Here is a 57015-nt window from a genome sequence, read left to right on the forward strand (position 1 = left end):
TAGGCGCCCCAGGGGAAGGCCGCGATGGCGACTTCAACCTTGGCGGCCTTGCCGGGCATGACCCCGATCCCGCCATAGCCGAAGAAGGCGACCGGGCGCAGATAGGCATCGCTGAGCCGGTTCGAGCGAACGACATGGCGACACGCCTCTTCCAGCTCCTCCTGGGTGTGGGGCAGGGGCATGCGATAGACCTTGGCGGAATCGAACAGGCGCCGGACATGGTCCTGCAGCCGGAAGATCTGCGGGCCCTGCGGCGTCTTGTAGGCGCGGATGCCTTCAAAGACCGAGGTGCCATAGTGCAGGGCGTGGCTCAGGATATGGGTTTGCGCATCGTGCCAGTCGATCAACTCGCCATTGCGCCAGATGAAGTCAGTTTCCTGGATAGACATGATAAATCCTTACATGACAGCGGTTTGCGCTGCTTGGTGTTGGGTTTGCGGCGCCGGCTGGCGCTCGAAGGCAAAGAGCAGGGAGTCGATGGCGGCAGTGACCACATCGGGACCCCGTGCCCGGCCACGCACACGCTGGCCTTCCAGATCGACTTCAATCTCGGCGACAAATTCGCGTCCCGTCCGGGAGCGCAGCATCTTGGTTTCCAGCGCGACGACGTCGGCCGTGCGTCCGGTAATGCGCTGGACAGCCGCGAACGCCGCAGCGACCGGACCTTCACCGGACGCGATATCGGAGACCCGCCCGCGATCCGGGTGGGCCAGCTCGACACGCGCAAACTGTTTGGGGCGAGGACCTGCTGTAGTGCGCAGCTCGGTCCGCATGACCTGCCAGGCCGATCCGCTTTCGCCATGGCCTTCCATCAGGCTGACCAGATCGGCATCGGTCACCTCGCCATGGTCATCGGCTAGGCGTTTGAATTCGCGGAAGACCACGTTCAGGTGTTCCGGATCCGGCTGATAACCGAGCTGGGCGAGGCGCTGGTTGAGCGCGTGTTTGCCCGAATGCTTGCCCAGCACCAGTTCCGAGCCCGGTGCGCCGACACTTTCCGGGGTCATGATTTCATAGGTGCGGCGATCCGCGATCATGCCGTGCTGGTGGATGCCGGCCTCGTGGGCAAAGGCATTCTTGCCGACAATCGCCTTGTTCGGTGCGACCGGGGTGCCGGTCAGGCGCATCAGTTTCTGACTGGCCGGCCAGAGCTGGGTGGTGTCGATGCGGGTCGCTGCGGGGAAGATGTCCGGGCGCACATTCAGGGCCATGACCAGTTCTTCCAGCGAGCAGTTCCCTGCGCGTTCTCCGATGCCGTTGATGGCGCATTCGACCTGGCGCGCACCAGCTTGAACTGCGGCCAGACTGTTGGAGACAGCCAGGCCCAGATCATTGTGACAATGGGCAGAGAAAATGACGTGTTCCGGCCGTTCGACCTCGCGCATCAGGCGTTCGAACACGCGGCGGATTTCGCCCGGTTCGCTGACGCCGACCGTGTCCGGCACATTCAGCACATCGGCGCCATGGGCGGCGGCGCATGCCATGGCTTCGGTCAGGAAGTCGTCCTCGGTACGCAGTGCGTCCTCGGCGGAAAACTCCACCTCGTCGAAACATTCAGCGGCATGGCTCAGCGCGGTTTCGATCGCCTTGAGCACTTCCAGTCGCGACATGCGTAGCTTGGCCTCTCGGTGGATCGGACTGGTGGCCAGGAAAATGTGGATACGCTTGCGGCGTGCCGGGGCGAGGGCCTCGGCGGCGGCATCAATGTCCCCGATGGAGGCCCGGGACAGCGAGCACAGAGTTGGCCCCTCGATCTCGCGGGCGATATCCTTGACGGCTGCCGCATCGCCGGGAGAGGCGGCGGCAAAACCGGCCTCGATCACATCAACGCGCATGGCCGCGAGCAAATGCGCCAGTTCAACTTTCTGCGCCGGTGTCATGGAGAAGCCTGGCGCCTGTTCTCCATCGCGCAACGTGGTGTCGAAGATCCGGACGTGATCCCCGGCAGCCGGGTGGTTTACTGGGATTGTCGACATGATCGCTCTCCTGGAGGCATGGCGTGGCTGGCCATGTGGGCCGGCATCGGGGTGTAGACGTCCATGACGTCGAACAGGCGGGAAAGCTGGCGCGTGAGAACGTCCAGCGAGCGCTCGCCGCGTGGCGTGATACGGGCAGCGATATCGGTCACCCCGTCCTGTGCGGCGGTCTTGTCCAGGCTCTCGATAATGAAACCGCGGCGCTCGATATTGCTGAGCAGGCGCACAAGGGCACCCTCACGCTCGGCGAGTTGAATTCGAATATTGTGCATGGATCAGTCCTCCATCATTTCTGCATTGGATTTGCCTGGCGGAACGAGCGGCCAGACGTTTTCGCGCGGATCGATCAGGCAGTGCGCCAGGATCGGTCCGGTGGCGTTGAGCAGTCGCTCGATGGCGCCGGGCACCTCGTCGCGACTGTGAATGGTGAAAGCTTCGACGCCGAAGGACCGGGCAACCTCGGCAAAGTCCGGATTGTCGTAGAGATCGATCTCGGAAAAATTCTGGTCGAAGAAGTATTCCTGCCACTGCCGGACCAATCCCAGCGAGGCATTGTCCAGGAGCAGGATGCGCACCGGCACGCCATAACGCCGCGCGGTCGCCAGCTCCTGGATATTCATCATGATCGACCCATCGCCGGTAACCGTGACGACCTTGGCGTCAGGACATTGCATCGCCGCACCGATACCGGCGGGCAGGCCATAGCCCATCGCACCCAACCCGGCGCTGGTCAGATGCGCTTCCGGGCGGGCAAAACGGCAATGCTGGGCCACCCACATCTGGTGCTGGCCGACATCGCAGGCAGCGATGAAATCATCGCCGGCCGCCTCGGAGAGCTGTTTCAACAAGGCTGGCGCGTAAACGCCATTACCCGGCGCGTCATAGTCGAAGGCATGCTCGGCGGCCCAGCCGCGGCAGGTCCCGCGCCAGTCATCGATCTCGAGATAGCCCGGTTCGATGCGTTGCAGGGCGTCGCTGATATCTCCGGCTATAGCCGCATCGACATGGCGCAGCTTGCCAATCTCGGCCGGGTCGCCATCAATGTGGATGATGCGGGCATCGGGAGCGAAACTGTCTGGACGGCCGGTGGCCCGGTCATCGAAACGGGCGCCGACACACATCAGCAGATCGCTGCCCTGCACCGCCATATTGGCGGCGCGCGTGCCGTGCATGCCCAGCATGCCGAGATAGTTTTCCGCATCGGGATGGGCACAGCCAATCCCTTTCAGCGTTGCCACCGCGACAATGCCGGTCCGGTCCATAAAGTCGCGCAGAGCATCGACCGCTCCGCCCAGGGCGACGCCGCCGCCGATATAGAGGACCGGCCGTTTCGCCTGGGCCAGCAAGGCCGCCGCTGCATCTACCGGGGGATGAGATGCAGACGGCGGCCCGGCCTCCTGCCGAGGCCCTGAGAGAGGGAGGGATGTAGCCTCGGCCTGTAAGACGTCTTTGGGCAGATCCACCAGAACCGGCCCGGGACGGCCGCTTTCGGCGATATGGAAGGCTTCGCGCAGCAGCTCGGGAATACGCGCGGGATCGCGGATGATGATGGAGTGTTTGACGACCGGCATGGACATGCCGAAGACATCGACCTCCTGGAAGGCGTCTGTGCCCATCAGTCCGGACGGAACCTGGCCGGTCAGCACCACCATCGGGACTGAGTCCAAAAAAGCGTTGGCGATACCGGTCAGGAGGTTGGTCGCACCCGGCCCGGAGGTCGCCAAGCAGACGCCGGCCTTGCCGGTCAGGCGAGCCTGGGCATCGGCGGCAAAGCTCGCCGCCTGCTCATGGCGCACCAGGATGTGTTCCAGCTTGGAACCGGTCAGGGCGTCATACACCGGCATGATCGCCCCGCCGGGATAACCATAGATGCGGTGGACGCCGATCTCCTCGAGCGTCCGTACGACCCAGCGCGCCCCGGTCATGGGGGGACAGGTTTCCGCGGCGGGCTGGGTCGCAGGCAGGGCGTTCATCTTACTCGTCCTTCTCGCGCTCAGGCATTGGCGCCCGGCTGCAGCCAGGGCATGTCGGCGCGCAGGGCGGCGCCGGTTTTCTCGATCGGGTGGTCCAGGTCCTTGCGCAGCAGGGCCGTGTATTGCGGCTTGCCGGCCTGGTTCTCGGTGATCCAGTCGCGGGCGAAGGTGCCGTCCTGGATATCCTTCAACACCTCGCGCATGCGCGCCCGGGTCTCGTCATTGATGACACGCGGACCGGAACGCAGATCGCCGTAGATGGCGGTCTCGGAGATGAATTCATGCATCTTCTCCAGCCCGCCCTCATACAGGAGGTCCACAATCAGCTTGAGTTCGTGCAGGCATTCGAAATAGGCGACCTCAGGCTGATACCCGGCCTCGGTCAGGGTCTCGTAACCGGCCAGGACGAGCTCGGTCGCGCCACCGCACAACACCGCCTGCTCACCGAACAGGTCGGTCTCGGTCTCCTCGGCGAAACTGGTCTCGATGACCCCGGCCGATGCACCACCGATACAGGCGGTGTAGGCCAGCGCCCGCTGACGCGCTTCGCCGGTGGCATCCTGGTGCACGGCAAACAGGCAGGGCACACCGCGGCCGCGCTCATATTCCCGCCGCACGAGATCGCCCGGCCCCTTCGGCGCGACGAGGACGATATCGACATTGTCCGGGGCGTTGACCCGGCCGAAATGGACCGAGAAGCCATGCGCGAAGAGGACGGCATCGCCAGCGCTCAGATTGGGCGCAACATCTTCGCGGAAGACCGCTTCATGGCTCATATCCGGCGTCAGGATGGCGATCAGCGACGCGGTCCGGCTGGCTTCGGCCGGCGAAGCCGTCTTCAGGCCATCCGCCTGGGCCCGGGCCTCGCCCTTGCCGCCGGGACGCACGCCGACGATGACATCGCAGCCGCTCTCCTTGAGGTTCATGGCGTGGGCACGGCCCTGGCTGCCATAGCCGATCACGGCAACCGGTCTGGCTTTGAACGGGGCCGTATCGACCTCGAAGGCGCTGCGGCGCGGGGCCGGCGTGGGCGCGGTTTCTGCGGTCATGCGTAAATCTCCTGGGAATTGGTATCCGGCTCGGATGCGTCCGGGTGTGGTGTGGATTGAGTTGGTGGCTGGCAGGTCACCGCGCCTTGGGCAGCGGAGGCGACCAGGCGGGCATATTTGGCGAACACGCCGCCCATCGGATTGGGCGCTGGCGGGGTCCATCCGGCGCGGCGTTCGGCCAGGTCAGCCTCGGTATCGATGCGGCGTGCGGCGACATCGATCATGATGCGGTCACCGTCGCGGATCAGGCCGATCGGCCCGCCGGCCGTCGCTTCGGGGCTGACATGGCCGATGACAAAGCCGGTCGATGCGCCGGAGAAGCGGCCATCGGTGATCAGGGCGACATCCTCGCCCAGCCCCTGACCGACCAGCGCCGCAGTGACGCCGAGCATTTCGCGCATGCCGGGACCACCCTGCGGCCCCTCATTGCGGATGATGACAACATCACCGGCCTTGATCTGATTGGTTTCAACAGCCGCGAAGGCGTCCTCCTCGCGCTCAAAGACACGGGCCGTCCCGTCGAACCGCGTGCGCGAATGCCCGGACAGTTTCAGCACCGCCCCGTCAGGTGCCAGATCGCCATTCAGCACCCGGAAACCACCATCGGGTTTCACCGGGTCAGCGACCGTTTTGATGACGCGCTGACCGCGGGATTCCTCTGCTGCGGCGCATTCCTCGAACAGGCTGTGCCCGGTGACGGTCGGGGTATCTTCGATCCGACCGGCCTGCATCAGCCGCTGGCCAAACAGCCGCGTGCCGCCGGCCAGGAACATGTGGTGCGCCAGGAAACGCCCGCCCGGCTTCAGGTCGGTGATCACCGGGGTCTCGCAGGCGACCTCGTCGAACGTGCTGATCGAGAAGGGAATGCCCGCTTCCGCGGCAATGGCGGCGACATGCAGGACCGCATTGGTCGAGCCGCCGCTGGCGGAGGCGGCGATGGCGGCATTGCGCAACGATGCCGGCGTGATGAACTGACGCGGCGAAGTCTTGTTCCGGGCCAGCTCGACAGCGAGATAACCGCAACGCGCAGCGGCCGCCGGTTTTTCCGGATGCGGCGCCGGGATGTCATTCACCCCCATCGGCGACAGCCCCAGAAACGACAGGATCATGGCCATGGTATTGGCGGTAAACTGCCCCCCGCAGGCGCCGGCACCGGGACAGGCCGCCTTTTCCACTTCTGCCAGCTCGGCATCGCTCATCTCGCCGCAGGCATGTGCGCCAACCGCCTCGAACACATCCTGGATCGACAATTCCTTGTCACCCTTGCGTCCCGGCATGATCGTGCCGCCGTACAGAATGCATCCGGGCACATCCATGCGCGCCAGGGCCATGGCGGCAGCCGGGATGGTCTTGTCGCAACCGACCAGGATCATCACCCCGTCGAGGCTGTGACCGCGGACCGCGAGCTCGATGGAATCGGCGATCACCTCACGCGAGATCAATGAGGCGCGCATGCCTTCCGTGCCCATGGAAATGCCGTCCGAGACGACAACCGTATTGAAATCGACCGGCACACCGCCGGCCTCGCGGATCGCCTCGCGCGCCGGATCGGCCAGGGCCTGCAGGTGCATGTTGCAGGGCGTGACCGTGGTCCAAGTGTTGATCAGCCCGATCATGGGCTTGTCGAAATCCTCGTCGGCCATGCCGGTGGCGCGCAACATGGCGCGCGCCGGCGCACGGGCGGCGCCGCGGGTTATCGTGTCAGAGGATTTTGCGTTCGGCTTGGGCATCGGTTTTCCGTCGGCAAAACGAAAAACCCCGCTCCTTTTCGGGAGCGGGGTTTTCTCGGTCTGCCTGAGTAAGTGTGTCTACAAGGCAGGCGCGGTCACCGCTCCCGGTATGGAGGCGATAATAAGTACAAGTACGAGAAGAGTGAGGCCGAGCGCGCGCACGTCGACACCCGTCCGGGTGACGGCCAGAGCAACTGGCTTTTTACGCGTGTGGATCGACATGACTTGCCGGGGCCTCTTCAATGTTGCGGCGCAGCGTGAAACCTGCGCACGCGAAATGCAAGAATATTTTTTCGTGGATCGCATTTCGGCGCAACAAAGCTAACCCTGAGCAGAACTAAGACCATGAATGCGCAAGAATTTACCCCTAGGGAAAATATCAAAGAGGCCCGGCTTTCACGGCTCTGGGATTCACCTGACGCGCTAGGCAGGCCGGACACCCGCTCGCTCGCCAGGCGAGTTTGCCGATTCGGCGCGACTGATTGTCAGCCAGCATACCGGCCGCTAGCGTGATCCATCATAGGGAAAAAGGGGCAGGCTGATGATTGGCAAGATGACACTGGGACGGCGGCAATTTCTTTCCGGAGCGGCGATCAGCCTGGGCTCGATAGCCACCGCCGCCTGCTCGCAAGCGCCCGCCCCAGCGGCTCCGGGACCTGCACCAGCGCCAAATACGGGCCGCACCCTGTCGCCGGCGGACCTTGAAGACTCGCTGACCGGCTGCAGCTATCTCGGTTGTGGCGGTGGTGGCTCTCTTGCCGAAGCCCGCGAGCTGATCCGGGCCGATCTGGCGGCCGGACATGATTTCAGCCTGCTTGACGTAGAGGCGCTGGACGATGACGACCGGGTAGCCTGCCCTTACGCGCTGGCCAGTCTGGCCCCACTCAGCGCCGAGTTCGAACAGCGCCTGGCGGCTCTGGACGGGCGCATCGAGATGCCGGTTCTCAATGCTTTCTCACTGCTTGAACGCCATCTGGAGACCCGGTTTTCCGGTGTGATCCTGGGTGAAATGGGCCCGCTCAGCATGGCTGAAGGCCTCTCCATCGCAGCACGCCTTGGCGTCCCTGCGCTCGATGCCGATACGGTTGGCCGCGCCACGCCGGAGATCAACCAACATTCCGTCCGGGTTGCCGGGCATTCGCTCATTCCCGCCGCTGCCGTCACACCCTTTGGCGATGAAATCGTCCTCACAGGACTGCTCGACACATCCCGGCAGGAAGACGTATTCCGCGCCCTGACTGTGGTCAGCGGCCTGGTCGGCGTTGCCGATGCGCCGATCACCGGAGCCGTGGCCAAGTCCGACGGCGTCCTGATCAAGAACAGTTTCAGCCTGGCCATGCGAATTGGCGCCGCCGTGCGCGAAGCCAAATCAGCAGGAACAGACCCGATTGAAGCGGCCCGGCTGGCCGGCGACGGATACCGCCTCTTCACCGGTCGCGTTGGCCCGTTCGACTGGGCTGACCGCGACGGTTTCCTGGCCGGCCATGTCGACATCGAGGGCGATGGAGCTTTCACAGGCCAAACCATGCGGCTGGACTATAAGAACGAGCACCTGGTCGCCCGTATCGGCAATGACACCGTCGCCACCTGCCCTGACCTGATCACTTTGGTGGACCGGGCCAGCGCGGAAGGGGTCAACAATCCCGACTTCGTCGCCGGACAGGCCGTCGAAGTGCTCGGCTTCAAGTGTGACCCGGTCTGGCGCAGCGAGGCAGGCCTGGCCGTCTTTTCGCCGCGCTATTTCGGCTATGACGTGGACTACATTCCGATCGAAAGCCGGATGGCCCGGCGCCGGTAAGCCGGGTCAGCGTGAGAACGGCCAGCACGGAATTCCCGCACCGGGCGCATGACCACCACAACACAATGCTTGAATGCACATCCTGAAGGCGTATAGTTGCCCACACATCTACTTGGGTTGCGCGCCAACCTGTCCATTTTGCAGAACTGGCGCGCGTGCAACCAAGAGGGCATGCGCATGACTGAGCCGAAGCGCCGCGAACTGAGCATCATCCTTCCCCGCTACCAGGAGGATTATGCTGTAATTGAGCGCTCCCTGCGCCGGATCGAGGCCTTGTTCAATCGGGAAACCTGCGAAGTTCTGGTCGTCAATGATGGCGGATCAGCCGGAGATATCGCGCGCGCACGACAAGTCTTTCCCGACGTCACCTTTCTCGAGAACGGGCGCAATTTCGGCAAGGGCAAGAGCATTGCCAATGGCGTCGACCGGGCCAGTGGGGATTTTGTTTTCTACTCCGATATAGATCTTCCAGCCGATCTCGATGGCCTACCCCAGCTGATCCAGCAAATGAAACGGGACCGCCACGAAATGGCGATTGGTACGCGACGCAAGCGTGGCACGCTCAAGTCGAACCCCTACCGGGCGGCAACGAGCAAGGCCTTCCTGTTTCTCTTCAACACCCTGATCGCGAGCGATGTGAAGGACAGCCAATGCCCGTTCAAACTGATGGAACGGGGCTATGCGAAATTCCTGTTCCAGCGCATGTCTTCAACCCGCTATGCCTTTGACGCCGAACTGATCCACATGGCCAAGCTGCAGGGCCAATCCATCCTGCAGGTCGATATACCCTGGTCCGACACACGGGCCCCCTGGGGACTTGCAAAAACGTCAGCCGTGTTCGGCGAAATGCTAGCCGACCTTGTACGTATCCGGCTCTACTGGCTGAGCCGGCGCGGATTGCTGCAGCGCCGCACGCAGACGTCCGGCCAATTGCCGAGCCTGGCCCAGCGCAGCCCCGGCTAGGGCATACCGACAAGGCGCCGGCCCAGCTCTGTCAGGTGACAGTTGAACGTGATCTCGCGCGCATCGGGCGGTAATTGCGTCCCGCCCGGCGCAACCGGTGCTACGCCCCGCAAAATAGCCTCGAGTTGCTGGGCCTGAACAGCCGCCGGAATTTGGTTGGCCGGCTTCATGGTGATGTATTGCGCCAGACGTGGCCGGTCCGATCGATTGGGCGTATTGCCGTGCGGCAAGGCTGAATGCCAGATCAGGAAATCACCGGCTTTCAAAGGTACAAACTCGATTTCCATACCGCTGACATCGGGAAAACGCGTGGCATATCCCTCCGGCTGCGTATCAAGCCAGGCCTCGATCCGGCGATGGAACCCGGGGACACACTGGAAGCCGCCTTCCCCCGGCCCGCTATCGCTGAGAGCCAGAAGCCCCTGCAGGACAAAGGGTACAGGCCGCCGGGCCACATCGATGTCCCAATGAATGAACCCATCATAGGGCCAGTCCGCACGCACCGGCGGGTTCATATTGACCCGGTCGATACTCACACGCAGATCCTCGTCGCCGTATAGATCGCGAAAGGCAGCATAAAGCAGGGGCAATTGCCGGCAGCGCCAGAGCGGGGCGTCATGATAGATCGGGATCATGCCGCGTTGGTCAATCCCGGTCAGCGCCCGCAAACTCTCGTCATACCAGTCAGACGGATGGTCCGGGCGCATCCCCAGCGCCTGCCAGATCGTATCGCGGACCTCGGAGATGAGCCCCGGATCCGCTGCGCCTTCAAGAACGAGATAACCCTTCTCATCCCAGCTGCGCGCCTGTTTCGCATCAAAGCCCCGCAAGGTCCTCCACCTCCCGCTCTCCGGTTACGCACCAAGCTGACAACCAAAGATCGCATCTTGCGACCTGTATAACAAGGGCTGGCAATTCACCGCGCGGCGGCGGAACTAGACGTGGCCGCTGACCGGGCGCGCGCGATAGGGCTGCTCCAGCGCATCGAACACAGACTGCCCAGGCTTGATTGCCAGCGCTGCGGCGGCTGCCGTTAGATGTCCCGGTCTCGAGGCACCGGCAAGGACGGCACTAATGGCCGGACGGTGCAGGGCCCAGGACAGAGCCAGTTGCGCCGGCGGAACGCCCAACTGGCCCGCGAGCCGGTGCAGCCCTGCGGATATGTCCGCATCCGCCGGAGCGTCAAAGAGCTGGGCGGTCAACGGATCGCTGCGCGACCGCTCAGATGGCGCTTGTAAACCCGCCAGCAGCTTTCCCCGGGCCAGGGCCGAATAGGCGATCACGCCGAGACCATGGTCACGGCAAGCCGGGATCATCTCGGCCTCGTCTTCGCGATAGAGAAGATTGTATTGCACCTGCATGGAGATGAAGCGGGCAAGCGCATTGTCTTGCTGCAGTTTCAGGGCCCGCAGCAATTGCTCTGTCCAGATCGAACACGCCCCCAGATAGCGGACCTTGCCCGCCTTCACCGCCCGGTCGAGCGCCTCAAGCGTCTCCTCCACCGGAGTCACAGGGTCCCAGCGATGGATTTGCAGAAGATCAATATAATCGCTCTGCAGCCGGCTCAGGGCCAGGTCGATATCCTCTGCGATACGTGCGGCACCAAGCAGACCTCCGCGCGGCGCCATGGACCGCGTATCGCCACCGACCTTGCTGGCGATGACCATATCCTTGCGGCGCGGACGCAGGAACTGGCCTATCAAGCGCTCGCTACTGCCCCCGGCATAGACGCCGGCGGTGTCGAAAAACGTGATCCCGCAATCGATCGCCTCACCGAGCAGGACTTCGGCCTCGCGCCCATCACGGATCCAGCTGTGACGGCCCTGGCTGGGATCGCCAATACTCATGCCGCCAAAGCCAATGCGCGACACGGTCAGATCGCTGCTCCCAAGACGCTGATATTGCATCAGGAGCGTCCGCCACCTGACCGGCGCAGCAAAGCCAGTCCATGCTTCAGCCGTGCCCGCCAGGTCGCCAGGAACTCGTTCAGGGAAGAGCGTGACCCGGTGTCCGCGGCGGCGAAATGATCAGCCAGCGCATCGACCACAATTACGCCGGTCGGGCAAGCCGGCTCGCAGGCCCGGCAGCGCAGGCAGCTATCAAGTGCGGGTGCCGCAGCCGCTGCAGATACCGCACCGGTCTTGACCGCCTGCATGAGCTGGATGCGGCCGCGCGGGCTTTCCATTTCTGACCCGCTGAGCTTGAAGGTCGGGCAGGTGGGAAGACACAGCCCGCAACGGCTGCAGCGCGCGAGATTGTCGGACAGCAGCGTTTCGGGCTGCAGCTCAAAGGGCATGAAACGCCTCCGCCAAACGGTTGTCGCGGGTCGAGACAAGCGGCCGGTCGGCGCGCGCCCGGCCGAGATCGACGGCACGCAGATGCCGCGGGGGCGCGAACAGGGTCAGTTCCAAACCATCGCCCGTCCGGTCCGGCGGGGCTGACGCCTCCGCTTCGCACGGCTGCAGGTAGATCCCCGCATCTATCCCCAGCGCGCTGTTGGCCCTGCCGTCCCAGGGTAGGAATTCCAGCCCGGCCCGGCTGGATACCCCCTGCGCCTTGAGCCAGCCGGATCGATCATCGGCATTGGCTTCGATCAGCGCCCCAACCTCGATCCTGGAATCCGTCCGTTTGAGCCAGATCGAGCTGGTCAGCGCGTCCGGCTGCATCAGCGTGGCGATCAGAGCTTCCACGTCGCAGTCCGGATGCGGGCGAAGGCGGACGACATGACGGAAGCGCGGCCGCGGCTCGAGTTTGACGGCCAGGCGGTCAAGTTCGCCTAGCCGGGTCTGTGAGCCGAAAACGAGTTTGCGCAGATCGAAACCCGACACGTCCTTGGCGAACACGGAACCGAATTCGATTGCGCGCCCGGATCGCGCCGTCAGCACACCGCCAAGCAACAGATCGCGCGCCGGTCCAAAACGCATTTCGCGCAGATTTGGCGCCCCCGCCATGACGGTTTCACCCAGAGAGAACGCCTCGAAACACCCGATCGGATCATAGGGCAGCTCATAACCCGTCTCCGACAGGGCCTCCCGCACATCGTTCCAGGATGTCTCGGCCGGGAAGACGGCATATCCATCGGCCGGACAAATATCCAAAGCATCAAATACGCCGCGCGGCGGCGCGGCCTGCGTGCTGGTACGCGGCGGCAGAAGCTTGCGATCGGGACCAGCTCCTGCTGGCTGAAACAGGTCCTGCACAGCATGCATGGTCTCCAGCGCCGCCGCCCCGAAGAACTCCCCCATCAGATGGGTCTTTTCCAGTCCGATCCCATGTTCCCCGGTAAGGGCTCCACCCAGATCGCGTACATGCCGCAAGATCCGGTCGCGGAAAATTTCCAACCGGTCCTGTATGCCCGGCTCCCGTGGATCATAGAATGGCGTTGGATGGATATTGCCGTCGCCGGCGTGAAACGTGTTGGCGACAATGAAATCGGCCGCCTTCGCCTCGTCCTCGATGCGCTCCATCATAAGGGCGAGGTCGCTGCGCTTCACCACGGCATCAAAGAGGAAGTAATTGGGCAAATTGAAGCTGCTGGCGACGCCACGCCAGCGTTCCCGCGTCACCTCATAGCGCCGCTTCATCAGATCCGACTTGCTATGAATTTCCGCGCGCCCGCCAAGACCTTCGACAACCGCTTTTATCGCCTGGCTTTGGTGCTCGACCTCACCGCCTGCCCCATGGACTTCAATGTAAAGCACACACGGATTGGCAAAGGGCAGCGGTGCGCCGCGCGGATGATAGACGCCCGCTGTCATATCCAGCGCGATCGGCTTCAAGCCCTTGGAGAACATGTCCATGATCGCGGCGGCACCAGCCGCATTGTCATCGAACTCGGCATAGAGCGTCTTGATCTCGCCCGGTTGGGGGATCAGGCGCAAGCGCGCACCGGTGATCAGTCCGAGTGCACTTTCCGCGCCGACCATCAGCCCGCGAATGTCCAGCCGGTCGGCACGAGATGAGCCCACCCATTCCAGCTCCCCCTGCGGCGTTACATACTCAATCTCGGTGACGTAATTGCTGGTCACGCCATAGCCCAGGCAGTGCGGACCGCCCGCATTGGTCGCCAGATTGCCGCCAATGGTGCACACCGCGTAGCTGGACGGGTCCGGCGGATAATACAAACCCTGCCGTGCCACGGCAGCCTGCAGATCAGCGGTAACCACCCCGGCATCAACCTCAACCGTCCGGGCCAGGGTGTCAATGGCGCGAATGGTCTTGAGCCGGGTCGTGACAATCAGCACCTCACCACGCACGGCCACACATCCACCCGCATAGCCCGTGCCACTGCCGCGGGCGAGAAAGGGCTGGCCGGCGGCACGCAACGCCCTAACGACCTCCACCGCCTCGCCCGGCGTCGCGGGCAGGACGACCGCTCTCGGCACACCATGCACGCCGTAGGCATCATAAGAATAGCTGTAGCACTCAGCCTCACCCGTCAGCACAAAACCTGTGCCGACAATCGCTTCCAGCTGGGCCTGCAGCGACGTCTCGATCATGCCCATTGCCGCGCCAGCGCCCGGGGCAGTCGGGAGAGGAAGCGCTCACATTGCAGCACCTCGTCCACAGGAACGAATTCGTCCGGCGCATGGGCGTGCGCCAGGCTGCCTGCGCCGAAAACGATCGCCGGCGTGCCGACCCGGGCAAAATATCGGGCGTCTGAACCGCCATAGAAAAAGCTGGGCTCGAGCGCCTGTCCGAACTCATCAAGCCAGGCCGATTCAATTGTTCGCCGCAGGCTGGCGTCCTTGAGACCATGCGGCTCACAACCGCCGCCAGCGGCTTCACCAATGCCGATCCGGACATTGTGGCGGTCGCAAATCTGCGCCGCGGCTTGCTGCCACAAGGCGCGATAGTCTTCACGGTCCTCGTCCGGTCGCACGCGGATATCGCTCACGATACGGAGATGGCCCGCCACGGTGCCAGCATGACCGCCGCCCTCGAGGATGCGGATACCGACATCAGGATGGAAACGCACCGCCGGGTGCCGCTCGCGCTGGGCCACGGCTGCCTTCATGACCTCAATCAGCTCCAACCCGGCGGTCATTGCGTCTGCGCCGAGCCAGGGCATGCCGCCATGGCATTGCTCGCCCTCAACGGTGATATCGACCCAGATACTGCCCATTTGTTCGAATGAAACCCGGCCATCCGTCGGCTCGGCAATGACGGCGAAATCCGCCTCGAGGGCGCCGCTCTCGCACAAATGCTCAGCGCCGTAGAGACTACCATTTTCCTCATCCGCCACGCCCTGCCACTCCAAGGTCGGCATGTCGCGCGACCAGGTCTGGGCCAGCCGGATCATGGCGACCAGCTGAGCTGCGGCGCCGCCTTTTGTGTCGCACGCTCCAAGGCCATAGAGCCGGTCGCCTTCGCGGGTCGGATGAAAGGGCGGGCGGGTCCAGGCATCCGCATCCGCTCCGGCATGAAAAGCCGGCTTGGTATCAAGATGGGCCTGGTAAATGATTTTGCGATCATTTCGCCCCTCAAGCCGGGCGATCAGATTGGGCCGTCCCGGCTGCACTTCGACGATTTCGCTGCTGATACCGTGGCGTTGCAACAGCGCCGCGCAGAAACCGACGATCTCCGCCTCCGACCCGCCCGGATTCTCGCTGTTGATGGCAATCAGATCAGCGAGCAGAGGCAGGGTGTCCGGCAATGTGGCTGTATCCAGCATGGAGCCCTCCGCAAAACACTCCCCGGCATTATGCAGCACCAACCCACGCCCGCAACCCGAAGGGGATTTTCAGTCCTCACAAAACCTAAGCGTTGGCCGATCCAGCGCCGTCTGTCTGGTTGACGGCGTTGCTGGTTCTGACTACTAGGATTGGCGAAATCCGGTATCGGGGCACCCGGTTTCAGCCCTGTCGCGACGGCCCCGGATTGCAACCGCCCATCCGCTCTTACCTCCCAGATCAGACCCTTATTTCATGCTAGACCAGAAATTCATTTGCGCGAATGTCGACCTCGTCAAAGAGGCGGCCCGGAACAAAGGTGTCGATGTCGACATCGACCGTATCGTCGAGCTCGACGGCATGGTTCGCAGCTTGGTCACGGCGACCGAGGGACTGCGCCATGAAAAGAAGTCCATGGCGAAACAGTTTTCCTCCGCCAGCGAGGATGAGCGCAAGGAATTGCAGAGCCGCTCAAAGAGCCTGTCGACAGATATTTCGGAGAATGAAGCCCAATTGCGCACCTGGCAGGGCGAGCTGCGTGAACTGCTTCTGATCACGCCGAACATTCCTTCCGAGGAAGCCCCTATCGGCCCGGATGCCGACGCCAATGAAGTCGTCAAAACGGTTGGCGAGAAGACGCAGTTCGATTTCGATCCACTCGATCATGTTGATCTGCTGGAAAAGAATGACTGGGTCGACTTCAAGGGTGCCGCAGCCACGGCCGGCAGCCGCACCTATTGCCTGAAGGGCGACCTGGTGATGCTGGAAATGGCCCTGATGCGCTTCGCGCTCGACCGCCTCATCAAGGAAGGCTTCAAGCCGATCACTGTACCGCCCTATGCGCGCGAGCACGCTTTTGTCGGCACAGGTCATTTCCCGCTTCATACTGAAGAGGCGTTCAAGCTTGTCGACGACGACTTCTACATGATCGGGACGTCCGAGGTGGTGCTGAACAATCTGCACGCAGGGGACATCCTCAAAGACAGCGATCTGCCGATCCTCTATGCCGGTTATTCAAATTGCTATCGCCGCGAGGCCGGCAGCGGCGGACGCGATGTGCGCGGACTGCTCCGCGTACACCACTTCCAGAAGGTCGAGCAGTATGTGATCTGCCGTAATGATCCGGAAGAATCGCGCAAATGGCACGACACCCTGCTGGGGATTTCGGAATCCCTGCTGAGCGCGCTGGAACTGCCCTATCAGATTGTTGCCTGTTCGACCGGCGATATGGGTCTTGGCAAGATCCGCATGCATGATGTGGAAACCTGGGTGCCCTCGCTCGACACCTATCGCGAGACCCATAGCTGCTCGACACTGCATGACTGGCAGTCGCGTCGCACCAATACGCGCTATCGCGACGGCGATAAGAAGATCAATTTCGTGCACACGCTGAACAACACGGCGATCGCCACGCCGCGGGTTTTTGCACCGCTGCTGGAAATCCATCAGCGCAAGGATGGCCGCTTCAACGTGCCCAAGGCCTTGCGCCCTTATCTCGGCGACCGCGACATTCTCTAGCACGGCCCGCCCGCCGGAAAGGCGTCACACCGGATGGCCAGAACGCAGACAGACCCGGTACGGATCGGCCTGGTAGGACTGGGCTGGTTCGGGCGTCTGCACCGTCAGGTCTGGGACAGCTGCCCCGGCGCAGAGGTGGTGGCGATCTGTGATGTCGACGCGGCAGCGGCCCGCGGCGAGGGCGAAAGCGCGCAGGATGCGTTTCATACGACCGCCGGCACCGGCGGCGCCGCCAGATCCGTTCAGGACATCCCGGCCTTCAGCGATATCACGCAAATGCTGCAGGCCTGCGAGATCGACCTGGTCGATATCGCCACGCCCGAAGCCCTTCACGCCGGTCATGCTCAGACCGCGCTGACCGCCGGCAAACCCGTGATCATCGAAAAACCCTTCACGACCAGTGGCGCCGATGCCCGCGAGTTGGCCCGCATGGCGCAAGCTGCCGACCTCCCGGTTTGCGTCGGAAATATCCTGCGCTTTGACCCGCGCTACATGCATGTGATGGCGCAGTTCAAGGCACTCGGACAAAAGCCGCAACACCTGTCCCTCCAGCGCCATTTCCAGCGCAGCGCCCTGGCCGTATACGGTCGTGTTGATCCGTTCTACGGCGCCTGTATCCACGATATTGACTTGGCGATCTGGAGTCAGGGAGCCCGCCCTACCCGCGCCCTCGGCCATATCTCGCGCCATCAGCAGAGCGGTGAAGTGATCGCGGCGACGGGCATGCTGGAATGGGCGAGTGGCCATACCGCTGTGATTCAAAACGCCTGGATCATGCCCGCGGCAACGCCGGCCGGCTTTGCCTTCGAGAGCACATTCCTGGCGCGGGACCAGGCGCTCACGGTGCGCAGCCAGCCTGTGGTCGAACAAATAGGTGCCGCAAGGTCCGACTGGCCGGAATTCTTCTTCTGGCCGGAGATCGGTGGCGACATTGATGGCGCGCTGCGGCGTGAGCTAACTCATTATCTCGACTGCGCCCGCGACCGGAAACCAAGTGATCGCCTCCCCCTGGATGAGGCCGTCTGGGGCATTGAAACCGCCGACGCGCTCGTGCGCTCGGCCATGACGGGCCATTGGCAGGACGTCGGCGTTTAGAGCTTCCAGGTTCCGCCGGTCGACAGGGTCTCAAGGGGTTGCGCCCGCACCTCGAGCGGCAGATCCGGCAGTCGGTCCAGAATACGATCGACGATGGACTGCATGCGCGCGCTGTCGCTATTGGCGCCAAATGTCGGTGCAATGTCGAGATAAGCCTTATCGCCCACCTCATTGGAACTCAGCTTCATCCAGGGAAACTCGCCGCACGTCCGGTCACCATCGATCTCGATATTGTTCTCCGGCCGGTGTAATTCCGCCTCGTCGAACAGGGCCGAGGCTACCGGGATCGACCCCACCCAGCCCCCATCTGCCAGGCGAACGGCATTGCGCTTGCGGCCAAGCAGGCGGATCGCTTGCCCTCCACGCTTGCAGATGGATTTGAAGCGGACGGCGAGATCACCGGTGCGATAGCGCAGCAGGACAAATCGCTGGGCGAAGGGAAACAGCGGTGTGATCGTCAGTTCACCAACTTCACCGTCAGCCACCGGCCGGTCTTCGTCGGTATCAAGTACCTCATCCCAGATGAAAGGCGCCATGTGATAGCCATCGCATTCATCGCAATAAGCGGCTGAGCCGAAGGCCTCGGTCATGGAGTAGTTGTCGTGCAGACGGGTGCCAAAACGGCCTTGAAGATAATCACGAGCCGCCGGAGGGATCGGCGAAGCAAACGCCACAGCGGACAGTAATTGTCCGTCCTCCAGCTCATAACCGTGATGATCCATATAGCGCGCCAATCGGTAGAGGCATGAGAAGGACCCGTTCAGCGACCCGATACGGCGCTCCCAGCCGGGCCAGGTGAAATCCTGGGTCAACAGATTGGCCGCAGTCGCATAGCCGGTGGCGACATACAAATTGACCGGAAAACTATAGCCGCTGCTGCCCCCGGCCGAGAGCAGGTCCCCATGATTGATATTGACGGCTTGCAGCCCCAACCCTTTCAACGCCGGCTGTGGCCGCCGCGCCTGCATGACAGCGAAGAAATTGCGGATGTAGAGCGCTTCTTCGCGTCCTCTCTCGATCAGCAGCGAGCGGCCCGTCGAGGTGCTTGAGGTAAAAGAGCAAAAGGCGAAGGTAGAGCGGGGCGACAAGAAATCCTGTCGCTGCCGGTCGAGATCGTCGCGCCGCACGGACGGTATCTTGGCCAACCAGTCGAGTGGCGCCAGATCGCCCTCATCAGGCATGCGCTCGGACCAGTAGGGTACGTCTTGGGCGTGATGCAGGGTGGCCCACACCAACGGCGCCAGAGCGTGCGGCCGCAGTTCTCCGACACCATTGGGCGCATACAGCAGGGGCCCGAGGGTCTTGGCCAGCTCGCCCGAAGCAAACGGGGCGAGCTCCGCTTCACTCAGCATGCAAACTTCTCACGCTTTTCAGCCCCGCCTAGTCCTTGAGACCGGCAAGCATTTCCTTGGCCTGCGCCGGACGTTCCAGCTGCAGCGCCGGGCCACCGACCAGCTCGCGAACTTCCTCGACCGCCCCGGCCAGCGAATTGAAGCGCTGCACCATTTTCGACAGCGCATGCCCGATCATGCTGGGCTCGGCCATCATCATATGTTCCAGCGCCTTGCCGTTTTTGGTCAAAGCCTGACCGAGAGCGGCGGCCTCCATGACGACGATATGGTCCATGGCAGCGGATTCATTCGCCAGCGCGCGCCCGACGGCAGCCGCTTCCATCACCACAACATCGTCCATGGCCGCGCCTTCCATGGCCAGAGCCTGGCCAACCGCTGCAGACTCCATCACCACGATTTCATTGAGGGCGGAGGCTTCGTTGGCGAGGGCCCGGCCGACGGCAGCGGCTTCCATCACCACTAGGTCATCCATGGCCGCGCCTTCCATGGCCAAGGCCTGGCCAATGGCCGCGGACTCCATGGTCACAATCTTGTTCAGGGCAGAGGCTTCATTGGCGAGAGCCCGGCCGACAGCAGCGGACTCCATCACCACGAGATCATCCATGGCCGCACCTTCCATGGCCATGGCCTGTCCGACGGCGGCGGATTCCATCGTGACGATCTTATTCAAGGCAGAGGCCTCGTTCGCCAAAGCGCGGCCCACGGCGGCAGATTCCATGGTCACGACATGATCCATCGCTGCCGACTCCATCGCCAGAGCCTGCCCGACAGCGGCCGCCTCCATTGTCACCACCTCATTCATGGCGGCATTTTCAGTGGCCAGCACACGCCCCACTGCAGCAGCCTCGGTCGTAACGACATGCTGCAGAACGGTCTCATCCGAGGCGATAGCCTGGGCAACATAAGTAGGTTCAGCGGCGAATAATCGCCCGAGGATGTCCGGATCCGACGCCAGCAGTTTGTTGAAGTCAGCCGCCTCGGCCACGACCCATTTTTCAAGCAGGCTAGAGTCTTCCTTGAGTGCCTTCGCGAAATCCTTGCTGTCCATCTTGACCTCCCGGGACAATATTCTTAACGCTGAACCACCATAGATAGTGTGTCAATCACTATCACGCCTAAGCGGGTAACATTCTTATGAGCGGGAGGGCTTCATGGATAACCCTGAAGTTGCAACTCGGCCGGACCTGGCCTGGACAGAAATCATCGATGACATCCTTCTGGCTTCGATCGTTGAAACCTGCGAACGCAATCCCGACCTGGCTGAGCTCGCCTTTCTCACCGGCAGTTATACCCGCGGTCTGCACAATCCCGACCGTCCCAACGTCAACGCTTATTTGATCGCCAAGCCTGGCCGCGCTGCCGATCTGCGCCTCGCCGCTGCGCGCAACTGGGCACGGATACGCGAGCGATTGTCCGCCTTGGGCATCGCCTTTCGTGTTGACTGCCACCCCTACACAGTAGCCTGGCGCCCGGAAGCCGACCGCGGCAAACCGGTCCTGGAACTGACCACCAAAGTGCTCGACGGCGGCCAAGCCGACAGCCGTTTCTCGCTACCGCCCTCGATTGGGATCGGTTGGCTTGGCGGGTATAAGGTGCTTTGGGGTGAAGCGGCCCTGCTCGACAAGCTGCACCTGCCGGATCCACTGCCCTCACGCACTGAATGGATTGCTTCGATCCACGAGGCATTGAGCCATTATCGCAATGTGCTCGACCACCTCCCCAATGCCGTGCCGGTGTCGCAACGGCCGGAAGTTTTCGCGGAAGAGGCCTGTTTTTACGCTCTGGAGGCGATCAAGGATTGCATCAGCCTGTCCTTCGGCTGGGATGATCTCTTTGCCGGCAATCACCTCCAGGTCCTGCTTCAGAAGCGAGAAAAAGAGCATCTCCAGGCCGCCGGATGGTCGGACATGATTGAGCACAAGGCCGCGCTCAAGGCAGCCGAGCTGCGGGTCTTCCGCGGTGAAGTCACGAGCGAAGCGGAAGCGGTGCAGATCTGGCGCCTGGCGCTTCGGGTCTGGGACGCGGCCTGGGCCCGTTATCGCGATTGGGCCGCGGAAGAGCTGGACGGGGCCTGCCCCTGGCTCCTCCGGGTCAATGCTTTCGTCTAGGCCGGTGCGTTCTATGAGTGTTGACGACACCGACGTCGAGACCCGGATCGCCGATGCCTGGGACCGGATTTCATCGGCCTACCAGGACCGCTATGAAATCAGCCCGGAGCATTTCCACTACGGCCCGATGTGCCCGGACGAAAGTGAGCTCGGCCTGATCGGCGATGTCACTGGGCTACGTGTCCTCGACCTCGGCTGCGGCGGCGGGCAGAACACGATCTGGTTGGCAGAACGCGGAGCGGAACAGGCTCTGGGCCTTGACCCCTCCGCCTCCCAGATCGGGTTTGCCCGCAAACTCGCCGAGAGCCGCAAAGCCAGGGCCCAGTTCGCGATTGGCGACAGCCGGGCCTGCCGCGACATGCCGGGTCAATTCGATCTCGCGGTATCGATCTATGCCCTGATGTATGCCGCAGACCTGCGCGCAGCGCTGACGGATATTCACCTCGCACTGGCACAAGGCGGACGCCTGGTGCTGGCCCTCGACCATCCCTGGCGGATCGCCGGCGCATGGAAGGGAGGGCAACTGATTGTCGGTGACTATTTTGCCGAGGGTTGGGACAGCTGGGATTACGATTTCCCGGAGCAGGAGGTCAGCTGCCGGCTACACCGGGTCAAGCGCCCGCTCGATGCGATCCTTACCGACTTTCTCGCTGCGGGCTTTCGCCTTGACGGCATGCTGGAGCCGCGACCGCCGGCCCGTGACGACATGTTCGCCCGCCGTTCAAAACACGGGGAGAATTCCCCGCTCAACGTCTACAGCCGGGACAAGCTGGAACGAGTTCCCAGCACCTTGATCCTGTGGGGAAGCAAGGCATGACCGAACACCTCTTGGGCATTCACTGTTCCTATCTGGACGGCCAGTTTCTCGCCGACGGAAATTGCGCCCTGGCGAGCGATGGAGAGCTGGTATTCGCGATCGCGGAAGAGCGCGTCAGCCGGATCAAGTATGATGGCCGCTTCCAGGCCGGGCTCGCCTATCTATTGCGGCGCAAGGGTTTGCAGGCCAGCGATATCGCCGCCATTGCCGTGTCGACATTCGGATTGGAAAATCCACCCACAGCATCGGAAACGGATGCGGTCGAGCGTGTCATTCGCGATGCCTTGCCGGGCTTTCGCGGCGAAATCCGCTTGATGGGCTCGCACCATGAGGCACACGCCTATAGCGCACTGGCGCTGGCCGGGGTGACGGATGCGCTGGTCGCTGTGATCGACAATGAGGACAGCCTGCTTGCCCCGCGCACCTCCAAGGTGGTCGGCTTCAACGCAGTCGAGCGGACGAGCTACTTCCTGTGGCGCGGTAATACCCTTGAATTGGTCGCCCGCGATCACGCCGGGCCGGGCCATGTCGGCTATGGCAAGGCTTATTCCAAACTCACCCGCTATCTCGGTTTCGGCAATTATCACGCCTCGGGGAAAACCATGGGCCTGGCTGCTTTCGGCGATCCGGCACGGTTTGGCGAGCTGACCCTGTTTGAGCGTTGCGAAAACCCGGAAACGCGCATGCGCAATAGCGCCGACGGCGTTCAGGATGTGATCGACTGGTTTACCCAGCAGGAATGCCCGCTCCCCGAACCACGCGGCGACAAGCCGCTCCGACGGATTGACGCCGATATCGCCGCCTGGATTCAGACCGAACTGGAGCAATCCGTCGAACACCGCATGCAGGGCCTGTGCGCCCAGCACAAACCGGTCACTGCCGCACTGGCCGGCGGGGTTGCCCTCAATTCGGTGATGAACGCCGCCCTGCGCCGGAACTTGCCAGTAAGCGATGTGTTCGTCCCGCCATCTCCGGGAGATGCCGGCCTGTCGATAGGCGCGCTGGCCTGGCTGATCCACCAGCGCCACGGCTCCTTGCCAGACTGGACACCGCAAATCGCCCTGGGCGGCCACTACAGCAATGAAGAGATATCCGACGTGCTGCAGGCACATAACGGCATCCGCTGGGAGGCATGCGATGACCCGGCGGCCAGCGCCGCGGAGGCGATCGCAGCAGGCGCCATCATCGGTTGGCATCAGGGCGCCAGCGAATTCGGACCTCGCTCGCTGGGTCAAAGGTCCATTCTCGCCAATCCCGGATCGCCATGGGGTCATGTCACCCTAAATGGCGCCGTCAAACACCGCGAATGGTTCAGACCCTTTGCACCGGCGGTGACGCATGAGGCCATCTCGACCTATTTCGACGACCCGCGCGGCTCGCCCTTCATGATGCAGACCTCCGGCGTAACACGAGCCGGCAGAACCCGCATCCCGGCCGCTACCCACGTCGATGACAGTGCGCGGCTGCAAAGCGTCAGCGCACAGGCCTCGCCTGACTTTCACCGCCTCCTGACCCATCTGGGCGAAGCGACGGGAACACCGGTCTCTCTCAATACGAGCTTTAACGATAATGGCGAACCGATCGTCGAAACACCGGCGGATTCCCTGGCCAGTTTTCTGCGCATGGACTGGATCGACACGCTCTTTGTCGGCAATTGGCGCGTCCGGCGAAGCTGACGACTGACGGATCAACGCCGTTTGAAGTCAGGTTGGCGCTTTTGCAGGAAGGCGGCGATGCCCTCGCCGAAGTCCTCGGATGTGGCGGTCAACAGGAATTCATCGACCTCGTTCGGGTTGCGCGGGGTCTGACAGGCCTGCACCGCCCGCTTGGTCAAGCCGACGGGAAGCGGCGGCAAACGCTGCAGCCGGGCGGCCCAGCCCAGCGCTGTGGAGTGTGCTGCCCCCTGCTCAACGCACGCATTGATCACGCCCCATTGCAACAGTGTCTGCGCGTCTACCGCGTCGCCGAACATCACCCACTCCTTGGCCAGGGCGGGCCCGATATGGTCGACCAGCCGGGGAATCGTGTCCCAGCTCAACGTGATGCCCAGAGGAACCTCCGGAAAGCGCATCATGGCGCCGGATCCGAGAATGCGGAAATCACAGGCCAGCGCCAGCGCCGCACCCGCGCCGATACAGGGACCTTCAACCGCGACGATCGTGACGGCGGACAAAGCTTCCCAGGCAGCACACATCTCCCCGCCGGCGCGGGCGATCCGGCGCAATTCCGCCTGATCTGGCGCTTCATCGCCGCGCTGCTGGAATACGCCCGCCGCAGAGAGGTCAGCACCGGCGGAAAAAAACTTCTCGGCGCCGCATAGCACGATTGCATGCCAATCAGTTTGGTCGCGGTATTGGCGCGCCAGCGCTGTCAGCTCGGCAATCATCGTCAGATCAAAACTGTTGCGCGCCGTCTCTCGATTAAGCTGAACGGTGAGCACGCCATCGGTCTCGCTGGTGTGCAGAGTTTGATAATCGGTCATGCTGGAGCCTTTTTCACACATTCAAAATGCGAAATGCGCCTCTTCGAGCGCCATTATGCTGGCGCCACCATTACCTATCGCAGCCGCATGAGCCCGCGAGCGCGGCAGGAGGTGGTTGAAATAGAAATCCGCCGATTTCAGCTTGGCCTGGTAGAAGCTGGCCCCATCCCCGCCCGCCCGGGCCTTTGACAGCGCCGCGCCGGCCGAACGGGCCCAGAAATAGGCGAGGCAGACATAGCCGGAATACATCAGGAAATCGACCGAAGCCGCACCCATTTCGTTGGCGTCGGTCGCGGCCCGTTGACTGATTTGCCTCGCAAGCGCCTGCCATTCAGTGGTCAGCTCTGAGAGCGCACGACAGTGTTCAACCAATGCGGAGCGCACTTGCGATGTCTCTCGGAAGGCGTCGATCTCATCGCAAAACTCGCGCAGCGCTGCCCCCTGGTTGGCCAGCACCTTGCGGCCGATCAGATCGAGGCCCTGAATACCGGTGGTGCCCTCATAGAGCGTGGCGATGCGGGCATCGCGGACATTCTGCTCCACACCCCATTCGCGGATGTATCCATGCCCGCCAAAACACTGCAAAGCGAGATTGGCCGCCTCAAAACCGGTTTCGGTGGCAAAGCCCTTGGCGATCGGGGTCAGAAGGTCGAGACGGCGCTCGGCACAGCGGCGCTGGGCATCATCAACTCCGTGCTCAACCACATCCAATTGCTGCGCCAGATAGTGCAGCATAACCCGGTTGCCCTCCGCAAAAACTTTCTGGGTCAGAAGCATTCGCCTGACATCGGGATGGACGATGATCGGGTCGGCCGGACCCTCGGGGTTTGTGGGCCCGGATAGCGACCGCATCTGCATCCGGTCTCGGGCATAGGACAGGGACTTCTGGAAGCCGAGCTCTGCGTGGGAGACGCCTTGAAACGCCGCCCGGACCCGCGATGCGTTGATAAACCGCAACATGGCGGACAGACCGCGATTGGGCTCACCGAGCATATAACCACGGGCCCGATCGAAGTGCATGACACAGGTCGCGCTGCCCTTGATGCCCATCTTGTGCTCGATCGAGCCGCAAGAAACGCCATTGGGTTCCAGCGCTTCACCTACCGGCAGCAACTTTGGCACGATGAAGAGGGAAATCCCCTTATTGCCCTCGGGCGCATAGGGTAGACGAGCCAACACCAGGTGGATGATATTCTCGGCCAGGTCATGCTCACCGCCGGTGATGAAAATCTTGGTCCCGCTGATTACAAACTGGCCATCGTCGGCCGGCTCGGCGCGTGTCTTCAACAGCCCCAGGTCGCTACCACAATGCGGTTCGGTCAGGCACATGGTGGCATTCCAGCGCCCTTCAATGAGGGGCGGTTCGTACACCGCGCGTTGCTCTTCCGTGCCGAAAACCGCGAGCGTCTCAATGGCGCCGGCCAGCCCTCCGGTATAGAGCGTGAAAGCGATATTGGCGGAGCCTGACATCTCACCCAGGATCAGGGCCAGGGATCTCAGCAAGCCTTGGCCTCCATGGACCGGGTCACAAGCCAGCCCCGGCCATCCGGCTGCAACAAACTGGTCATAGGCGGCTTTGAAGCCAGGCGGTGTATGCACCTGCCCTCCCTCCCAGCGACAACCCTCCTCGTCTCCAGTGCGATAGAGAGGAGCAAGGACGTTTTCGCAAAAGCGGGCGTATTCACCCGTGATCGCTTCGACCAGGTCCGGGCTTGCATGGTCGGCGCCAAACAGCCGCTCATAATGCGCCTGATAATCGCAGACTTCACTCATCGCAAAGGCGATATCTCGCAGCGGCGCCTTGTAATTGGTCATCATTTCCGGTCCGTCTGACGCTCCAATTCCCGGAGCAGGCCGGAGCCTATTCACTTATTTGTTTGCGTCAAGCAAATAGCATTCGCTTGCCTGGAAGGGGCGTGCTAGAGATCTTCCCGGGCGCACTTCTTTGGAGTGGAGACGGCGGCAATGGCAATACAAGCAGGCGGTGACGCCGGGGCGGATAAGGGTCGCCAGTCGGGACGGAGATCCCAGCAGGAACGCACCGAAACATCCGATCAACGCATGCTCGATGCGGCTCGCGACATGATCCTGGCGGTCGGCACCCAGCGCACGACGCTGAAGGAAGTCGGCGAGCGCGCCGGATATAGTCGCGGGCTAGCCAATGCGCGTTTCGGTTCCAAGGACCAGTTATTCCTGCGATTGGCCGACCGGGCCCGGCAATACTGGATCACCGCACTGGAAGACTCCCAAGGCAGCACCAACGGTCTTGCCGCACTGATCTCAAGGCTCGATGCGATTGTGGGCTTTGCCGAGGCCCAACCAGCGGAAGCCCGGGTCATGTATACGCTTTGGTTTGAGAGTGTCGGGACACCGTCTCCGATCAATGCCAGCCTGGCACGCTTCCACGAACAGGCGCGTGCCGACATCGCCGACCTGGCACGGGCTGCCGGTCTCGCCAGGTCAGAAGACGAAGCCGGGCGCTTTGCCACCCGTTTCATCGGCACGGTGTTCGGGCTCTGCTATCAGTGGCTGGTCAATGAAGAAGCGGTCGACATCGCCAGCCACATGGATGACCTGAAGCGGGACTTGCTGGACCGGGCCGGCCGGTCCTAGACCAGCGAAGCCATATCGATGACAAAGCGATACTTCACATCGCTTTTCAGCATCCGCTCATAGGCGGTGTTGATATCGGACATGGCGATGATCTCGATATCCGAGGCGATGCCGTGCTCGGCACAAAAGTCGAGCATTTCCTGGGTCTCCGCGATCCCGCCAATCAGTGAACCCGCCAGCGAGCGGCGCTTCATGATCAGCGGCCCCATACCCGGAGAGGGGTGCGGCTCGTCCGGCAAACCGACCATGACCATCGTCCCGTCCAGCTTGAGGGCGTTGAGATAGGGGTCGAGCTTGTGCGGCGCGGCAACCGTGTTGAGGATCAGATCGAACTGACCGCGCACAGCCTTCATCTGATCGCGATCCTTGGAAATGACCACATGGCTGGCACCAAGGCGGCGCGCATCGTCGGCTTTGCCCGGCGAGGTGGTGAACAGCGTCACTTCAGCGCCCATGGCCGCCGCTATTTTCACACCCATATGGCCGAGGCCGCCGAGACCGACAATGCCGACCTTCTGACCCGGGCCCACCTTCCAGTGGCGAAGCGGGGAGTAGGTCGTGATACCGGCACACAGGAGCGGCGCTGCTGCCGCGGGATCCATCCCCTCCGGGATGCGCAGCACAAATTCCTCACGCACCACGATATGGCGGGAATAGCCGCCATAGGTCACCGAACCATCTGGCAGCACCTTGTCATAGGTGCCGGTCATGCCCTTTTCGCAATACTGTTCGAAGCCACCCTGGCAAGGCGAGCAGGACTGGCAGCTATCGACCATGCAGCCGACGCCAACCCGGTCCCCCGGCTTGAATCCCTTTACTTCGGATCCGACAGCGCTGACGCGTCCGATGATCTCGTGTCCGGGAACAATGGGATAGGTCGTGCCGCCCCAATCATTGCGCGCCGCATGCAGGTCGGAATGGCAGACCCCGCAATACTCGATATCGATGGCGATATCATTGGCTCGCGGGTCTCGGCGGTCGATGGCGATCGGCGCCAGCGCGCTGGTTTCCGACTGGGCTGCGTAGGCGCTGACATTCGGCATGATGATTTCCCCGGCTAAGTGTTTGACACTTATCTAGCGCAGCCGGGCGGCACAGCAAAATCGCGGCTCAGCCGGCCTGGGTGACCTTGACCCAATCGATCTGGATGGCAACGCCCTCGCGCTGGATCAACTCGGCCGCTGCCGCCGGCAATCCATAACCCGGCTTGTCGATCGCATTGGTCTTGCGCGGATACTCACCGCCGAGGGCGAGGTTGAGGATCATGTGTTTCGGCGTGTCGAATTTCCAGTCGCCGTAAACCCCGACCATTTCCCGTGTCACCCGGTAGATGACCCGGTCATCAATGGTGAAGATGATCTTCTCCTCATCCCACTCCACGGCATAGACATGCCAGTCGGTCGCATCGGTTTCAGGCGGGAAGAAATACTTGTTCACCAGGGGCGTATCGCCGGAATATCCGGGCCCGTGCACGGCGACGCCTGTCCAGTCCTTCTCGCCGACATATTCGAGAATATCGATCTCGCCGGTATCCGGCCATTCGCCATTCCCCAGCAGCCAGAAGGCCGGCCAGACCCCTTCAAGCGCCGGCATGCGGACACGGGCCGCCGCCCGGCCATGGGTGAAATCGAACTTGTCGCGCGTATCAATCCGGCCGGACACGAAATCGGTCAGCCGTCCGCTCGGTGTTTTGAAGCCGGGCTGATAGACCGTGCGCAATTCCAGCACGCCACCGCTCGCCCCGTCGACACTGCCGGCCGGCAAAAGGCGGATCGTCTCGGCGCTGTCGACATAGGCCTGGACCTCATTATTCACCCAGAAGGCGGGGCCTTCGACATTCCACTTGCTGCGATCAAGCGTCGCCGCATTGAATTCGTCCAGAAAGACAACCTTGTCATACAAGGCCGAAGCGGCAGGGTCTGAGTGGGACATGGCGGTCATGGCAGAGGCTCCGTCACAGCTGACCGGGCCGGCCGGGATCAATCTCGCGGCGCCCGTTAGCAATGCCGGGAAACTAGTTCGCCAGCCCCCTCGATGGCAAGGCCCCAGTGATGCCGCATGCGCGTTGGCAGGGCACTGGCGGCCCGCTGGCGGGGCTGTGGCGCAGGGCTGGCGTGGCCTCTCACCGGGGATTTTGGTGTTTTGCGATCAATCCCGATACAAGACCGACACGGAGATAATAATGGCCTTCAAGGCAGACGCAGAGAAGATCAAACGCTGGCGCGAAGAACGCCATTGGTCGCAGGAACACCTGGCTGATCTGGCCGGTATCGGCCTGCGCACCGTGCAGCGAATCGAGAATGGCGAACCGGCCTCACGCGAAACCCTGATGGCGTTGGCGGCGGCCTATAATGTCGACACCATGGCGTTATGCATCGATCCGGATGCGGAAGCGGCGCAGATCATCCAGGCGAAGAACACCAAGGTCCGCGCGGCCCTGCGCCTGAGCTTCTGGATTCACCTGGCCAGCTTCCTGCTCGGAGCCCTCGTCTTCGCCGGGATCAGCGTCGGCGTGGGCGGATTTGTGATGTTCTGGCCGCTGGCCTGGTGGACGATGGGTCTGGCCGCTCACGGCGTTACCGTCATCATCGTCTACCTGGTGACCCGCTTTAACGAACAATAGCTTCATCGCCATGACGTGCCTCGGCAATCAGGGCCAGAGCCCGATCCAGCGCGGCATCAGCATCGGCGGGGACATCCGGGGTGATCGGCTGGCCCTCGATGCGGCCGGTATGGCGCGAATAATAATCGGCAATCGGCAGGAAGAGCAGCATGCCGCCGGGCAGGTCGAAGGGCTGCTGGGACAGCATTTCACCTGCCGTCGCTTCCCCGACCACCTCGACCCGCCCCGCTGACTGCAGCGCTTCGACTGCCATTTCGGCGGCACTGGCGGTCTGGCCGCTGGTCAGCACATAGACCGGTCCGCCAAACACCGCCTCGCCCGGCTGGAACCGCACCCGGATCACAGCGCGCTCGACGATATCGGCCCAGAAAGCCCGCACCGACCAGCCGGACCAGGGCTCCAGCTCCGCCAACTCGGTCGCGCCGGGAAGCTGCGCATTATGATCCGTCCAGCGGCGCGATATAAAGAAGCCAGCATCGAGCGGCTCATCGATCAGCCCCGACACGATCGGACGCATGGCAAAGGCGCCCCCCTCATTTTGCCGCAGATCGATGATCACCGCCTCCGCATCCTGTGCAGCGATGTCCCGGAAAGCGGTCTCGATAGCCGCGATCGTGTCCTGCCCCATCATGGTGTGAACGCTGAGAATGGCGGTCCGCCCGTTCCAGGACAGATCGGTGGCTTCGGCGCCGGCGTTCATGCTGTCAAAATAGGCGCTCATCGACGCTGCATCGGCGTCACTCGCGGTCAGATTGACGTGCGAGAACGGCCCATCCGCCCAGATGGCGCGGAATCCATCGAGAAAAGCCTCACGCGAGGATGCCGTCTCTCCCAGCTCGCGCAGGGCGGTCATAGTCCGGCGATATCCCTCGCCCTCCAGCTCCTCAGCATTGAAATGATGCTCTTGGATCAGCGCTTCGATCTCTTCCACCACAGGCCGGAAATCGGATTGCGCCGATTGCGCGCTAGCGGCGGCAATCATGGCCCCCAGCCCCACCGCGGCGAGCGCGGCCTTTACGGCCGGCACCAGCATCCCAACAAGTCTTTTGAGCGGCATGATCATCTCCTTCTTCGGTGTGTCGCTCGGCATCTGCCTTGCGGTCATCCCTAGAGACGCTGGGCCGGGTGTTTCGACCTGAATCGCGATTTAGAACTTTTTATCGGTCTGATTTTTCAGCCGCATCGGACAGCGCGGCCTTGCGGTAGGCGAGCGGTGTCGCGCCGGTTTCCTGTTTGAAGGAACGGTTGAAATTGGACTTGGTATTGAAGCCCGAGGCCAGCATGACATCGAGGACGGTCTGATCGGCCTGCTCCGGATCGCCGAGCATCTTGCAGGCATGCTTGACGCGCAGGCTGTTGACGTAATCCGAAAAATTCCGCCCCCGGCCGGCATTGATCGCCTGCGAGACGGTGACCGGATTGACCAGGAGCTGGCGCCCGAGGCTTTTCACGGTCAGTCCCGGCCGCAAATAGGCCGCGCTGACCTCCATATGGGCATCGATCTTCTCCATCAGCTCCGCCAGGTCAGCATGGTCCGCCCGCGCCGGCGGCTGGGCGATGTCGCGGTCCTCCTGTCCGACGCCCTCGAACAATTCCGGATATTGCATCCCATGAAAGATCAGCAGGCTGACCATGGCCAAAAGGCCGGCAAACAGGACGAGCTCGACCGCGCGGCTTGCCTCGGCATACCCCATCGCACCCAGGGCCACGCTGACGACATTCAAGGTCAGCAACCCGAATTGCACCGCGACGAGGCGCGACAGCCAATTCAGCTCGACCGGCTCGAAGTCCGCCCGGGTTTGCGCGAGGATGTAATGAAACCGGCTCAGCCGACGCCAGGTCAAAACCGCGTAGACCCCCAGGCTGATCAAGATACCCGCCGCGAGGAGGAAAATGCTGATCGAGGTCGCCAGGGCGATCAGCGTCGCCAGTCCGGCCGGGACGGCATGCCAGAGCGACCCGATGGATATTGCGACCTGTTTTTCCGCCAGGCAGCGCCCATAAAGCCAGATCAGGGGCCCGTAGGCGTATCCCATACCGACCGCGACTGCGTTGAGCAGTCCCAGATTCACCAAGGGCCCGAGCAGGTTGATCGCCATATGGCCGGCCAGCACCAGCACCAACCCGGCCAGAAACCGGTTGGGCAGCTGAGCCAGCCGCCCGTTCAAACTCAAGAACAGAATGAACAGGGCCGACTGGATAATGATGAAGTATTGGATCGACTGGATAAGCCCGTCCACCATTCGCCTGCCCGCCTCCGTTTGACCCCGATGCAGCCTGCCGAGTTATCTAGCCGATCAGACCGCCCGGCACCACTTGCGCCGCATGCCCAAGCTCTACGCGCATCGCGTCAATCTGCGCTCTGGAAGGACATGGCCGGATGGCTCTACTGTGTTAGCGAACCTCCCTATTCTCCGTTCCCGGAGAGCTCGCCGGACAAAGGCCCGTCATGGACTTCCAGTGGATCGCAATCGCCCTCGGCGACGTTGTTTGGATCTTCATTGCCTTTGTGCTCGGCCTGCTCGCCCGCTTCGCCGGCCTGCCGCCCCTGGTCGGGTTCCTGGCCACAGGCTTCCTGCTTAACGCCTATGGCATCGCCAGCGGCGAGATGCTGGAGAAACTCTCTGATCTGGGGATCACGCTTCTTCTCTTCACCGTCGGGCTGAAACTCAATCTGCGCACGCTGGCTCGTCCGCAGGTTTGGGCCGTGACCAGCCTGCACACCTCGGTCATCGTCGTGGCATTCGGCTTCGCCATTTATGGGCTCGCCTTGGCCGGAGTCCCCTTCCTGTCCGATCTCGATCTGCCGCGCGCCCTCCTGATCGCCTTCGCACTGAGCTTTTCCAGTACTGTCTTCGTCGTCAAAGCGCTGGAAGAACGCGGTGAGATGACATCGATGCACGGCCGCATCGCTATCGGCATTCTGGTCATGCAGGATATCGCGGCCGTTGTCTTCCTTGCGGTCTCCACCGGCGCCCTCCCGTCAGTCTGGGCCGTTTTCATCGTCCTGCTGATCCCGCTGCGCCCGCTCCTGCACCGGCTGCTCGAACGTGTCGGCCATGGCGAACTGCTCGTACTCTACGGCTTCCTACTGGCGATGGGCGGAGCGGAATTATTCGAACTGGTAGAGATGAAGGGCGATCTGGGCGCGCTGGTGCTGGGTCTGCTGATGGCCAACCATCCCAAGGCGGACGAGCTGGCCAAGACCATGCTCAGTTTCAAGGACCTGTTCCTCTTGGGCTTCTTCCTGTCGATCGGCCTCGCCGGTCAGCCCACCCTGGAAACGCTGGCCATCGGCGCCCTACTTGCGCCCGCAGTCCTGCTCAAATCCGCGCTGTTCTTCTATCTCCTGACCCGCTTCAAGCTGCGCGCCCGCACCGGACTGCTCGCCTCTCTCAATCTCAACACATACAGCGAATTCGGTCTTATCGTTGCGGCCATCGGCGTCGCCAATGGCTGGATCGACAATCAGTGGCTGATTGTCATAGCCATCGCCTCAGCGCTGTCCTTCGCCATGGCCGCAGCCCTGAACACGTTTGCGCACCGGCTCTACACCCGCCACCGCGATCTCTGGAAGCGACTGCAGCGCGAAGACCTGATCACGGACGACCAGTCACTGGACACAAGGGGCGCCACGATTGCGATCATCGGCATGGGCGGCGTGGGCACGGGCGCGTTCGACAAGATGCGCGAGATCCATGGCGATGTTGTTATCGGCATCGATATCGACCCGATTACCGCCGGCAATCAGTGTGAGATCGGCCGCAATGTGCTGCATGGCGACCCCAGCGATGCGGATTTCTGGGACCGCATCCAGGCGGCGCACAAACTCGATCTGGTGCTGCTGGCTCTGCCCAAGGTGACCACCAATCTTGCCGTCGTGCGCCAGCTGAAAATGGCCGCTTTCAGTGGTGAGATCGCGGCTATAGCCAAATTCCCCGACGAGGTCGCAGCGCTGGAAGACGCGGGCGCCGCAACCGTATTCAATATCTACACCGAAGCAGGAGCTGGATTTGCCGGGCATGTGATGGCTCAAAAAGGCAAGCAACCCTCCTCCTGACACCCCACGCCGGTTTCAAAAAACTCCTGAATTCAGAGAATTACACCTATTGCGAGCGCACCCGATGCGTTACTCGCATCATGCGTTTTTTTCTACCTATTCGCGATCTACATCTGGGAGCGGGCAGCCCGAGCGCATCACTCTCAGCGAAAAATTTTCAGAAACCCCTAAGATTTCGAGTGCTTGCACCGATTCGAAATGTCTTGAAGTTTTGAAATGAATACCCGCAACATACTGCTTTTGCAGTATTTAAAATGAACCACGACGACCGTCGACATCTTGTCCCGGACAAATTTCCACAATCGGATTCTGTTTTCTTGACCGTGTCAGCCCGTATTCGCTGGACTTAGCCTTAAAGTTGTGAGCTGATTGGCGCGCCTTAAATACCGTTTAACGCAACCAAATTGAGGGGGAACGCCATGTTACCAACGCTGAAACGCGCGATTGGTGGCCTTGCCATACTGCTATCAACAACCGTCGCCGCTACCACGCCAACCCAGGCTGACAGTAATCCGTATCTCGGCGACGTCATGCCGGTCGGGTTCGGGTTTTGCCCGCGTGGCTGGGCCCCAGCGGAAGGCCAGCTACTGTCGATCGCACAGTATGATGCGCTCTTCTCACTGCTGGGTACGACCTATGGCGGCGATGGACGCTCGAGTTTTGCCCTGCCGGACCTGCGCAGCCGGGTTGTCGTCGGCGACGGACGCGCGCCGGGACTTCGCAATTGGGGCTGGGGTGCCCGATTTGGCACCGAAACCGTAACGCTGATCTCCAACAACCTGCCATCACACAGTCACTCGGTGAATTTGACCCCGGCTACGACCAATCTGTCCAACTCCCCGGTCAATGCCATGATCTATGAGCGCAATGCGGGCGCTATCGACGGCTTCACCGATCAGCCCAATAACCTGGTGGCTATGCGTGCCGGGTCGATCAGCAATACCGGCGGCGGTCAGTATCTCGACATCCGACAGCCGACGCTGGCCATTCACTGGTGCATTGCGCTCCAGGGCATCTATCCCTCGCGCAACTGATCAGCTCGGAAACCGGAGATAAAGTTATGAAACTCAAATCTGCACTTCTCGCGGCCGCGCTGATGGGCGCCGGCCTGGCCACAGCTCCGAGCGCATCGGCCCAGGAACCCTTCGTCGGTGAACTGCGCCTGTTCGGGAATAATTTCTGCCCGCGTAGTTGGGCCATGGCTCAGGGCCAGCTGCTGCCCATTGCTCAGAACACGGCCTTGTTCTCCTTGCTGGGAACCACCTATGGCGGCGATGGCCGCACCACTTTCGCCCTGCCGAATTTCGAAGGGCGCACACCCGTCGGCGTTGGCCGGGGCCCAGGCCTCAGCAATTACGTCTGGGGCGAACGTTCAGGTGCCGACATGCGTGTTCTAAGCAGCACGCAAATGCCGAGCCACAGCCACACGATGCGGGCATCGAACAACGTTATCGACACGCATGATGGTGCGGGTGACCTGTTCGGCGATTTCGGCGGCTTCCTGGCCTATGGCAGTAACACGAATGGCGGGCAGATGAATAATGCCACGATCGCCAATACGGGTGGCGGCCAGTCCTTCTCGGTGCAGCAGCCGCAAATCGTCATGAACTGGTGCATCGCACTCGCTGGCGTCTATCCGTCGCGCAACTAACCGCCACTTGTTTCGACCCAGATTGGGAGATTTTTTTCATGCTTAAAGCATTAACGAGACTTTCAGTGGCCGCAGGCGCTGCCGCTACCCTCGCCGGAGCTGCACAGGCCGCTCCGGGTACGTTCCTCGGCGACATTCAGCTTGAGGGCTTCAACTTCTGTCCGCGCGGCACGCTCGAAGCTGCCGGCCAGCTTTTGCCGATCAACCAGAACCAGGCCTTGTTCTCGCTCTACGGGACCACCTATGGGGGCGATGGACGCACGACCTTTGCCTTGCCGGATCTGCGCGGCAGGGTCGCTGTGGGCTACGGTGCAGGACCGCGGCTGGGAACGCGCACGGGCGAAGAAACCCGCACGCTGACCGTCGCCAACATGCCGGCACATAATCACCGGGTAAATACGGGCACCAGCGGCGTTGTGACCAATCCGACCAATGCTTCAATCACCGAATTGCCCGTGGGCGTGGATGTTTTCAGCGTCCCGGCCAACCCGACCGGCAGCACCATGAACAGCGCGATGATCGCCAATACGGGGGGCGGCCAAGCCTTCGATATCATCATGCCGACGCTGGCGATGAAATGGTGTGTCACCACACAGGGCACATTCCCGCCGCGCAACTAGCGCCGGGGACCATTGCCTTATGCACAAGAGCAGCTGCCGTCCCCAGTGACGGCAGCTGTTTCTTTTGACAGGAACTTAACTTGCGCCTGAACCCGCTACGATACTAGCTTTCGCAACAGGCCGTGGCGCGTTGGGGGAAGGCGTGCCCGCCCGGGGAATAAAATGAGCAGTTTCATACGGCACCTTGTGGACACCGCACCGCAATCCCGGCTGGGGCAGAGCGGGGCGGCGGCCATTTCCTTCGCGGGCCGCGGCGGCGTAGTTGCGACGCAGCACACGCTGGACGACCTGCTGCAGCGTTCGGCCGGCATAGCGTCGTCCATTGTCAGCGAGATCAAAGCCGATCGCGTTGCCCTGGCCTTTCCGACAGGTATCGATTTTGTCTCGACCTTCCTGGCCTGCCTGATGGCCGGCAAGCTGGCCGTGCCGATCCCGACACCTCGGCACGGGCCGCAGAGCCAGCGCATAGCAACAATCCTGGCCAATGCGCAGACAGAAGACGTGATCTGCCAGAGCGCTGACCTGGCCGTCTTTGCGGATATGGTCAGCGCTGGCGGTGCGGGCGCCATGCGCAGCTGGGCCGTCGAGGACCTGAGCCGTTCCGGCCAGGCGACTGACATCGAGGCTCTGCCGGGCTTTGACCGCCCGGCCTCTGACCTGGTTTTCCTGCAATATACCTCCGGCTCGACACAGGACCCGACCGGGGTGGGCATCAGCAATGGCAATGCGCTGGACAATGCAGCCAAGGCGAAGCGGGCCTATCTCATGGGCTCCGAGCAGTTCGTGAACTGGATGCCGCATTTCCACGATATGGGCCTGGTAGGCGGCATACTGATACCGCTGGCCCTGGGCATGCCGAGCGTACAGATGGCGCCCTTCAGCTTTCTGCAAAGACCGGTCGACCTGCTCAAGCTGATCGCATCCCTGCCGGAAGTGGTCTGCGGCGGCCCTGCCTTCTCCCTCAACATCCTGATGGACCGGGTGCCGCGCGATGTCGCCGATGAACTCGACCTGTCGAGCTGGCGCCGCCTGTTTTGCGGCGGCGAGCCCATTCCCGCCGGCCTGTTCGATCGTTTCCGCGCCCATTTCCGCAACGCCGGCTTCCGCCCCGAAGCGCTCTACGCCACCTATGGCATGGCAGAGACCACGCTCTATGCCGCAGGCGGCTACGTTCCGGAACCGCTCAGCGCTGGCGCGGAATTATTCGAAGCGTGCAGCCTCTCGCTCGAGGATCAGAGCCATCTGTGTATCGTCGATCCGGACAGCGGCGAAAGCGTCGCACAAGGCGATACCGGTGAGATCTGGATGACCGGCGCCTCGATCGGCCAGGTCTTCAAGGCGGGCGAGGCGGCAGGCACGACGGGACAGGGCGAGCTCAATGGCCGCCGCTATCATCGTACCGGCGATCTCGGGAAAATCATCGGCGACCGTCTCTATGTCACCGGCCGGATCAAGGATGTTCTGATCATCAACGGCCAGAACATCATGGCCAGCGAAGTCGAGTGGGCCGCGGCGGAGTTGTCGGATGCGCTCAACCCGCTCGCCGCGGCGGCCTACCAGATGGATGACGATCAGTCCTGCTATCTCGAGATCGAGCTCAGGGGCAAAGCCGAGGCCGGCGCCGATCACAGCGCCCTTACAACGCGCATGCATGCCCGGCTGGCCAGCCAGTTCGGTATCGATTTCAAGCAAATCTGCATCCGCAAACGCGGTAGCCTGCCCCGCACGTCCAGCGGCAAGATCCAGCGCTCGCGGGTCAAACAGGATCGCGGCGCTCCCCGCCTCGAAAGCGCCCATGACTAAGCATGTCGATGTGCGCGACCCGGAGAACATCCGGCCCGCGCTGATGAGCCAGAGCCTCAGCGTCAACCGGATCGGCGATCTCTATAACGGCCTCGACCGGCAGTTCGGCGTGCCTCTCGACGCGTTTCACGACTATGTCGCGCACTCGATCTTCTTTTCCGAAGGCGAGACACACAAGACGCTGAAACGCGCCGCTTCCATGGCCAGCCGGACCAGCCTGCTCAATACCCGGGTCGACTACCGCGCCATCGCCGGCAGCATCGCCGCCAGCCTGCCCACCGGTTCGCCCGTCAACCTCGCCGAGGCCTACAGCGCCGCCTTCGTCAATCGCGTCGTCGTCGAGGCCTATGGCCTTAACCCTCAGGCACTCGATGACTACGACCGCTGGCGCAATAATCTGGAATATCTGCTCTCGGAACTCCCGCCCTGGCGCCAGGTCAAACAGTTCAACACCTCCGCCGCCGAGCTGCATGCCTCGCTGGAAGACTGGTTTTCCCGCGAACAGGGCCGCCATCTGCGCGCATCCAGCCTGGCCGAGGCCTGTGAAGGACTGAGCTTGAGCGAGACCGCTTATGTGGGCGCGGCCCTCCTGCTCGGCGGTATCGCCACCAGCTACACGCTGAGCAATGCGCTCCATCTGGTTCTGTCCGATGCCGGGCGATTTGCCGACTGGAAGGCGGCGTTCGCAGAGGATGCAGCCCTTGCGGCACGGAAAATGGTCGGCGTCTGCTCCGCTGTCGCCTCGGTCACCCGGCTCTGCGTGGACGAGGTGGAGATCGGCACTCACCGTTTTGATCGGGGCGACAGGGTTCGCATCCACCTGACGCCTGAGATCACACCGGCAGCGGCTTGTCCGCACGCCGCGAAGGCCAGCCATGTCGGCTTCGGCATAGGTCGACATAAATGCGTCGGGGAAATGCTCGCTTACGAGATCATCGCGGCTGGCTTGCCGGTTTTCTTCGAGCAATTCACTCACTGCGAGTTAGACGCGGAGGCGGTCGTTCGCGACCAATCCCACCCGCTCGCCCGGCTCAAAACCCTGCCGGTCGTTCTGGGCCGGGCGGACGACTGACCCGGTATCACAGGCATCAAAGACATCAACACACCCAGGGGGACGTAGAGAATGGGCTTGGACGAGGTAAAGGCGCAGATCGAAAAGACGCTGGCGCAAAACACCAATATTGCAGCGGACGCCATCCGCTACGATGAGGCCATGGAGGACATCGGAATACGCTCGGCCGATGCCGTCTATATGTGCGGTGTTCTGGAAGAAACCTTCGAGATCGAGATTGATCCGTCGATGATTTTTGAGTTGGACACGCTGGGCGATTTTGCCAACGAGATCATCAAGCTAATCGGTCAAAAATAATGAAATGGTATGTCGGCCTGTCCAATACCGGCCATGACCCGGCACTGGCGATCATTGATCCGGACGGCCGGGTAGCCTTTGCCGAGGCAACGGAGCGCTTCGTCCAGGTCAAACGGGCCTGGGGCATTTTGCCGGACCTGGCCGCGCATCTCGAGCACGCCATAGCGCATGTGGATTTCGATCCGGCGCGCGACCAGATCGAAGTCTGCACCAGCTGGTCGACGACCCATAAACGGCCCAAGGACGAGCTCACCAATCCGTTGATGGCGCGTCATATGCTGGACAGCCTGTATGATTATCAGGGCTGCCAGTTCAACAATATCGGCGCGTCCTTCCGCCTGCTCGAGCTGACCGACCAGCCGATCGAGGTGCGGCGCTTTGAACACCATGCCTGCCACGCCGCCACCGGAGTTTACTTCTCCTCTGCCGAGGACGCGGTCTGCCTCGTTATCGATGGCGAGGGCGAGACCGGCGCCATCTCGGAATATGCTGTTTCCGGCCGCCGCCTGAAACGCAGATGGCGGGCCTGGAATGCCGGCGCCAGCCTGGGTCTCTATTATGGCTGGCTGACGCTGCGCTGCGGTTTCGATGGCATCAAGGGCGAGGAATGGAAAGTGATGGGCCTGGCCGCTTTTGGCGAGGTTCGTGACGATCTCGTCGCTGAGCTGAGCCGCGTTCTGGCCTTCGAGAACCATCGGCCGGTCAACCGCGATGATGAGGAAATCAGCGCGATACTGAGCGAGGTCGAGACCCGCATCGCCCATGCCACGCGGACACCGCAGGAACCGATCATGCAGGCCGCTGACCTCGCCGCATCGGGACAATATGTCTACGGCCGATTTGCCGACAATCTGATCGCCGGCTGCATGAAGCACGAGCCGTCCAGCCTTATCCTGACAGGCGGATGCGCGCTGAACTCCTCCTATAATGGCACGGTGATGCAACGCTTCGGGCTCGACCAGGTCGATATCCCGCCCTGCCCAGCTGATGACGGCAATGCGATCGGCGCTGCCCTGCTCGCCTGGTGCGAGGACCAGGACGCGCCGATCGCCCGCTCCGACCGCTCGCCTTATCTCGGCTCATCCCCGAACCCGGCCAAGATCGCCGCCTGCATCGAGGCGTCCGCCCCCCATTTCAAAGTCAGCGAAGCGGGAGAGAATTCTGCCAATCTGGTTGCCCGCAAACTCGCCGAGGGCCAGATCATCGGCGTGATGCGGGGCCGCGCCGAATTCGGCCCGCGCGCCCTGGGCAATCGCTCCATCCTGGCGGATCCGCGCCCGGCCGGCATGAAAGACAAGATCAACCGTCTCGTGAAAGGGCGCGAGGCCTACAGGCCTTTCGCCCCGGTGATCCCGGAAGACCGCCTCGCAGACTGGTTCGAAACCCCTCAGCCAACCCCCTATATGTCGAAAACCCTGCGCTGGCGGCCGGACAAGCTGACGCAAATCCCCGCCGTAGCACATGCCGACGACACCGGCCGGGCGCAATCGGTCACACCGGAGCTCTATCCCTGGCTGCATGATGTTCTGGTGGCCTTCGAGGCGGAAACGGGCGTCCCGATCATCCTCAATACGAGCCTGAATATTATGGGAAAACCGATCGTCCACTCGGTCGAGGACACGGTTGCCATGCTGATGACGACAGGGCTCGATGCGATCCTGCTTGGCGACACGCTGATCGAGAAAGCCTCACGATAGCCGAGGGACCACCATATCCACGCCCCGCTGGCGGGCCGCGGCGATATTGACCGGCCCGGCCCCTTCCAGCACCGGATAGAGGGTCAAATTCCAGATTCCCGGATCCGGCGCCTGCAGGTTCAGGAGGATGGACGTTTCGTAGAGGCGTCCGGACACATCAATCAGCTCGTTTCGGGCGTCCAGACGCTCAAGACAGTGCCAGAAGGCGTACAATTTCAGGCCTTGCGGCGTCGTCCGTCCGGTATGCTGACGCGACGACAGGCGCACCGATACGAAGATTGAGCCGGCGATCGGCTGCGACATCACATGGCCAGACAGTTCGGCGACAATATCTGACGGGTCGGGGCTGGCAGCCGGGTCCATTTTGTCGGCAATGTGCTCGGATATGATTTCAGCGAGCGCCCCAATCGTATCCGGTTCAAAATACCGGCCATGTTCGCCGGGCAAGGCACGGGCCTCAACCGACCGGAATATCGAGCCCCACGTATTCAGAAGCGCATCATCACTCAGACAGGGATTGAATTTGGCGCTCTGCTCACCATAGACCATGACCTGATCGCCGGCGAAGGGCTGCAGCGTCATGCTTTCCATGTGGAAGGCCCCGAGAACCGGGATACCGTCTACGGCGAAACACTCCTTCAGTCGTGCTGCCGTATTGGCGCCCTGGCAATTGCCGCCGATAAAGAAACGGGCATCGGGAAAGTGCTCGCGGATCCGCTCGTAATAGATGTCAGCTATCTTGAAATCGAGGCGGGTTGACCGGTAGCCGCCACGGGCCACCATATGCCCCGACCGCAAGCCGATCAGTGGCTGCTCCGACCCCAAGGCCGCGGCCAGGCGCTCAAATTCATGGCTGGCGTTGAAACACCAGATCAAGGGCCGGCGCGTACCGGCTTCATTGGCGATATGGATCAATCCATCATCGTCAACGGCGCGGCCACTCCAATCCTGCTTGAAGTTTCTGATCACGGCCAAAGCCTTCTTCAAGGCCTTGGGTTCCAATACGGTCCGAGATTGCAACATAACTAGATCGTACTGAGCGCCGTCCCCTTGGCTTTTGTCACGACACGGCCCAGCCTACTGAAGCGGGCACCGGAATTGGCCACACGTAAGCGGTGAAACTGGCGTGTTTATAGCCCTATGGCAATCGCAAACTGGCAGGGCTGACGCAAGAAGAAACGATGACTGGCCTCAGCCCAGCAAGAGTTCCGCCAGAACCCGTTTATGGTGCGCTTCATCGCCGGTTTGCGCGCCGTGCCATATGGCGCGCCGCCGATGCAGCTGGGCGTCGCAGTCATAGGTAAAGCCAAACCCGCCATGGAACTGGATCGAGCGATCACCGGCCTGGCTATAAGCCTCCAGCGCCGCAACCTTGGCCATGCGCGTGGCGACTTCGCCTTCGCCCTGACGGTCGAAACAGTGCGCCGCGCTATATACGTGTGACCGGGCCTGCTCATACAAAACATAGGCATCGACCATGGGGTGTTTGAGCGCCTGGTAGGCCCCGATGGGTTTGCCGAACTGGGTCCGGGTGCGCAGGTAATCCAGCGTGTAATCGATCAGGGACAGATTGGCGCCGGCCATATCTGCTGCGGCCAGGAGATTACCGCTCAGCTGGATGTGCGCCAGGGTCGCTGCCGCACTTGCATCCGGCATTAAACGGTCGGCCGGCAGCTCGATCCCGTCCAGCGTCAGTTCGAAGCTCCGGCGGGTTTCATCGACAATGGTCTCGCGCCGCAGCGCCCCATCGGGAATATCCCCGGCTTCCAGCAGGACCAGAGCCGGACCGCCCTCATGCGTCACTGACACAATAATCAAGGCGGCCTCTCCGGCATCCGCGACAAGACGCTTGCGCCCTGAAAGCGCAATCGCGTCACCGGCCGGCGCGGCCGTGGACACCGGCGCGCTGATATCCCAGTCGCTCTCGGCTTCGAGCAGGGCCAGCGTCGCCGCCTCACCGGCGGCCAGGCGCGGCAACCGGGCTTGTTTTTGCGCCTCACTACCACCACTCAGCAAGGCCTGGGCCGCCAAGGTTGTTGAGACGAAAGGCGTATTGAGCAGATAACGCCCCATGGCCTCGGCCACCGGCACCACCTCAGCCAAGCTCAGACCGACACCCCCGTAATTTTCCGGAATGGCAATACCGAGCCAGCCCATCTCGCCGATCTCTTTCCAGATATCCGGATCGTAGCCGCGCTCATCGGTCAAAAGCGCACGCACCTTGTCGATCGGCGACCGGTCGCGGCAGAAATTCATCGCCACATCGAGGAGATCACCCTGTTCCTCGGAGAAGCCGAGTTCACCAAGCTTGTCCATGATCAACCCCTATCCCTTCGGCAGGCCGAGCGCGTGCTCGGCGATAATATTGCGCTGGATTTGCGACGTGCCCCCACCGATCGTGGCGGAGAAGGCGTTGAGATAGGCACGCATCCACAAACCATCGTCGACCGCATTGGGATCGCCGACATAATAACCGCCATCCACCCCGGTTAGCGAAACTGCGAACTCGTTGATGCGCCGGGCAAATTCCGTCGTCATCAGCTTCGAGGCCAAGGGGATGCCAAAGGGTTTGTCCTGATTGAGCGGCGGCACGGCCAGGCGCTGACGGCACAGCGCGTTGGATTGGATTTCAATGATGAAATCGACCAGCTTGTCCTTGAGCACCGGATCATCGATGGCCGGTTTGCCGCCGCGTTTGACCCGGCGAGCCAGGTCGACGACGTCAAAGGCGTTCTGTTCGGTGATGATATAGCCCCCGGCCTGGCCACCACGCACGCCGCGCTCGTATTCGAGCAATTGCATGGCAAAGGTCCAGCCTTGGCCTTCCTGGCCCATCAAACCGTCCGCCGGAATGCGCGCTTCATCGAAAAAGGTCTGGGTGAACCCGTACTCGCCAGTGAGCTTTCGGATCGGCGTCGTCTCCACGCCCGGCACCCGCATCGGCGCCAGGAAGAAGCTCAGCCCGTCATATTTGCGCGGCGCATCCGGGTCTGTCCGGGCCAGAAGGATCATGTATTTGGCGTAATTGCCCTGGGTCGTCCAAATCTTCGACCCGGTGACAACATACTCATCGCCATCACGCACGGCGCGGGTCTGGGCATTGCCTAGATCGGACCCGTTTTCGGGCTCCGAGAAGCCTTGGCACCAGATATCTTCGGCCGAGAGAATGCCCTTGAGGTATTTCGACTTTTGCTCCTCGGTACCGATGTCCAGCAGCATCGGTCCGGTCCAGTTGAGACCGATCGCATTGAGCATGATCGGTGCATCATGCTTGCGCATGGCCGCGGTGGCCGCACGCTGGAACGCCTCGTCGAGACCGCCACCGCCATAGGCCTTGGGCCAGGCCGCTCCGAGATATCCGGCCTCCCAGACCTTGTTCTGCCAGTCGCGCAGAAACTCGAATTGCTGGTCTGTACCGACTTCCATGAAGGTGAGCGGCAGGCGGAAGCCCGGGTCCTTGACGGTATTCTCCGCGAACCAGGCCTCGGCCCCGGCGGCGAATTCTGCCAATTCCTTTTGATCAACGGCGCTCATCGCCCTCTCCTCTTAATGCTGGCTGGTCCGGGTGAAGCGCTCACCCGGCTTGGGCGGCGTCGCTGGTGGTCCGGCAAAACACTGCGCCTTGGACATCCAGTCGGTGGCGATCTCGCCGCTCACGTTCAGCCCTGTATCTTTGACATTGCGGGTCTGGGTGACGACTTGGCAGAAGTCTTCGGCCAGACCTTCGATCAGCCCGCTTTCGCCCGCCTCGCCATGGGTCCAGACCGCGCCGGACGGAGCGGTGAGCACGAGTTGCGGCATCGGACCGGGCGGTTCAGCGCCATGCGCCATATAGGTCCAGCGATAGGTATTGACCCCCAGCACGACGATACCGCGGATACGGTCGGCATTGGCCCGCACCACACCGAGCTCGTCGTATACCTCCTGGCCGTGGGCCCAGGTCTCCATCAGTCGCGCCGTGATGGACGAGCGCGCACTCATGCTCGGCCCGACCCATTTCAAACGCTGTTTCGGATCTGCCCCGGCAAAGGCATCGGCAAGGCTTTCCGCGCCCGCGATCCAGGCGGCCAGCAGCCCGGCCCCGCTCAACCCGTCCAGGAGCTCCGCTTCAAAAACTCGCAGCTTGCCTTCCAGCTCGATCAGGCTGGCGAATTGGCGCTCGATCTCTGCCTCATCGCTAAGCTGCAGAGCCGCCATCTTGTTCCAGACATGCAGGTGCTGGAGCACGTCATTGATACTCCAGCCCTTGAATTGGGTCGGCGCAGTGAATCGCTCCGGGTCAATCGGCTCCAGCAGGGCATGCAGAGCGCGGGACTCGGCGCGGAAATCATCAGCTTCCTGCATCATCAGCCTCCGTATCAATGGTCAGGATCAAATCCCCGGCCGCGAGCTGAGCGCCCTCCTGCGCCGCGACCGTCTTGACCACACCGGCGACCTCGGCGGTCAGCTGGTGCTGCATCTTCATGGCTTCCAGAACCGCCAGGGTGTCGCCGGGTTTGACCAGGTCCCCGGGCTTGGCCGACAGCGCGATCAACACCCCATGCATGGCCGCCACCAGATCGCCGCTTCCAGCCTCGGCTGACCCGCTCTCCAGCAGGGCGGCGCGGTTTTCGAAAGCAAATGCCCGGGCCCCGGCCTGCAGAAAGACCCGGCCCGGTCCATCGGGCCGCCAGACCACAAGGCGCGGCGTGTCGTCGACACTGAGACGGACCTCCCCGGGCGCGCCATCCCGCAGAACGACCCGGTGATCACTATCCGGCCCACGAACCTCGTAGACACCGTCGCCGTGCGGAACGACCTGCAGGGTTCCGGCGCCGAAATCGGCGATCGAGGGCCGCGGCAGCGAGCTCGACCAGTCGAGCAGCTCATCGGGAATGTCGAGGGACGCAGAGCGCGCCTGATCACGCCCCGATACGCGCAGCAAGACCGCCGCAATCGCACTGTCCGCCGACGATGGCAGCACCGTATCAACACCGGTTTCGGACCAGTTTTCCGCAATAAAGGCCGTCGTGGCCGCGCCCTCGGCAAAGTCAGATCGGGTAATGGCATCGGCGAGAAAGGCCTGGTTGGTCGGGACACCGAACAGGGTGGTACGCTCAATCGCCCCGGCCAGACGCCGCAAGGCAATCTCCCGGGTTTCACCCCAGGCCAGGATTTTCGCCACCATGGCATCGAAATAGGGCGAAACCTCTCCGCCCGTTGCGATCCCGTCATCACAGCGCACCCCCTCGCCGGCGGGCGCTTGCCAGTAAGCGATGGGACCGGTTGCGGGCTGGAAATCCTGTGCCGGATCCTCGGCATAGAGGCGGGCCTCGATGGCATGTCCCTGCAGCGCCACATCCTCCTGGGCGAGCCCCAGCGGCGCGCCTTCAGCGACGCGTAATTGCAACGCCACCAGGTCGAGCCCCGTCACCATTTCGGTGACCGGATGCTCAACCTGCAAACGGGTATTCATTTCAAGGAAATAGAAGTTCTGCTCGGCATCGAGCAGGAATTCCACCGTACCGGCGCCGAGATAATCGACCGCCTGCGCCGCCTGGATCGCCGCTGCTCCCATGGCCGCCCGCAGCTCCGGCGTCATCACCGGGCACGGCGCCTCCTCGAAGACTTTCTGGTGCCGGCGCTGAACCGAGCAATCGCGCTCGCCGAGATGGATGGTGTGACCCTGAGCGTCGGCGAACACCTGGATCTCGACATGGCGTGGCCGCTCGACCAGCTTTTCCAGGATCAACTCTCCGGACCCAAAGGCGTTTTCAGCCTCCGACCGGGCCAGGGCCAGGGCCGGGGCCAGATCGGTGTCACGGTCGACCCGGCGCATCCCCCGCCCGCCACCGCCGGCGGCGGCCTTGACCATGACGGGAAATCCGATCGCCTTGGCCGCCTGGCTGAAACGCGCCGGGTCCTGGTCCTCGCCCTCATAACCGGGAATGCACGGCACACCGGCCTCGATCATCGCCCGCTTGGCCCGGGCCTTGTCGCCCATGACTTCAATGGCGTGGGCCGATGGACCGATGAAAACCAGCCCGGCGGCGGCGACAGCCTGGGCAAAGGCCGCATTCTCCGACAGGAAGCCATAGCCCGGATGAATGGCATCGGCGCCCGACCGCTTCGCGGCCGCCAGGACCGCCTCGGCATTGAGATAGCTTTCCCCGACAGGGGCCGGCCCGATACGCACCGCGGTGTCTGCGAAAGCGACATGGGGCGCCTTGGCGTCGGCGTCGGAATAGACCGCTACCACCTGCATCCCCAATTGCCGCGCGGTCCGCATGATGCGCAGGGCGATTTCACCGCGATTGGCGACAAGCAGGGTCTGGATATTGGCCATGCTCAGCCCTCCTCAGCCCAGCGCGGCTTGCGCTTTTCAAGGAAGGAGGCAATGCCTTCGCGGCCTTCCTCGCCGAGCAGACGACCGGCGAAATTGCGCGCCGCAGCCTCGATCTGAGCCTCGCGGTCAAGCGTTGGAAGGTCGAGGATGAGACGCTTGATATCCGCCACCGCGCCCGGCGCACATTTGAGCACCTGACGGCGGATACCTGTTTCAATGTCGTCAAGCGCCTCGACGCCCTCAGCGACGAAGTCGGCGAGGCCGAGCGCTTCGGCACCGGAGCCGTCAAAACGGGCCGCGGTCAGCATCAGGCGCCGCCCCGTCGAATAGCCCAGCTTGCGCACGACAAAGGGCGCGATCTGCGCCGGAGTGAGCCCGATAGCGGTCTCGGTGAACGCGAAACGCGCACCGGATTCGACCAGAACCACGTCCGCACAACAGGCCAAACCCAGCCCGCCGGCCATCGCAGCCCCCTCGATCGAGGCGATCACGACCTGGGGCATGGTATCGACAAGGTCGAAAATCTCGGCGCCGGACTTCGACAGCGCAACCACGCCCTCCACCGGATCGTCGCTGGCCCCCGATTGGTGCCCGGACTGGAAAGCCTTGAGATCACCGCCAGCGCAAAAAACGCCACCGCGGCCGCGCAAGGTTATCCCGCGAACTGACCGGTCATCACGGACATCCTGGAGCACAGCTCGCAACTCCGCCGTCAGCTCTGCGCTGAGCGCATTACGGCTGTCGGGCTGGTTGAACCAGATAGTCAGCCAGCCCTTGTCGAAGTCCAGTTCCAGCGCCTGGGTCGGCGGAAAATCTCGCATCCTATCCCCCTACATCCGAGCAATGCCGAAGCTGTTCGGCCGCACCGATCGGTGACGAGCCTCCCAGACTGTCGCCAGCAGGAAACCGAGTGCCTTGCGAGTGTCACGCGGGTCGATCATGCCGTCATCGGTCTCATGGCCGGAGGTGTAGAACGCGCCGGACTGGCCATCGAACATCTCCTTGATGAAGGCTTCCTGCTGCGCCAATTGCTCGCGATCCGGTTCCACACCGGCGGCTTTCGCAGCGCCTTCGGCAACGATCGACATCACGGTTGCGGCCTGTGCCCCACCCATCACGCCGGTCGCTGCATTGGGCCAGGAATAAACGAAATCAGGACCGAAGCCCTGGCCGCACATGCCGTAATTGCCGGCACCAAAGCTTGCACCGATCATGAAGGTCAGGCGCGGCACCTCGATATTGGTCACGGCCTGGATCATCTTCGATCCATGCTTGATCATCCCGGCCTGCTCATACTCGGTGCCGACCATGTATCCGGTGGTGTTCTGCAGGAAGACGACCGGGGTGTCGGCCTGATCCATCAACTGCATGAATTGCGCAGCCTTGGTCGCCCCGTCCGGGTCGATCGGCCCGTTATTGCCGATCAGGCCGCAGCGATAGCCCATGACGCTGGCCTGCATGCAGACCGTGGATACGCCATAGCGGGGTTTGAAATCGGAAAAGTCCGAGCCGTCGACAACCCGCGCCACCACCTCGCGAACATCATAAGGGATACGATAATCGACCGGGACAATGCCGGCGATCTCGTCCGGGTCATACAGCGGTGGATCGAAGTCGCGCTGCTCGGGCCGGGGGCAGCGGCTATTCCAGCGCAGGCGCTCCACCACCTCGCGGGCCATCAGCACCGCTTCGCCATCATTCTCGGCGAGATATTCCACCAGGCCGGATGTTTCAGCATGCATGTCCGCACCGCCCAACTCGGCCTCGGTCGCGATTTCCCCGGTGGCTGCCTTGAGCAGAGGCGGTCCGGCGAGGAAGGCCTTGCCGTTTTCTTTGACGGCGATGACGTAATCGCTCATCCCGGGCATATAGGCGCCGCCCGCGGTTGAAGACCCGTGCAAAATGGTGATGACGGGAATGCCCGCCTTGGACAGTTTTGCCTGACCGGCGAACAGGCCGCCACCGCGGACAAACCCCTCGACCGTGTAATTGATCAGATCGCCGCCGGCGCTTTCGACCAGATGCACGAAGGGCAGTTTCTGCTCCAGCGCAATCTGCTCGGCGCGCATGATCTTCCAACCGGTCCCGCCCATGATGGCACCGCCCTTAATGCCGCTATCATCGACCAGGATCATGCAACGCACACCGCGGATAAAACCGATCCCGGCAATCATGGTGGAGCCGGGAATGGAGCGCTCTTCGGGCTGTTTGTCGGCCAGATATCCGGTGAGGTTGCCCAGCGACATCCAGGGCATACCCGGATCGAGCAGGCGCGCGAGGCGTTCACGCGGGGTCAGCTGGCCGCGAGCCTCGAAGCGCGGCTTGCGCTTTTCCGATATCGCCCCGGCCCGGCTGTTGAGCTCGTCCAGCTTGGCGATCAGGCCAAGCATGTCGGCCCGGTTCTTCTTGAAACTCTCCGAGCTGGTGGAGATGCGGGATTTGAAGACACTCATAAATAGGCCTCCGCCAGATCCGCCGGAAGCGCGACGGGGATTTGCAGCAGGATCTGGCCATAGGCCTTGCCCTGGGGATCATTACGCAGGCTGGCGACACCGCCGCCGCCGAGCACGTCGTGAAGCAACACATTCATGGCACCGGTCCCGGGCATGAAATAGCGATCCACACCGCCCTCGAGATAATGTCCGAAGCGCGCCCGCAAGGTCTGATCGTCGAGCGCCGCCCAGATCCAGGGTGCCAGCGCCGGGTCGCGGGGCAGGACACCGATATTGGCCTTGTCTCCCTTATCCCCCGAGCGGGCCCAGGCGAGCCGGTGCAGCGGCAGCATCGTCGTGCCGGCCGCGCCAGGAGATGCCGGTTCGTAATGCGGGATATCGGTCGCGTTGATCGCCGCACCCCGCCCCATCCCCACAACAATGGACTCGCCTTCGAAATGCACGACCGGCGTCACCTCATTGCGCGGCAGGAGGAAGGAAAACAGGCGCACCACCGGGGAGGGTTTTGGGCGGTTGCCGGAAAACCCTGAGAGCCCCGGCGGCGCTGCCAGCGCCAGGCCAATCGATTCCCGCAGCACCAGCCCGGCGGCCAGCGCGTCAGCATGTTTGACTGCCAGCTTCACCGCGACGTCCTTGGCGTCATCCCGGGTCAGAGCGTCGCCATACGCGCTGCCATCGCCGACGACTTCGATCAGGGTCTCGCTGTAATCCGGTGCGCCAAAGGCCTTCAGCTTGCGCCGTGCGCGCGCCAGGGCTGTTTCAGCAAAGCAGCGGGCTGCGCGGGCCGCCCCCTCACCGACGTAGAAAAAGGTCGAGCCGGCCCGCCAGCCATCCTGGAAGGTAACGGACACTTTGAGATGGTCTGGAGCCGCGCGCCCCTTTGTGCCCGAGACAGCGATACGGTCCGGCCCGATCTCATTCAGCTCGACCCGGGTGAAATCGCAGACCACGTCAGGCAGAATGTAGGCGCCGGGATCACCGATCTCATAGAGTATCTGCTCGCCGACCGTTGCGGTGGTAACCGCCCCGCCTGTGCCCTCGGGCTTGGTGATGACGACCGAGCCATCCGCCGAAATCTCCGCGATCGGGTAGCCGATATCGAGCAGGGTTTCCGCCAGGTCTTCCCAATCGGTATAATTCCCGCCTGTCGCCTGCGGACCGCACTCAATGATGTGGCCAGCCAAGCTGCCGGCTGCCAAACGGTCCCAGTCCTGCAAATCCCAATTGAAAGCGTGCAGGCAGGCGCCCAGCGTCACGGCACTGTCCACACCCCGCCCGGTGATGACGATATCAGCGCCGCGGCGAAGCGCTTCGGCCACGGGTGCGGCGCCAAGATAGGCATTGATCGAGGCGATCGATTTCGCATCCGGGAAGGCCTCGCCGGTGAACATCTCGACATGCCCGCTACCGGCCAGCTCTGCCGCGCGGTCCATCAGGTCATCACCGGTCACGACCGCCACCTTGAGATCGACACCAGCCTCAGCGACAGCCGCCTCGACCGCCCGGGCACAGGCGAGCGGGTTCATGCCGCCAGCGTTGGAGATGATCTTCACGCCCTGCCGGGCGATCTCGGGCAGGTTGGGTTTGAGCACAAAGTCGACGAAATCGGGTGCATAGCCTTTGCCAGGGTCCTTGGCCCGGGCCCGGGCCATGATCGACAGCGTAATCTCGGCCAGGTAATCGAACACGATATAGTCGAGACCGCCGGCCTTGAGGAATTGCGGCAGCGCCATATCGGACTCGCCCCAAAAACCGCTGGCACCGCCGATCCGGATCATCGCCTTTTCCGCCACCACAGCCTCCCACGCCGATTGACAAAACAATGAGATCATCTCAGCCTGAGACCGTCAACCGTCAATCATAGTGCAACGGCCGCAGGAGAGAGGCATGGACAACCCGTTCGATACGGAAGAACGCCGCGCCTTTCGCGAGACCGTCCGGCGCTTCGTGGCCGAAGACATCACGCCCTTTGTCGATCAGTGGGACGAGCAGGGCGCAGTCCCGCAGGAACTGCATGAGAAAGCCGGTGCGCTAGGCGCATTCGGCTTCGGCACCGAAGAAAAATGGGGCGGGCTTGGGTTTGATGATTGCTTCATGCGCGCAGCCTGGGGCGAGGAGATCGCCCAGTGCGGCGCGGGCGGTGTAGCCGCCTCACTCGGTGCCCGCTCGATTTCGATCAAGCCTATTCGTGACCTGGCCCCGGATTCGATCCGCGAACGGGTGCTGCCTGAGATCATCTCAGGTCGTAAATCGTCCAGCCTGGCCATCACTGAACCTTCCGGCGGCTCCGATGTCGCCGGCATGCAGACCACGGCCCGGCGTGACGGCGATGATTATGTGCTCAACGGGCAGAAGACCTTCATTACCGGCGGCATGATCAGTGACTATTTCGTCGTCGGCGCGCGCACGGCACCAGGGCGGCTGGACGGTATTTCACTCTTCTTCGTCGAGGCGGATGCACCCGGATTTTCACGCACCGAGATCGACCGGAAGATGGGCTGGTGGTGCTCGGACCAGGCGACACTTTACTTCGAAGATTGCCGCATTCCGGCCAGCGCGCTGCTCGGACAAGAAAACCGCGGCTTCCTCTCCATTGTCGATAATTTCAACGGCGAGCGCATCGGCCTGATCGCCGGCATGCTGGGCGCCATGAAACTGTGCCTGAATGAGTCCATAGCGTGGGCCCGTGACCGTGAGACCTTTGGCAAGCCTCTGATCCAACACCAGGTTATCCGGCACAAACTGGCCGAAATGTCGGCCCGCACCGATATGATAGAAGCCTATCTCAACACGATTTGCTGGCAGGTGAATGAGGGCCGCACTCCGGTCGCGGAGATTTCCAAGGCGAAATTCTCCGCATCCAAAGCGCTGGAATACTGCGCCTCCGAAGCGATGCAGATTCTCGGCGGTGCCGGATATCTGCGCGGGCACCCGGTCGAGCGCGTCTACCGGGAAGTGAAGGTCCAGGCGATCGGCGGCGGCTCGGAAGAGATCATGCGCGACCTCGCCGCGCGCCAGATGGGCTTGTAAGCATGACAGACAGCACAAGCCGCAACAGCCGGACAACAGAACGTCGTGACGCCATTTTGAGCGCGGCGCGCGAAGTTTTCATCGAACATGGCTTTGAGGATGCCAGGGTCGCCGAGATCGGCCGCCGCGCCGGTATCGCGGAAGGCACGGTTTATCTCTACTACAAGACCAAGACCGCCCTGATGGAAGCCGTTCTGGCGGATTTCTGGCAAGACCTGACCCAGGGCGCACGCGACACCACCGCCCGGCATAGCGCACCGCTTGAACGGCTGCGCGCGCTGGCAGACTACCATTTGACCGGCGTTATCCGCGACCTGCCCTTCCTCGACCTCGCCGCCAAGCTGCGCAAGGCCTACAGCGTCGACCCGCAAACCCGGGACCGGCTACGCGCCTATGTCGCCGTCTTTGATGATATCTACCAGTCCGGTGCGTCCACCGGCGTGTTCCGCGACGACCTTCCGCTGTGGATTCCGCGCGACATGTTCTACGGCACGCTGGAATATTCCGCCCGCACCATCGCCCTGCGTGAAGCCGAACGGCCAACCGGCGTGGTGGATAATCTGATCCAGGCCTTCCAGCGCACCTACGGTCCCGCGCCTGCAGAAAGCCTGAGCGCAGCCCTGATTGAGCGGCTGGAACGCGCGGTGGAGAAAATCGAGCCAGAGCGGTGATGATTGAACCCGCGGCAGGCCATGGGCTTGATCCGGAGACGCCGGAAAGGCTCAATGCCGCGAAGGGGAGAACAACATGTATCAAGTCGAGCTGACGCAATCCTACTTTCCAGCCCAGGGCGGACCGGAACCGGCACCGCTGACGATCGGCGCCATGTTGCGCCAATCAACAGAGCGCGCACCGGACCAGGCAGCACTGGTCGAGCTCGGCTTTGACGGCCAGCCGGGCCGGTCCTGGAGCTATGCGCAATTGCTGGCCGAGAGCGAGCGCCTGGCCCGCGCCCTCGCTTCGCGCCATAGCGAAGGGGCCCGGATCGCCGTTTATGCCAATAATACGCCGGAATGGGTCCTGCTCGAACTCGCCTGCGGTCTCGCCGGCATCACCCTGGTAACGGTCAATCCGGCCTACCAGCCGCGCGAGCTGAAATATGTACTCGAACAGTCCCGGTCCGAGGCGATCTATTACGTGGCCGAATTCCGCGGCAATCCGATGCAAGAGATCGCCGACAAGGTTTGTGACGAGCTTCCGGCGATCAAGCATCGCATCCTGCTGACCGATCACGCCGCCATGTATGCGGGTGAGGATACCGGCGAGCTGCGCTCACCCAGCCCGCGCGATCCGGTGCAGATCCAGTACACCTCCGGCACGACAGGCTTTCCCAAAGGGGCCTTGCTGCACCATCACGGCCTGATCCAGAACGGCTTTGATGCGATGGCCCGCGGCGGCATGCGCCAGGGCGATGTCTTCGTTCACCACATGCCGCTCTTCCACACCACAGGCTGCGCCATTCTGGTGCTCGGCGGTCTGGCGACAGGCTGCACCATGCTGCTCGCCCCGGTCTTCGATCCGGGCATGATCGTTGCGGTGATGGAACGCGAGAAAACCCGCTTTGTGCTCGGCGTACCGACCATGCTGGTTGCTCTGCTCGAGGAAGTGCGCCGCTCCGGCCGGGACGTGTCCTCGGTGGCCCACATCATGGCCGGCGGGGCCATGGTGCCACCCCAGCTCTGCCGTGACGCCAAGGAGGTGTTCGGCGCCTCGATCCAGATCGTCTACGGCCAGACGGAAACCTCTCCCGTGCTGACCCAGGCCTGGCATGATGACAGCCTGGAAGACCTGACCGAGACCATCGGTCAGCCGGTGCAGCACACCGAGATTTCCATCCAGGACCTGCATACCGGCACCATCCTGCCGATCGGCGAACAGGGCGAGATCTGTGCTCGCGGCTACAGTGTCATGCTCGGCTATAACGACAATCCAGAAGCGACGGCGGCGACCATCGACAAGGAGGGGTGGCTGCACACCGGTGATCTCGGGCGCATGGATGCGCGCGGCTATCTCAAGATCACCGGCCGGGTGAAGGAGATGATTATTCGCGGCGGCGAAAACCTCTTCCCGGCGGAAATCGAGAACGCCATGCTCGAACACCCCGCCATCGCCGAGATCGCCGTGGTCGGCGTGGCGGACGAAAAATGGGGCGAGCAGGTCGCCTGTTTCTTCCGCACAGGCGAGGACACCGCTCTCAGCGCCGCCGATCTCAAGGCTTTTGTCCGCGAGCGCCTGTCACCGCAGAAGACACCGGCCTACTGGATCCAGGTTGAGGACTGGCCCCTGACCGGCTCGGGCAAGATCCGCAAGTTCAAACTGGCCGAAAGCTTCGAGGCCGGCGAGTTTGAACCGCTGAGCTGACCGGCAATCACGATGCGCGGAAGGGCGGCTGACCCATTGATCTTGCTGGCCTGACGCGGTCAATATCGCGTCAGGTTCGGCAGGGGGTTGAACATGCAAAACCGGTTGGCCGGACGAGCGCGCGATTTCTTCCGCCGCGACCACGAGAAGCGCGATGGCCGCACCCTCTCGCTCTACGGCTTCAGCCCCCATGAAGGCGAACCCGGTGAGGAATTTACCGATCCGGTCACGGCCAATGCCGAAATGCGCTACCACCCGCTGCGCCAGGAATGGACACTGTTCGCGCCGCATCGCCAGAACCGCACGTTCAAACCCTCCAAGGCCGCCAACCCGCTCGCCCCGGCCCGGCCCGGCGCACCGGTCACGGAAATCCCGTTTGCAGACTTCGAACTGGCGGTCTTCGGCAATCGCTTTCCCAGCCTGCACCCGCAAGCGCCTGAACCCGAAGCCGCACCCTGGACCGCGCGCCCGGCCAGCGGGCACGCCGAGGTCATCGTCTATTCGCCGGAAGATGAGGGCTCACTGGCTACACTCGGACAGGACCGCCGCGTCTTGCTGGTCGAAGCGCTGATCGACCGCTACCGGCAGCATTATGAGGCCGGCGCTGCCTATGTTCTGCCGTTTGAAAACCGCGGCGAGGCAGTCGGCGTGACCCTGCACCATCCGCACGGTCAGATTTACGCCTTCCCGGAGATCCCGGCACCGCAGGCGCGCGCCGAAACCGCCTTTGCCGCCGGTTATGACCTGGAAGCCGAGCGCCGCGCATGGGGCGCGGATTATGCGGTGAGCGAAGCGGGAGGCCTCTTTGCCTATTGCCCGCCCTGGTCCCGCTTTCCCTTCGAGACCTGGCTGTCAGCAGCGTCGCGCCAGCCGGGACCATGGGCGTTTTCGGCGGAAGAGGTGGAAGGCCTGGCGCAGCTCCTCGGCGAGATGTCTGCGCGTTATGACACGCTCTTCGACCAGCCGATGCCCTATATGATGAGCTTTCAGGCCGCCCCCCGAAAGACAGCCGGCCGGTTCCAGTTCAGCGTTCAATTCTACCCGATCCTGCGTGCCGCAGGGCGGCTGAAATACCTGGCCGGCGTTGAACAATCGACCGGCATTTTCACCGTCGACATCGACCCGCTGACCGCGGCGAAATCCTTGCGCGAGGCGGGCTGATGGGCAGTAGCTGGACGCCCGGCCGGGTCAATCTGATCGGCGAATGGATCGATTTCAACGGCGGACACGTGCTGCCGGCTGCCTTGCCGCTGGGCGTTACGGTGACGCTCCGCGCGGACCATGGCGAGACCGACACGGTGACATCGGCCCAGTTTGACGGCGTCAGCGACGCTGCGCTCGATGCTCCGGCCCGCGGGGATTGGGCGGACTATGTCTTCGGAGCCCTGCAGGCCGCCCGGCGACAGGGCTGGCTCGATAGCGGGGCCACGGTTTGTCTGGACAGCGACATTCCTGCTGGCGCGGGCGTCTCATCCTCGGCGGCCGTGACCGTCGGCGTGCTCAAGGCCGCAGCACCGCCCGGCACTGATCCGACCCGTCTTGCCACCTTGGCCCGGGAGGTCGAGAACCAGTTTGTCGGCGTGCCCTGCGGGATCATGGACCAGATGGCAGTGGCCCATACCGGCCCCGGTGAAGCGCTGGCGCTGGACACGCGCAGCCTGGGCTTTGAACGCCTGCAGTTTCCGCCGGGCTGGCGCTTCGCGGTGCTTCACTCCGGCGTTGATCGCAAGCTGGCCGATGGCCGTTATAGCGCGCGCCGGGATGCCTGCCTGGCAGCGGCCAACACCCTCAAGGTCGATTATTTATGCGACGCCCAGGATCTGACCGCACTGCCACTGGAACTCCAGCCCATAGCGCGCCACGTCATCAGCGAGAAC

Annotated in this window: 49 protein-coding genes (1 of these 49 only partly in view); 22 read left to right on the forward strand and 27 right to left on the reverse strand. The window is 62.7% G+C overall.

From position 1 onward, the window contains the following. From Q1V57_RS13505 to Q1V57_RS13530, 6 genes are all read right to left on the reverse strand, one after another. On the reverse strand, nt 1–389 hold a 389-nt coding region (locus Q1V57_RS13505; protein WP_300531890.1), incomplete at its 3' end, for an aminotransferase class IV. A 9-nt stretch (nt 390–398) separates the two neighbouring features. Beyond that, the gene (locus Q1V57_RS13510; protein ID WP_300531892.1) at nt 399–1976 is read right to left on the reverse strand and encodes a 2-isopropylmalate synthase; all 1578 of its coding nucleotides are present in this window, start codon (nt 1974–1976) and stop codon (nt 399–401) included. Continuing rightward, nucleotides 1958–2248, reverse strand: coding sequence for an ACT domain-containing protein (locus Q1V57_RS13515; protein ID WP_300531894.1), 291 nt, complete (start codon nt 2246–2248; stop codon nt 1958–1960). The genes Q1V57_RS13510 and Q1V57_RS13515 overlap by 19 nt, the downstream gene beginning before the upstream one ends. Nucleotides 2249–2251: 3 nt before the next feature. Beyond that, nucleotides 2252–3949, reverse strand: coding sequence for an acetolactate synthase 2 catalytic subunit (ilvG, locus tag Q1V57_RS13520; RefSeq protein ID WP_366145164.1), 1698 nt, complete (start codon nt 3947–3949; stop codon nt 2252–2254). A 20-nt stretch (nt 3950–3969) separates the two neighbouring features. Further along, the gene (gene ilvC / locus Q1V57_RS13525) at nt 3970–4998 is read right to left on the reverse strand and encodes a ketol-acid reductoisomerase (protein WP_300531896.1); all 1029 of its coding nucleotides are present in this window, start codon (nt 4996–4998) and stop codon (nt 3970–3972) included. Then, nucleotides 4995–6728, reverse strand: a complete 1734-nt coding sequence (locus Q1V57_RS13530; RefSeq protein ID WP_300531898.1) for a dihydroxy-acid dehydratase — start codon at nt 6726–6728, stop codon at nt 4995–4997. The genes ilvC and Q1V57_RS13530 overlap by 4 nt, the downstream gene beginning before the upstream one ends. 541 nt (nt 6729–7269) lie before the next feature. Here Q1V57_RS13530 and Q1V57_RS13535 point away from each other — a divergent pair. Continuing rightward, the gene (locus Q1V57_RS13535; RefSeq protein WP_300531901.1) at nt 7270–8526 is read left to right on the forward strand and encodes a DUF917 domain-containing protein; all 1257 of its coding nucleotides are present in this window, start codon (nt 7270–7272) and stop codon (nt 8524–8526) included. A gap of 177 nt (nt 8527–8703) precedes the next feature. Continuing rightward, nucleotides 8704–9489, forward strand: coding sequence for a glycosyltransferase family 2 protein (locus Q1V57_RS13540; protein WP_300531903.1), 786 nt, complete (start codon nt 8704–8706; stop codon nt 9487–9489). On the opposite strand, the gene Q1V57_RS13545 is transcribed toward Q1V57_RS13540, so the two are convergent. The 5 genes from Q1V57_RS13545 to Q1V57_RS13565 all read right to left on the reverse strand — a co-directional run bounded on the left by Q1V57_RS13545 (nt 9486) and on the right by Q1V57_RS13565 (nt 15163). Further along, the gene (locus tag Q1V57_RS13545) at nt 9486–10319 is read right to left on the reverse strand and encodes a phytanoyl-CoA dioxygenase family protein (RefSeq protein WP_300531905.1); all 834 of its coding nucleotides are present in this window, start codon (nt 10317–10319) and stop codon (nt 9486–9488) included. The two genes, Q1V57_RS13540 and Q1V57_RS13545, sit on opposite strands and share 4 nt — an antisense overlap. Nucleotides 10320–10424: 105 nt before the next feature. Continuing rightward, nucleotides 10425–11396, reverse strand: coding sequence for an aldo/keto reductase (locus tag Q1V57_RS13550; RefSeq protein ID WP_300531907.1), 972 nt, complete (start codon nt 11394–11396; stop codon nt 10425–10427). Then, nucleotides 11396–11785, reverse strand: a complete 390-nt coding sequence (locus Q1V57_RS13555; RefSeq protein ID WP_300531910.1) for a 4Fe-4S dicluster domain-containing protein — start codon at nt 11783–11785, stop codon at nt 11396–11398. The genes Q1V57_RS13550 and Q1V57_RS13555 overlap by 1 nt, the downstream gene beginning before the upstream one ends. Then, a complete protein-coding gene (locus tag Q1V57_RS13560; RefSeq protein ID WP_300531912.1) occupies nt 11775–13988 on the reverse strand; it encodes an FAD-binding protein in 2214 nt (737 codons plus the stop codon). The genes Q1V57_RS13555 and Q1V57_RS13560 overlap by 11 nt, the downstream gene beginning before the upstream one ends. Then, the gene (locus Q1V57_RS13565) at nt 13985–15163 is read right to left on the reverse strand and encodes a M20/M25/M40 family metallo-hydrolase (RefSeq protein WP_300531913.1); all 1179 of its coding nucleotides are present in this window, start codon (nt 15161–15163) and stop codon (nt 13985–13987) included. The genes Q1V57_RS13560 and Q1V57_RS13565 overlap by 4 nt, the downstream gene beginning before the upstream one ends. Before the next feature lie 253 nt (nt 15164–15416). Here Q1V57_RS13565 and serS point away from each other — a divergent pair, with 253 nt between their 5' ends. Both serS and Q1V57_RS13575 read left to right on the forward strand, forming a co-directional pair. After that, complete coding sequence (gene serS / locus Q1V57_RS13570; protein WP_300531916.1) at nt 15417–16679, forward strand: serine--tRNA ligase; 1263 nt, start codon at nt 15417–15419, stop codon at nt 16677–16679. A 33-nt stretch (nt 16680–16712) separates the two neighbouring features. Then, on the forward strand, nt 16713–17774 hold the full coding sequence (locus tag Q1V57_RS13575) for a Gfo/Idh/MocA family oxidoreductase (protein WP_300531918.1): 1062 nt from the start codon (nt 16713–16715) through the stop codon (nt 17772–17774). Here Q1V57_RS13575 and Q1V57_RS13580 read toward each other — a convergent pair. Further along, the gene (locus Q1V57_RS13580) at nt 17771–19126 is read right to left on the reverse strand and encodes a hypothetical protein (protein ID WP_300531921.1); all 1356 of its coding nucleotides are present in this window, start codon (nt 19124–19126) and stop codon (nt 17771–17773) included. The two genes, Q1V57_RS13575 and Q1V57_RS13580, sit on opposite strands and share 4 nt — an antisense overlap. 28 nt (nt 19127–19154) lie before the next feature. Next, nucleotides 19155–20174, reverse strand: coding sequence for a hypothetical protein (locus Q1V57_RS13585; protein ID WP_300531923.1), 1020 nt, complete (start codon nt 20172–20174; stop codon nt 19155–19157). 103 nt (nt 20175–20277) lie between these two features. Between Q1V57_RS13585 and Q1V57_RS13590 the strand changes: the two genes are divergently transcribed. The 3 genes from Q1V57_RS13590 to Q1V57_RS13600 are packed head-to-tail and all read left to right on the forward strand — an operon-like array spanning nt 20278 to nt 23727. Then, complete coding sequence (locus Q1V57_RS13590) at nt 20278–21234, forward strand: hypothetical protein (protein ID WP_300531925.1); 957 nt, start codon at nt 20278–20280, stop codon at nt 21232–21234. Nucleotides 21235–21247: 13 nt separating this feature from the next. Then, nucleotides 21248–22051: a class I SAM-dependent methyltransferase gene (locus Q1V57_RS13595; RefSeq protein ID WP_300531927.1), complete on the forward strand. Its 804-nt coding sequence runs from the start codon at nt 21248–21250 to the stop codon at nt 22049–22051. Next, the gene (locus tag Q1V57_RS13600; protein WP_300531930.1) at nt 22048–23727 is read left to right on the forward strand and encodes a carbamoyltransferase C-terminal domain-containing protein; all 1680 of its coding nucleotides are present in this window, start codon (nt 22048–22050) and stop codon (nt 23725–23727) included. Before Q1V57_RS13595 ends, Q1V57_RS13600 begins: the two co-directional genes overlap by 4 nt. An 11-nt stretch (nt 23728–23738) precedes the next feature. On the opposite strand, the gene Q1V57_RS13605 is transcribed toward Q1V57_RS13600, so the two are convergent. Next, a complete protein-coding gene (locus tag Q1V57_RS13605) occupies nt 23739–24533 on the reverse strand; it encodes an enoyl-CoA hydratase/isomerase family protein (protein ID WP_300531932.1) in 795 nt (264 codons plus the stop codon). A gap of 21 nt (nt 24534–24554) precedes the next feature. Next, nucleotides 24555–26348: an acyl-CoA dehydrogenase C-terminal domain-containing protein gene (locus tag Q1V57_RS13610; protein WP_366145165.1), complete on the reverse strand. Its 1794-nt coding sequence runs from the start codon at nt 26346–26348 to the stop codon at nt 24555–24557. 150 nt (nt 26349–26498) lie between these two features. Between Q1V57_RS13610 and Q1V57_RS13615 the strand changes: the two genes are divergently transcribed. Continuing rightward, nucleotides 26499–27146 carry a TetR/AcrR family transcriptional regulator gene (locus tag Q1V57_RS13615; protein WP_300531937.1) on the forward strand — a complete coding sequence of 216 codons (648 nt, stop codon included), beginning with the start codon at nt 26499–26501 and terminating at the stop codon, nt 27144–27146. On the opposite strand, the gene Q1V57_RS13620 is transcribed toward Q1V57_RS13615, so the two are convergent. Continuing rightward, complete coding sequence (locus Q1V57_RS13620) at nt 27143–28189, reverse strand: NAD(P)-dependent alcohol dehydrogenase (protein ID WP_300531939.1); 1047 nt, start codon at nt 28187–28189, stop codon at nt 27143–27145. The two genes, Q1V57_RS13615 and Q1V57_RS13620, sit on opposite strands and share 4 nt — an antisense overlap. 67 nt (nt 28190–28256) lie before the next feature. Beyond that, nucleotides 28257–29087: a glycoside hydrolase family 16 protein gene (locus Q1V57_RS13625; protein ID WP_300531941.1), complete on the reverse strand. Its 831-nt coding sequence runs from the start codon at nt 29085–29087 to the stop codon at nt 28257–28259. Nucleotides 29088–29328: 241 nt separating this feature from the next. On the opposite strand from Q1V57_RS13625, the gene Q1V57_RS13630 reads away from it, so the two are divergent. Continuing rightward, entirely contained in the window at nt 29329–29769 is a 441-nt protein-coding gene (locus Q1V57_RS13630; protein WP_300531943.1) for an XRE family transcriptional regulator, read from the forward strand. Here the strand turns inward: Q1V57_RS13630 and Q1V57_RS13635 are convergent. Next, nucleotides 29756–30826, reverse strand: a complete 1071-nt coding sequence (locus tag Q1V57_RS13635) for a S41 family peptidase (RefSeq protein WP_300531946.1) — start codon at nt 30824–30826, stop codon at nt 29756–29758. The genes Q1V57_RS13630 and Q1V57_RS13635 overlap by 14 nt on opposite strands. Nucleotides 30827–30926: 100 nt before the next feature. Further along, a complete protein-coding gene (locus Q1V57_RS13640) occupies nt 30927–32012 on the reverse strand; it encodes a helix-turn-helix domain-containing protein (RefSeq protein ID WP_300531948.1) in 1086 nt (361 codons plus the stop codon). Between the two features lie 206 nt (nt 32013–32218). Here Q1V57_RS13640 and Q1V57_RS13645 point away from each other — a divergent pair, with 206 nt between their 5' ends. The 8 genes from Q1V57_RS13645 to Q1V57_RS13680 all read left to right on the forward strand — a co-directional run bounded on the left by Q1V57_RS13645 (nt 32219) and on the right by Q1V57_RS13680 (nt 40969). After that, nucleotides 32219–33829 carry a cation:proton antiporter gene (locus Q1V57_RS13645; RefSeq protein WP_300531951.1) on the forward strand — a complete coding sequence of 537 codons (1611 nt, stop codon included), beginning with the start codon at nt 32219–32221 and terminating at the stop codon, nt 33827–33829. Between the two features lie 419 nt (nt 33830–34248). Then, on the forward strand, nt 34249–34863 hold the full coding sequence (locus tag Q1V57_RS13650) for a tail fiber protein (protein ID WP_300531954.1): 615 nt from the start codon (nt 34249–34251) through the stop codon (nt 34861–34863). Between the two features lie 26 nt (nt 34864–34889). Beyond that, nucleotides 34890–35480 carry a tail fiber protein gene (locus Q1V57_RS13655; RefSeq protein ID WP_300531956.1) on the forward strand — a complete coding sequence of 197 codons (591 nt, stop codon included), beginning with the start codon at nt 34890–34892 and terminating at the stop codon, nt 35478–35480. 38 nt (nt 35481–35518) lie between these two features. Further along, nucleotides 35519–36100 (forward strand): tail fiber protein, encoded by a 582-nt coding sequence (locus tag Q1V57_RS13660; RefSeq protein ID WP_300531959.1) that lies wholly within the window; start codon nt 35519–35521, stop codon nt 36098–36100. A gap of 162 nt (nt 36101–36262) precedes the next feature. Then, entirely contained in the window at nt 36263–37903 is a 1641-nt protein-coding gene (locus tag Q1V57_RS13665) for an AMP-binding protein (protein WP_300531962.1), read from the forward strand. Further along, the gene (locus tag Q1V57_RS13670; protein WP_300531965.1) at nt 37896–38975 is read left to right on the forward strand and encodes a hypothetical protein; all 1080 of its coding nucleotides are present in this window, start codon (nt 37896–37898) and stop codon (nt 38973–38975) included. Before Q1V57_RS13665 ends, Q1V57_RS13670 begins: the two co-directional genes overlap by 8 nt. A gap of 51 nt (nt 38976–39026) precedes the next feature. Then, a complete protein-coding gene (locus tag Q1V57_RS13675; RefSeq protein ID WP_300531968.1) occupies nt 39027–39272 on the forward strand; it encodes an acyl carrier protein in 246 nt (81 codons plus the stop codon). Then, entirely contained in the window at nt 39272–40969 is a 1698-nt protein-coding gene (locus tag Q1V57_RS13680; RefSeq protein ID WP_300531969.1) for a carbamoyltransferase C-terminal domain-containing protein, read from the forward strand. The genes Q1V57_RS13675 and Q1V57_RS13680 overlap by 1 nt, the downstream gene beginning before the upstream one ends. On the opposite strand, the gene Q1V57_RS13685 is transcribed toward Q1V57_RS13680, so the two are convergent. The 8 genes from Q1V57_RS13685 to Q1V57_RS13720 all read right to left on the reverse strand — a co-directional run bounded on the left by Q1V57_RS13685 (nt 40961) and on the right by Q1V57_RS13720 (nt 51540). Then, nucleotides 40961–41992 (reverse strand): hypothetical protein, encoded by a 1032-nt coding sequence (locus tag Q1V57_RS13685; RefSeq protein WP_300531971.1) that lies wholly within the window; start codon nt 41990–41992, stop codon nt 40961–40963. The two genes, Q1V57_RS13680 and Q1V57_RS13685, sit on opposite strands and share 9 nt — an antisense overlap. A 168-nt stretch (nt 41993–42160) precedes the next feature. Beyond that, nucleotides 42161–43285, reverse strand: coding sequence for an acyl-CoA dehydrogenase family protein (locus Q1V57_RS13690; RefSeq protein ID WP_300531973.1), 1125 nt, complete (start codon nt 43283–43285; stop codon nt 42161–42163). A 9-nt stretch (nt 43286–43294) separates the two neighbouring features. Continuing rightward, a complete protein-coding gene (locus Q1V57_RS13695; RefSeq protein ID WP_300531976.1) occupies nt 43295–44503 on the reverse strand; it encodes an acyl-CoA dehydrogenase family protein in 1209 nt (402 codons plus the stop codon). 12 nt (nt 44504–44515) lie between these two features. Beyond that, entirely contained in the window at nt 44516–45316 is an 801-nt protein-coding gene (locus Q1V57_RS13700; RefSeq protein ID WP_300531978.1) for a TIGR03084 family metal-binding protein, read from the reverse strand. Beyond that, nucleotides 45300–47294 carry an acetyl-CoA carboxylase biotin carboxylase subunit gene (locus Q1V57_RS13705; RefSeq protein ID WP_300531981.1) on the reverse strand — a complete coding sequence of 665 codons (1995 nt, stop codon included), beginning with the start codon at nt 47292–47294 and terminating at the stop codon, nt 45300–45302. The genes Q1V57_RS13700 and Q1V57_RS13705 overlap by 17 nt, the downstream gene beginning before the upstream one ends. Before the next feature lie 2 nt (nt 47295–47296). Next, nucleotides 47297–48115 carry an enoyl-CoA hydratase-related protein gene (locus tag Q1V57_RS13710; RefSeq protein WP_300531984.1) on the reverse strand — a complete coding sequence of 273 codons (819 nt, stop codon included), beginning with the start codon at nt 48113–48115 and terminating at the stop codon, nt 47297–47299. Nucleotides 48116–48124: 9 nt separating this feature from the next. Then, on the reverse strand, nt 48125–49747 hold the full coding sequence (locus tag Q1V57_RS13715) for a carboxyl transferase domain-containing protein (RefSeq protein ID WP_300531987.1): 1623 nt from the start codon (nt 49745–49747) through the stop codon (nt 48125–48127). Next, the gene (locus tag Q1V57_RS13720) at nt 49744–51540 is read right to left on the reverse strand and encodes an acyclic terpene utilization AtuA family protein (RefSeq protein WP_300531990.1); all 1797 of its coding nucleotides are present in this window, start codon (nt 51538–51540) and stop codon (nt 49744–49746) included. The genes Q1V57_RS13715 and Q1V57_RS13720 overlap by 4 nt, the downstream gene beginning before the upstream one ends. Before the next feature lie 94 nt (nt 51541–51634). On the opposite strand from Q1V57_RS13720, the gene Q1V57_RS13725 reads away from it, so the two are divergent. The 5 genes from Q1V57_RS13725 to galK all read left to right on the forward strand — a co-directional run. Then, a complete protein-coding gene (locus tag Q1V57_RS13725) occupies nt 51635–52777 on the forward strand; it encodes an acyl-CoA dehydrogenase family protein (RefSeq protein ID WP_300531992.1) in 1143 nt (380 codons plus the stop codon). A gap of 2 nt (nt 52778–52779) precedes the next feature. Further along, nucleotides 52780–53448 (forward strand): TetR/AcrR family transcriptional regulator, encoded by a 669-nt coding sequence (locus Q1V57_RS13730; RefSeq protein WP_300531995.1) that lies wholly within the window; start codon nt 52780–52782, stop codon nt 53446–53448. 76 nt (nt 53449–53524) lie between these two features. Continuing rightward, nucleotides 53525–55138, forward strand: a complete 1614-nt coding sequence (locus tag Q1V57_RS13735; protein WP_300531997.1) for an AMP-binding protein — start codon at nt 53525–53527, stop codon at nt 55136–55138. A gap of 93 nt (nt 55139–55231) precedes the next feature. Next, a complete protein-coding gene (locus Q1V57_RS13740) occupies nt 55232–56299 on the forward strand; it encodes a hypothetical protein (protein ID WP_300532000.1) in 1068 nt (355 codons plus the stop codon). Continuing rightward, on the forward strand, nt 56299–57015 hold the 5' portion of the coding sequence (gene galK, locus Q1V57_RS13745) for a galactokinase (protein ID WP_300532003.1). The gene runs 309 nt beyond the window's last position; 717 of the gene's 1026 nt are visible here — the first part of the coding sequence; the start codon lies at nt 56299–56301; its stop codon lies off the right edge, out of view. The genes Q1V57_RS13740 and galK overlap by 1 nt, the downstream gene beginning before the upstream one ends.

This window comes from Maricaulis sp., from assembly GCF_030149425.1.
Lineage (GTDB): Bacteria > Pseudomonadota > Alphaproteobacteria > Caulobacterales > Maricaulaceae > Maricaulis.

Excerpts from the sequence above, each read along its gene's own strand:
- Q1V57_RS13510 (WP_300531892.1), bottom strand. The coding sequence starts at position 1,976 with ATGTCGACAATCCCAGTAAACCACCCGGCTGCCGGGGATCACGTCCGG.
- Q1V57_RS13515 (WP_300531894.1), bottom strand. The coding sequence starts at position 2,248 with ATGCACAATATTCGAATTCAACTCGCCGAGCGTGAGGGTGCCCTTGTG.
- ilvG (WP_366145164.1), bottom strand. The coding sequence starts at position 3,949 with ATGAACGCCCTGCCTGCGACCCAGCCCGCCGCGGAAACCTGTCCCCCC.
- ilvC (WP_300531896.1), bottom strand. The coding sequence starts at position 4,998 with ATGACCGCAGAAACCGCGCCCACGCCGGCCCCGCGCCGCAGCGCCTTC.
- Q1V57_RS13530 (WP_300531898.1), bottom strand. The coding sequence starts at position 6,728 with ATGCCCAAGCCGAACGCAAAATCCTCTGACACGATAACCCGCGGCGCC.
- Q1V57_RS13535 (WP_300531901.1), top strand. The coding sequence starts at position 7,270 with ATGATTGGCAAGATGACACTGGGACGGCGGCAATTTCTTTCCGGAGCG.
- Q1V57_RS13540 (WP_300531903.1), top strand. The coding sequence starts at position 8,704 with ATGACTGAGCCGAAGCGCCGCGAACTGAGCATCATCCTTCCCCGCTAC.
- Q1V57_RS13550 (WP_300531907.1), bottom strand. The coding sequence starts at position 11,396 with ATGCAATATCAGCGTCTTGGGAGCAGCGATCTGACCGTGTCGCGCATT.
- Q1V57_RS13555 (WP_300531910.1), bottom strand. The coding sequence starts at position 11,785 with ATGCCCTTTGAGCTGCAGCCCGAAACGCTGCTGTCCGACAATCTCGCG.
- Q1V57_RS13560 (WP_300531912.1), bottom strand. The coding sequence starts at position 13,988 with ATGATCGAGACGTCGCTGCAGGCCCAGCTGGAAGCGATTGTCGGCACA.
- Q1V57_RS13565 (WP_300531913.1), bottom strand. The coding sequence starts at position 15,163 with ATGCTGGATACAGCCACATTGCCGGACACCCTGCCTCTGCTCGCTGAT.
- serS (WP_300531916.1), top strand. The coding sequence starts at position 15,417 with ATGCTAGACCAGAAATTCATTTGCGCGAATGTCGACCTCGTCAAAGAG.
- Q1V57_RS13575 (WP_300531918.1), top strand. The coding sequence starts at position 16,713 with ATGGCCAGAACGCAGACAGACCCGGTACGGATCGGCCTGGTAGGACTG.
- Q1V57_RS13580 (WP_300531921.1), bottom strand. The coding sequence starts at position 19,126 with ATGCTGAGTGAAGCGGAGCTCGCCCCGTTTGCTTCGGGCGAGCTGGCC.
- Q1V57_RS13585 (WP_300531923.1), bottom strand. The coding sequence starts at position 20,174 with ATGGACAGCAAGGATTTCGCGAAGGCACTCAAGGAAGACTCTAGCCTG.
- Q1V57_RS13590 (WP_300531925.1), top strand. The coding sequence starts at position 20,278 with ATGGATAACCCTGAAGTTGCAACTCGGCCGGACCTGGCCTGGACAGAA.
- Q1V57_RS13595 (WP_300531927.1), top strand. The coding sequence starts at position 21,248 with ATGAGTGTTGACGACACCGACGTCGAGACCCGGATCGCCGATGCCTGG.
- Q1V57_RS13600 (WP_300531930.1), top strand. The coding sequence starts at position 22,048 with ATGACCGAACACCTCTTGGGCATTCACTGTTCCTATCTGGACGGCCAG.
- Q1V57_RS13605 (WP_300531932.1), bottom strand. The coding sequence starts at position 24,533 with ATGACCGATTATCAAACTCTGCACACCAGCGAGACCGATGGCGTGCTC.
- Q1V57_RS13610 (WP_366145165.1), bottom strand. The coding sequence starts at position 26,348 with ATGACCAATTACAAGGCGCCGCTGCGAGATATCGCCTTTGCGATGAGT.
- Q1V57_RS13615 (WP_300531937.1), top strand. The coding sequence starts at position 26,499 with ATGGCAATACAAGCAGGCGGTGACGCCGGGGCGGATAAGGGTCGCCAG.
- Q1V57_RS13620 (WP_300531939.1), bottom strand. The coding sequence starts at position 28,189 with ATGCCGAATGTCAGCGCCTACGCAGCCCAGTCGGAAACCAGCGCGCTG.
- Q1V57_RS13625 (WP_300531941.1), bottom strand. The coding sequence starts at position 29,087 with ATGACCGCCATGTCCCACTCAGACCCTGCCGCTTCGGCCTTGTATGAC.
- Q1V57_RS13630 (WP_300531943.1), top strand. The coding sequence starts at position 29,329 with ATGGCCTTCAAGGCAGACGCAGAGAAGATCAAACGCTGGCGCGAAGAA.
- Q1V57_RS13635 (WP_300531946.1), bottom strand. The coding sequence starts at position 30,826 with ATGCCGCTCAAAAGACTTGTTGGGATGCTGGTGCCGGCCGTAAAGGCC.
- Q1V57_RS13640 (WP_300531948.1), bottom strand. The coding sequence starts at position 32,012 with ATGGTGGACGGGCTTATCCAGTCGATCCAATACTTCATCATTATCCAG.
- Q1V57_RS13645 (WP_300531951.1), top strand. The coding sequence starts at position 32,219 with ATGGACTTCCAGTGGATCGCAATCGCCCTCGGCGACGTTGTTTGGATC.
- Q1V57_RS13650 (WP_300531954.1), top strand. The coding sequence starts at position 34,249 with ATGTTACCAACGCTGAAACGCGCGATTGGTGGCCTTGCCATACTGCTA.
- Q1V57_RS13655 (WP_300531956.1), top strand. The coding sequence starts at position 34,890 with ATGAAACTCAAATCTGCACTTCTCGCGGCCGCGCTGATGGGCGCCGGC.
- Q1V57_RS13660 (WP_300531959.1), top strand. The coding sequence starts at position 35,519 with ATGCTTAAAGCATTAACGAGACTTTCAGTGGCCGCAGGCGCTGCCGCT.
- Q1V57_RS13665 (WP_300531962.1), top strand. The coding sequence starts at position 36,263 with ATGAGCAGTTTCATACGGCACCTTGTGGACACCGCACCGCAATCCCGG.
- Q1V57_RS13670 (WP_300531965.1), top strand. The coding sequence starts at position 37,896 with ATGACTAAGCATGTCGATGTGCGCGACCCGGAGAACATCCGGCCCGCG.
- Q1V57_RS13675 (WP_300531968.1), top strand. The coding sequence starts at position 39,027 with ATGGGCTTGGACGAGGTAAAGGCGCAGATCGAAAAGACGCTGGCGCAA.
- Q1V57_RS13680 (WP_300531969.1), top strand. The coding sequence starts at position 39,272 with ATGAAATGGTATGTCGGCCTGTCCAATACCGGCCATGACCCGGCACTG.
- Q1V57_RS13685 (WP_300531971.1), bottom strand. The coding sequence starts at position 41,992 with ATGTTGCAATCTCGGACCGTATTGGAACCCAAGGCCTTGAAGAAGGCT.
- Q1V57_RS13690 (WP_300531973.1), bottom strand. The coding sequence starts at position 43,285 with ATGGACAAGCTTGGTGAACTCGGCTTCTCCGAGGAACAGGGTGATCTC.
- Q1V57_RS13695 (WP_300531976.1), bottom strand. The coding sequence starts at position 44,503 with ATGAGCGCCGTTGATCAAAAGGAATTGGCAGAATTCGCCGCCGGGGCC.
- Q1V57_RS13700 (WP_300531978.1), bottom strand. The coding sequence starts at position 45,316 with ATGATGCAGGAAGCTGATGATTTCCGCGCCGAGTCCCGCGCTCTGCAT.
- Q1V57_RS13705 (WP_300531981.1), bottom strand. The coding sequence starts at position 47,294 with ATGGCCAATATCCAGACCCTGCTTGTCGCCAATCGCGGTGAAATCGCC.
- Q1V57_RS13710 (WP_300531984.1), bottom strand. The coding sequence starts at position 48,115 with ATGCGAGATTTTCCGCCGACCCAGGCGCTGGAACTGGACTTCGACAAG.
- Q1V57_RS13715 (WP_300531987.1), bottom strand. The coding sequence starts at position 49,747 with ATGAGTGTCTTCAAATCCCGCATCTCCACCAGCTCGGAGAGTTTCAAG.
- Q1V57_RS13725 (WP_300531992.1), top strand. The coding sequence starts at position 51,635 with ATGGACAACCCGTTCGATACGGAAGAACGCCGCGCCTTTCGCGAGACC.
- Q1V57_RS13730 (WP_300531995.1), top strand. The coding sequence starts at position 52,780 with ATGACAGACAGCACAAGCCGCAACAGCCGGACAACAGAACGTCGTGAC.
- Q1V57_RS13735 (WP_300531997.1), top strand. The coding sequence starts at position 53,525 with ATGTATCAAGTCGAGCTGACGCAATCCTACTTTCCAGCCCAGGGCGGA.
- Q1V57_RS13740 (WP_300532000.1), top strand. The coding sequence starts at position 55,232 with ATGCAAAACCGGTTGGCCGGACGAGCGCGCGATTTCTTCCGCCGCGAC.